Annotated in this window: 55 protein-coding genes and 2 pseudogenes (2 of these 57 only partly in view); 27 read left to right on the forward strand and 30 right to left on the reverse strand. The window is 60.8% G+C overall.

What is annotated here, in order from left to right:
• The 10 genes and pseudogenes from SJY21_RS13905 to SJY21_RS13950 form a co-directional block, all read right to left on the reverse strand.
• Positions 1 to 473 carry the 5' portion of a TetR/AcrR family transcriptional regulator gene (locus tag SJY21_RS13905; protein WP_377511893.1) on the reverse strand. 133 nt of this gene lie to the left of the window's left edge, so 473 of the gene's 606 nt are visible here — the first part of the coding sequence; the start codon lies at positions 471 to 473; its stop codon lies beyond the left edge, outside the window.
• Positions 474 to 528: 55 nt separating this feature from the next.
• Entirely contained in the window at positions 529 to 1,758 is a 1,230-nt protein-coding gene (locus tag SJY21_RS13910; protein WP_377511896.1) for a mandelate racemase/muconate lactonizing enzyme family protein, read from the reverse strand.
• A gap of 36 nt (positions 1,759 to 1,794) precedes the next feature.
• On the reverse strand, positions 1,795 to 2,880 hold the full coding sequence (locus SJY21_RS13915; RefSeq protein ID WP_377511899.1) for a Zn-dependent alcohol dehydrogenase: 1,086 nt from the start codon (positions 2,878 to 2,880) through the stop codon (positions 1,795 to 1,797).
• 79 nt (positions 2,881 to 2,959) lie between these two features.
• Positions 2,960 to 4,171: pseudogene (locus tag SJY21_RS13920) on the reverse strand (TCR/Tet family MFS transporter); the annotation flags it as partial.
• A gap of 72 nt (positions 4,172 to 4,243) precedes the next feature.
• The gene (locus SJY21_RS13925; RefSeq protein WP_377511902.1) at positions 4,244 to 5,035 is read right to left on the reverse strand and encodes an alpha/beta fold hydrolase; all 792 of its coding nucleotides are present in this window, start codon (positions 5,033 to 5,035) and stop codon (positions 4,244 to 4,246) included.
• A 40-nt stretch (positions 5,036 to 5,075) separates the two neighbouring features.
• Positions 5,076 to 5,438 (reverse strand): hypothetical protein, encoded by a 363-nt coding sequence (locus SJY21_RS13930; RefSeq protein ID WP_377511905.1) that lies wholly within the window; start codon positions 5,436 to 5,438, stop codon positions 5,076 to 5,078.
• Between the two features lie 68 nt (positions 5,439 to 5,506).
• On the reverse strand, positions 5,507 to 6,709 hold the full coding sequence (locus SJY21_RS13935) for an endonuclease/exonuclease/phosphatase family protein (RefSeq protein ID WP_377511907.1): 1,203 nt from the start codon (positions 6,707 to 6,709) through the stop codon (positions 5,507 to 5,509).
• The gene (locus SJY21_RS13940) at positions 6,706 to 7,677 is read right to left on the reverse strand and encodes a threonine/serine dehydratase (protein WP_377511910.1); all 972 of its coding nucleotides are present in this window, start codon (positions 7,675 to 7,677) and stop codon (positions 6,706 to 6,708) included. Before SJY21_RS13940 ends, SJY21_RS13935 begins: the two co-directional genes overlap by 4 nt.
• Positions 7,674 to 8,492: an alpha/beta fold hydrolase gene (locus tag SJY21_RS13945; protein ID WP_377511913.1), complete on the reverse strand. Its 819-nt coding sequence runs from the start codon at positions 8,490 to 8,492 to the stop codon at positions 7,674 to 7,676. The genes SJY21_RS13940 and SJY21_RS13945 overlap by 4 nt, the downstream gene beginning before the upstream one ends.
• On the reverse strand, positions 8,492 to 9,169 hold the full coding sequence (locus SJY21_RS13950; RefSeq protein WP_377513254.1) for a haloacid dehalogenase type II: 678 nt from the start codon (positions 9,167 to 9,169) through the stop codon (positions 8,492 to 8,494). The genes SJY21_RS13945 and SJY21_RS13950 overlap by 1 nt, the downstream gene beginning before the upstream one ends.
• Before the next feature lie 172 nt (positions 9,170 to 9,341).
• Between SJY21_RS13950 and SJY21_RS13955 the strand changes: the two genes are divergently transcribed.
• A complete protein-coding gene (locus tag SJY21_RS13955) occupies positions 9,342 to 9,776 on the forward strand; it encodes a peptidylprolyl isomerase (RefSeq protein ID WP_377511916.1) in 435 nt (144 codons plus the stop codon).
• 1 nt (position 9,777) lies between these two features.
• Here the strand turns inward: SJY21_RS13955 and hrpB are convergent.
• Positions 9,778 to 12,202, reverse strand: a pseudogene (gene hrpB / locus SJY21_RS13960) (ATP-dependent helicase HrpB).
• A gap of 85 nt (positions 12,203 to 12,287) precedes the next feature.
• On the opposite strand from hrpB, the gene SJY21_RS13965 reads away from it, so the two are divergent.
• The 6 genes from SJY21_RS13965 to SJY21_RS13990 all read left to right on the forward strand — a co-directional run bounded on the left by SJY21_RS13965 (position 12,288) and on the right by SJY21_RS13990 (position 16,503).
• Positions 12,288 to 13,451 carry a benzoate/H(+) symporter BenE family transporter gene (locus SJY21_RS13965; RefSeq protein WP_377511919.1) on the forward strand — a complete coding sequence of 388 codons (1,164 nt, stop codon included), beginning with the start codon at positions 12,288 to 12,290 and terminating at the stop codon, positions 13,449 to 13,451.
• A 31-nt stretch (positions 13,452 to 13,482) separates the two neighbouring features.
• A complete protein-coding gene (gene meaB, locus SJY21_RS13970; RefSeq protein ID WP_377511922.1) occupies positions 13,483 to 14,466 on the forward strand; it encodes a methylmalonyl Co-A mutase-associated GTPase MeaB in 984 nt (327 codons plus the stop codon).
• Between the two features lie 179 nt (positions 14,467 to 14,645).
• The gene (gene rpmB / locus SJY21_RS13975) at positions 14,646 to 14,933 is read left to right on the forward strand and encodes a 50S ribosomal protein L28 (RefSeq protein WP_377511925.1); all 288 of its coding nucleotides are present in this window, start codon (positions 14,646 to 14,648) and stop codon (positions 14,931 to 14,933) included.
• 151 nt (positions 14,934 to 15,084) lie between these two features.
• On the forward strand, positions 15,085 to 15,435 hold the full coding sequence (locus tag SJY21_RS13980; RefSeq protein WP_377511928.1) for a hypothetical protein: 351 nt from the start codon (positions 15,085 to 15,087) through the stop codon (positions 15,433 to 15,435).
• A gap of 45 nt (positions 15,436 to 15,480) precedes the next feature.
• The gene (locus SJY21_RS13985) at positions 15,481 to 15,885 is read left to right on the forward strand and encodes a copper chaperone PCu(A)C (RefSeq protein ID WP_377511931.1); all 405 of its coding nucleotides are present in this window, start codon (positions 15,481 to 15,483) and stop codon (positions 15,883 to 15,885) included.
• 192 nt (positions 15,886 to 16,077) lie between these two features.
• Positions 16,078 to 16,503: a hypothetical protein gene (locus SJY21_RS13990; protein ID WP_377511934.1), complete on the forward strand. Its 426-nt coding sequence runs from the start codon at positions 16,078 to 16,080 to the stop codon at positions 16,501 to 16,503.
• Here the strand turns inward: SJY21_RS13990 and SJY21_RS13995 are convergent.
• The 3 genes from SJY21_RS13995 to SJY21_RS14005 form a co-directional block, all read right to left on the reverse strand.
• The gene (locus SJY21_RS13995) at positions 16,500 to 16,829 is read right to left on the reverse strand and encodes an arginine transporter (RefSeq protein ID WP_377511937.1); all 330 of its coding nucleotides are present in this window, start codon (positions 16,827 to 16,829) and stop codon (positions 16,500 to 16,502) included. The two genes, SJY21_RS13990 and SJY21_RS13995, sit on opposite strands and share 4 nt — an antisense overlap.
• Positions 16,830 to 16,934: 105 nt before the next feature.
• The gene (locus SJY21_RS14000; protein WP_377511940.1) at positions 16,935 to 17,582 is read right to left on the reverse strand and encodes an MT-A70 family methyltransferase; all 648 of its coding nucleotides are present in this window, start codon (positions 17,580 to 17,582) and stop codon (positions 16,935 to 16,937) included.
• A complete protein-coding gene (locus tag SJY21_RS14005; protein ID WP_377511943.1) occupies positions 17,582 to 18,172 on the reverse strand; it encodes a BglII/BstYI family type II restriction endonuclease in 591 nt (196 codons plus the stop codon). The genes SJY21_RS14000 and SJY21_RS14005 overlap by 1 nt, the downstream gene beginning before the upstream one ends.
• Positions 18,173 to 18,302: 130 nt before the next feature.
• Here SJY21_RS14005 and lepA point away from each other — a divergent pair, with 130 nt between their 5' ends.
• From lepA to SJY21_RS14025, 4 genes are all read left to right on the forward strand, one after another.
• Entirely contained in the window at positions 18,303 to 20,102 is a 1,800-nt protein-coding gene (gene lepA, locus SJY21_RS14010; RefSeq protein ID WP_377511946.1) for a translation elongation factor 4, read from the forward strand.
• Positions 20,103 to 20,237: 135 nt separating this feature from the next.
• Entirely contained in the window at positions 20,238 to 20,951 is a 714-nt protein-coding gene (locus tag SJY21_RS14015) for a hypothetical protein (protein ID WP_377511949.1), read from the forward strand.
• A 187-nt stretch (positions 20,952 to 21,138) separates the two neighbouring features.
• Positions 21,139 to 21,321: a CTP synthetase gene (locus SJY21_RS14020; protein WP_377511952.1), complete on the forward strand. Its 183-nt coding sequence runs from the start codon at positions 21,139 to 21,141 to the stop codon at positions 21,319 to 21,321.
• 178 nt (positions 21,322 to 21,499) lie between these two features.
• Positions 21,500 to 21,919 (forward strand): hypothetical protein, encoded by a 420-nt coding sequence (locus SJY21_RS14025; RefSeq protein WP_377511955.1) that lies wholly within the window; start codon positions 21,500 to 21,502, stop codon positions 21,917 to 21,919.
• Here the strand turns inward: SJY21_RS14025 and SJY21_RS14030 are convergent.
• A complete protein-coding gene (locus SJY21_RS14030) occupies positions 21,916 to 22,653 on the reverse strand; it encodes an alpha/beta fold hydrolase (protein ID WP_377511958.1) in 738 nt (245 codons plus the stop codon). The two genes, SJY21_RS14025 and SJY21_RS14030, sit on opposite strands and share 4 nt — an antisense overlap.
• Before the next feature lie 64 nt (positions 22,654 to 22,717).
• On the opposite strand from SJY21_RS14030, the gene SJY21_RS14035 reads away from it, so the two are divergent.
• On the forward strand, positions 22,718 to 23,089 hold the full coding sequence (locus tag SJY21_RS14035; protein ID WP_377511961.1) for a hypothetical protein: 372 nt from the start codon (positions 22,718 to 22,720) through the stop codon (positions 23,087 to 23,089).
• On the opposite strand, the gene SJY21_RS14040 is transcribed toward SJY21_RS14035, so the two are convergent.
• Positions 23,039 to 23,914, reverse strand: a complete 876-nt coding sequence (locus SJY21_RS14040) for a DUF817 domain-containing protein (RefSeq protein WP_377511964.1) — start codon at positions 23,912 to 23,914, stop codon at positions 23,039 to 23,041. The genes SJY21_RS14035 and SJY21_RS14040 overlap by 51 nt on opposite strands.
• A 70-nt stretch (positions 23,915 to 23,984) precedes the next feature.
• Positions 23,985 to 25,271 (reverse strand): serine hydroxymethyltransferase, encoded by a 1,287-nt coding sequence (gene glyA / locus SJY21_RS14045; RefSeq protein ID WP_377511967.1) that lies wholly within the window; start codon positions 25,269 to 25,271, stop codon positions 23,985 to 23,987.
• A 164-nt stretch (positions 25,272 to 25,435) separates the two neighbouring features.
• On the opposite strand from glyA, the gene SJY21_RS14050 reads away from it, so the two are divergent.
• Together SJY21_RS14050 and SJY21_RS14055 are read left to right on the forward strand one after the other, a co-directional pair.
• Complete coding sequence (locus SJY21_RS14050) at positions 25,436 to 26,203, forward strand: NAD kinase (protein WP_377511970.1); 768 nt, start codon at positions 25,436 to 25,438, stop codon at positions 26,201 to 26,203.
• 53 nt (positions 26,204 to 26,256) lie between these two features.
• Positions 26,257 to 26,448 carry a hypothetical protein gene (locus tag SJY21_RS14055; protein WP_377511973.1) on the forward strand — a complete coding sequence of 64 codons (192 nt, stop codon included), beginning with the start codon at positions 26,257 to 26,259 and terminating at the stop codon, positions 26,446 to 26,448.
• Between the two features lie 118 nt (positions 26,449 to 26,566).
• Here SJY21_RS14055 and prpE read toward each other — a convergent pair whose 3' ends face one another.
• The gene (gene prpE / locus SJY21_RS14060; protein ID WP_377511976.1) at positions 26,567 to 28,459 is read right to left on the reverse strand and encodes a propionate-CoA ligase PrpE; all 1,893 of its coding nucleotides are present in this window, start codon (positions 28,457 to 28,459) and stop codon (positions 26,567 to 26,569) included.
• 206 nt (positions 28,460 to 28,665) lie between these two features.
• Complete coding sequence (locus SJY21_RS14065) at positions 28,666 to 30,945, reverse strand: NADP-dependent malic enzyme (RefSeq protein ID WP_377511978.1); 2,280 nt, start codon at positions 30,943 to 30,945, stop codon at positions 28,666 to 28,668.
• Between the two features lie 127 nt (positions 30,946 to 31,072).
• Here SJY21_RS14065 and SJY21_RS14070 point away from each other — a divergent pair, with 127 nt between their 5' ends.
• The 7 genes from SJY21_RS14070 (at position 31,073) to SJY21_RS14100 (ending at position 38,386) form a co-directional block, all read left to right on the forward strand.
• Positions 31,073 to 32,158, forward strand: a complete 1,086-nt coding sequence (locus tag SJY21_RS14070) for a cupin domain-containing protein (protein ID WP_377511981.1) — start codon at positions 31,073 to 31,075, stop codon at positions 32,156 to 32,158.
• 58 nt (positions 32,159 to 32,216) lie between these two features.
• A complete protein-coding gene (locus SJY21_RS14075) occupies positions 32,217 to 32,621 on the forward strand; it encodes a cytidine deaminase (protein WP_377511984.1) in 405 nt (134 codons plus the stop codon).
• Complete coding sequence (locus SJY21_RS14080; RefSeq protein WP_377511987.1) at positions 32,621 to 33,922, forward strand: thymidine phosphorylase; 1,302 nt, start codon at positions 32,621 to 32,623, stop codon at positions 33,920 to 33,922. The genes SJY21_RS14075 and SJY21_RS14080 overlap by 1 nt, the downstream gene beginning before the upstream one ends.
• Positions 33,922 to 35,133, forward strand: a complete 1,212-nt coding sequence (locus tag SJY21_RS14085) for a phosphopentomutase (RefSeq protein ID WP_377511990.1) — start codon at positions 33,922 to 33,924, stop codon at positions 35,131 to 35,133. The genes SJY21_RS14080 and SJY21_RS14085 overlap by 1 nt, the downstream gene beginning before the upstream one ends.
• Complete coding sequence (locus tag SJY21_RS14090) at positions 35,130 to 36,116, forward strand: adenosine deaminase (protein WP_377511993.1); 987 nt, start codon at positions 35,130 to 35,132, stop codon at positions 36,114 to 36,116. Before SJY21_RS14085 ends, SJY21_RS14090 begins: the two co-directional genes overlap by 4 nt.
• A complete protein-coding gene (gene upp / locus SJY21_RS14095; protein ID WP_377511996.1) occupies positions 36,113 to 36,745 on the forward strand; it encodes a uracil phosphoribosyltransferase in 633 nt (210 codons plus the stop codon). The genes SJY21_RS14090 and upp overlap by 4 nt, the downstream gene beginning before the upstream one ends.
• 87 nt (positions 36,746 to 36,832) lie before the next feature.
• Positions 36,833 to 38,386 (forward strand): SPOR domain-containing protein, encoded by a 1,554-nt coding sequence (locus tag SJY21_RS14100; RefSeq protein ID WP_377511999.1) that lies wholly within the window; start codon positions 36,833 to 36,835, stop codon positions 38,384 to 38,386.
• A 48-nt stretch (positions 38,387 to 38,434) separates the two neighbouring features.
• Here the strand turns inward: SJY21_RS14100 and SJY21_RS14105 are convergent, their stop codons facing one another.
• Together SJY21_RS14105 and SJY21_RS14110 are read right to left on the reverse strand one after the other, a co-directional pair.
• On the reverse strand, positions 38,435 to 39,451 hold the full coding sequence (locus SJY21_RS14105; protein ID WP_377512002.1) for a hypothetical protein: 1,017 nt from the start codon (positions 39,449 to 39,451) through the stop codon (positions 38,435 to 38,437).
• A gap of 70 nt (positions 39,452 to 39,521) precedes the next feature.
• Positions 39,522 to 41,141: an AMP-binding protein gene (locus tag SJY21_RS14110; protein WP_377512005.1), complete on the reverse strand. Its 1,620-nt coding sequence runs from the start codon at positions 41,139 to 41,141 to the stop codon at positions 39,522 to 39,524.
• 156 nt (positions 41,142 to 41,297) lie between these two features.
• On the opposite strand from SJY21_RS14110, the gene SJY21_RS14115 reads away from it, so the two are divergent.
• The 3 genes from SJY21_RS14115 (at position 41,298) to SJY21_RS14125 (ending at position 43,685) form a co-directional block, all read left to right on the forward strand.
• Complete coding sequence (locus SJY21_RS14115; protein ID WP_377512008.1) at positions 41,298 to 42,203, forward strand: DMT family transporter; 906 nt, start codon at positions 41,298 to 41,300, stop codon at positions 42,201 to 42,203.
• On the forward strand, positions 42,200 to 42,853 hold the full coding sequence (locus SJY21_RS14120) for a sulfotransferase family 2 domain-containing protein (protein WP_377512011.1): 654 nt from the start codon (positions 42,200 to 42,202) through the stop codon (positions 42,851 to 42,853). The genes SJY21_RS14115 and SJY21_RS14120 overlap by 4 nt, the downstream gene beginning before the upstream one ends.
• Positions 42,854 to 43,025: 172 nt before the next feature.
• On the forward strand, positions 43,026 to 43,685 hold the full coding sequence (locus SJY21_RS14125) for a Hint domain-containing protein (RefSeq protein ID WP_377512014.1): 660 nt from the start codon (positions 43,026 to 43,028) through the stop codon (positions 43,683 to 43,685).
• Positions 43,686 to 43,841: 156 nt separating this feature from the next.
• Here the strand turns inward: SJY21_RS14125 and SJY21_RS14130 are convergent, their stop codons facing one another.
• From SJY21_RS14130 to SJY21_RS14170, 9 genes are all read right to left on the reverse strand, one after another.
• Positions 43,842 to 46,037, reverse strand: a complete 2,196-nt coding sequence (locus tag SJY21_RS14130; protein ID WP_377512017.1) for a 3-hydroxyacyl-CoA dehydrogenase NAD-binding domain-containing protein — start codon at positions 46,035 to 46,037, stop codon at positions 43,842 to 43,844.
• Between the two features lie 70 nt (positions 46,038 to 46,107).
• The gene (locus SJY21_RS14135; protein ID WP_377512020.1) at positions 46,108 to 46,668 is read right to left on the reverse strand and encodes a hypothetical protein; all 561 of its coding nucleotides are present in this window, start codon (positions 46,666 to 46,668) and stop codon (positions 46,108 to 46,110) included.
• On the reverse strand, positions 46,668 to 47,879 hold the full coding sequence (locus SJY21_RS14140) for an acetyl-CoA C-acetyltransferase (RefSeq protein WP_377512023.1): 1,212 nt from the start codon (positions 47,877 to 47,879) through the stop codon (positions 46,668 to 46,670). Before SJY21_RS14140 ends, SJY21_RS14135 begins: the two co-directional genes overlap by 1 nt.
• A 12-nt stretch (positions 47,880 to 47,891) precedes the next feature.
• Positions 47,892 to 48,524, reverse strand: coding sequence for a glutathione S-transferase family protein (locus tag SJY21_RS14145; protein ID WP_377512026.1), 633 nt, complete (start codon positions 48,522 to 48,524; stop codon positions 47,892 to 47,894).
• Between the two features lie 238 nt (positions 48,525 to 48,762).
• Positions 48,763 to 48,975 carry a hypothetical protein gene (locus SJY21_RS14150; RefSeq protein ID WP_377512029.1) on the reverse strand — a complete coding sequence of 71 codons (213 nt, stop codon included), beginning with the start codon at positions 48,973 to 48,975 and terminating at the stop codon, positions 48,763 to 48,765.
• Between the two features lie 37 nt (positions 48,976 to 49,012).
• The gene (locus SJY21_RS14155; RefSeq protein WP_377512032.1) at positions 49,013 to 50,791 is read right to left on the reverse strand and encodes an acyl-CoA dehydrogenase C-terminal domain-containing protein; all 1,779 of its coding nucleotides are present in this window, start codon (positions 50,789 to 50,791) and stop codon (positions 49,013 to 49,015) included.
• A 23-nt stretch (positions 50,792 to 50,814) separates the two neighbouring features.
• Positions 50,815 to 51,213: a MerR family DNA-binding transcriptional regulator gene (locus tag SJY21_RS14160; protein ID WP_377512035.1), complete on the reverse strand. Its 399-nt coding sequence runs from the start codon at positions 51,211 to 51,213 to the stop codon at positions 50,815 to 50,817.
• A 227-nt stretch (positions 51,214 to 51,440) separates the two neighbouring features.
• On the reverse strand, positions 51,441 to 51,809 hold the full coding sequence (locus SJY21_RS14165; protein ID WP_377512038.1) for a MerR family DNA-binding transcriptional regulator: 369 nt from the start codon (positions 51,807 to 51,809) through the stop codon (positions 51,441 to 51,443).
• A gap of 63 nt (positions 51,810 to 51,872) precedes the next feature.
• A complete protein-coding gene (locus tag SJY21_RS14170; RefSeq protein WP_377512041.1) occupies positions 51,873 to 53,018 on the reverse strand; it encodes a putative manganese transporter in 1,146 nt (381 codons plus the stop codon).
• A gap of 99 nt (positions 53,019 to 53,117) precedes the next feature.
• On the opposite strand from SJY21_RS14170, the gene SJY21_RS14175 reads away from it, so the two are divergent.
• The 3 genes from SJY21_RS14175 to SJY21_RS14185 all read left to right on the forward strand — a co-directional run.
• Complete coding sequence (locus SJY21_RS14175) at positions 53,118 to 53,567, forward strand: PaaI family thioesterase (protein WP_377512044.1); 450 nt, start codon at positions 53,118 to 53,120, stop codon at positions 53,565 to 53,567.
• Positions 53,568 to 53,649: 82 nt separating this feature from the next.
• Positions 53,650 to 54,153 carry a PaaI family thioesterase gene (locus SJY21_RS14180; RefSeq protein ID WP_377512047.1) on the forward strand — a complete coding sequence of 168 codons (504 nt, stop codon included), beginning with the start codon at positions 53,650 to 53,652 and terminating at the stop codon, positions 54,151 to 54,153.
• On the forward strand, positions 54,146 to 55,228 hold the 5' portion of the coding sequence (locus tag SJY21_RS14185) for an MATE family efflux transporter (protein WP_377512050.1). Its footprint extends 234 nt past the window's final position; the window shows 1,083 of its 1,317 coding nt (coding positions 1-1,083); it begins with the start codon at positions 54,146 to 54,148; its stop codon lies beyond the right edge, outside the window. The genes SJY21_RS14180 and SJY21_RS14185 overlap by 8 nt, the downstream gene beginning before the upstream one ends.

The raw sequence follows: 55,228 nt of genomic DNA on the forward strand, positions 1-55,228 counted from the left end.
GCACGGGTCATCAATTCCAAATCTGATTCGTCCAGATCGGGGAAAATCACCGACAAGGGCGCGGCGATATAGGCCATCAGGCGGCCCATTTCGCGCAGATACCAGTCGGGCGCGGATTCACCCTCCGCGCGGTCCACGTCAAACATCGCGCGCCACAGGTTGTGGTTTTCCGCGGCGAACCGGTGATAGCCCTGCGACATCACCACCAGCTGTTCGACAGCATCCGTGGGCGCAGCGGCCAATGCTTCGGACACGGTTGCGCCCAGTTTGTCAAAGGTGCGGGCGTTCACGGCCAGCACCAGATCGGTCAGATCGCCAAAGACGTTATAGATTGCGCCGACAGCACAACCCGCATCCGCCGCCAGATCACGCGCACGCAGGGATGACAGCCCGTCCGCCGCGATCCGGCGTTCCGCGTGGGCGATCAGGTTTTCGCGCAATGCGCGGCGGCGCTCTTCGACTTTGCCTGCCATGGGGACTCCTGTGAACTTTGTTCAAACTAGCCCGCAGATTGGCGTTTGCAAACCCCTAGTCTTTGACCGGCGCACCACCGGCAAAGATGTTCCCACCCACATAATTGATCGGGTCTTCCTGCATTTGCAGATGTAGCCCGTCATCGGTGTAGGGATGGGCGCGCGCAAGGTCTTCGTCAAAGTCGAACCCAAGGCCGGGTGCTGTGGGCGGCGTGATATAGCCATCCGCGACCGCGATCGCGCCTTTGATCAACCCGTGATGGAACGGTGTTTCTATGGTTTCGGCCATCAGGATGTTGGGGATCGACGCAGCCAGATGCACATTCGCGGCCCACTCCACGGGTCCGGCATAAAGGTGCGGCGCCATCTGCGCGTTATATACCTCGGCCAGCGCGGCGATCTTTTTGGTTTCCCAGATGCCGCCGGACCGGCCCAAGGCCGGTTGCAGGATCGTCGCCGCCCCGCTGCGCAGAACGGTTGCAAATTCGGCCTTGGTCGTCAGCCGTTCGCCCGTGGCCACGGGGATGCGCACAGCCTGCGCGACCTTGGCCATTTCACCCGGATTGTCGGGCGGAATGGGTTCCTCATACCAAAGCGGCGAATAGGGTTCCAAAGCCTGCCCCAGCCGGATCGCGCCCGCCGTTGAAAACTGCCCGTGAGTGCCAAACAGCAGGTCGGCGCGGTCGCCCACAGCCTCGCGGATCGCTTTGCAAAAGGCGACAGAGGTTTCGATGTCCGACATCGCGGGCATATGTCCGCCACGGATCGTATAGGGGCCGGCGGGGTCGAATTTCACCGCGGTATAGCCCTTGTCCACCATCGCCAGCGCACTTTCGGCCGCCATATCTGCGCTGGCCCAGAAATCGGGCAGGGGGTGATTGGGCTGCGGATACAGATAGGTATAGGCGCGCACACGGTCGTTCATCCGCCCGCCGATCAGCGCATGAACAGGGCGGTCACGGTCCTTGCCCAGAATATCCCAGCAGGCGATTTCAAGGCCGGACCACGCGCCCATCACCGTCAGGTCGGGGCGCTGCGTGAATCCGGCGGAATAGGCGCGGCGGAACATCAATTCGATGTTTTCAGGATTTTCGCCCAGCATGTGGCGTTCAAACACATCCGTGATCACCGCCTTCATCGCATCAGGGCCGACCGATGACGCATAGCATTCGCCGTATCCCACAACACCTGTGTCGGTGGTGATCTTGGGGATAATCCAATACCGCCCGCCCCAACCGGGGGCGGGGGGTGCGGTGACGATGATATCAAGATCCTGAAGTTTCATGGTGCGGCCCTGTGGTAAGGTGGGTCTTGACCCACGTTACCTGAACACGATCACATTGCGGCCCGCTTGGCCAGTTTTCGTGTCGGCAATTGCTTCGTTGATCTGATCCAGCGACCAGCGCCCCGAAATCAACTCGTCCAGCTTCAAGCGCCCCTGCTGATAAAGATCCACCATCCACGGGATATCGCGCTTGATGACCACATCACCCATTTTCGACCCGATCATGGATTGGCCCACGGCGGCGAAATTGCCCGCTTCATAGGTCGAAGCAGCACCCGTCGCGGGCATGCCAACCATGATCACCTTGCCGCCACGGGCAAGGTATTGCGGGGCCTGATCATAGGCCTTGGCGACCCCCACGGTGACAAGAACCGCATCCGCACCACGCCCCATAGCCGCCTTGGCGTCGCGCCAGGGTGTGTCGCCTGTGGCCAGCACGCCGTCGGTTGCGCCAAAGCCGCGCGCCATTTGCAGTTTTTCGGGCGACATATCAACAGCGACGATCCGGCGTGCACCGGCAATCCGTGCGCCCTGAATTGCGTTCAGGCCCACACCACCCGCGCCGATCACCACAACATCCTGCCCTGCGCGCAGCTTGGCGGCGTTCACCACCGCGCCCACACCCGTGATCACGCCGCAGGCCAGCAAGGATGCAGCCTCCATTGACATGGTTTCAGGGATCGTGACGACCTGCGATTGATCGACGACCACCTTTTCAGCGAATGCCCCGCAGGCCATCGCCTGATGTAATTTTGACCCGTCCGGCATGGTCAGCGGGCCATGGTCCCCGTCATATCCGGTTTCGCAGATCACCGGCGCGCCAGCGCTGCACGACGGGCAGGTGCCGCAAGCGCGGATCAGGGTGACGACGACCGGATCGCCGATATTCAGCCCTTGGGCGTTGGGGCCAAGGGCGGTGATACGCCCCGCTGCCTCGTGGCCATAAACGGCGGGCAGTGACCCGCCCCAGGCCCCATCGGCATAGGAAATGTCGGAATGGCAGATCGCCACCGCATCAAGGCGCACTTCGACTTCGCCCGCGATGGGTGTGCGCAAGTTGACGGTTTCAACGGTAAGTGGCCAGCCAAATTCGTGGCAAACGGCAGCTTTGATCTGGGCCATGCGCCCCTCCCTAATTTTCCGGTATGGTGCGATTGCGGTTGCCTGCCTGCAAGCACTTTTCCGGCAAAAACAGGCCGCTTTACGCCGCGTTCGGCGCGCGCTCGCGCATTTGGAAAATACCGATGCAGACGGCGACCAGCACAGCCGACAACAGGAAAGGCGCTCCGGGGAAATAGCTGTCGCTGCCGGACGTGAAATACCAGAACGTCTGGGTCATCAGCAGGGGAGCGATGATCGTCGCGACCGCGTTGATCGAGGTCAGCGCGCCTTGCAACTCGCCCTGTTGGTCATCACTGGCCGTGCGCGACATGATCCCCTGAATGGCGGGCCCCGCGATGGACCCGAAGGCCGTCAGCGGTGTCAGCGCCAGCGCAATCCAGCCGTTCGTCACAAAGGCCAGCGCCACAAAAGCGACGACATCGGCGCCCAGCCCCAGCAGCACCGCGTTGCGTTCGCCAATCGCGCGCAGGATCGGGCGGATCAGCACGCCTTGCATGATCGCGATGAATATCCCGAACATTGCCAGTGACGCGCCGATCATCCCCGGCCCCCAGCCAAAGCGCGCCTCGCCGTAATAGGCCCAGATCGCCGGATAGACGAAAAACGCGACCGCGTAGATGAACGTGACCAGCATCAGGCGTCCAAGGCCCGGCAATCCGCCGATGTATTTGAATGCGCCCAAGGGGTTCGCGCGCGCCCAGCGGAACGGGCGGCGAATGCGGTCGGTCACGGTTTCGGGCAGCACGAAATAGCCGAACGCAAGGTTCAGCGCGGCCAGCGCGGCGGCGGCATAGAACGGAGCGCGGGTGCCGTAGCCGCCCAAGACCCCGCCGATCAGCGGCCCCAAAACGAACCCCACGCCAAAGGCCGCACCGATCAGGCCAAAGTTGGCGGCCTTTTCCTCGGGCTTGGAAATATCGGCCATATAGGCACCCGCCGTCGAATGGGTCGCCGCCGTGATCCCGCCAACCACGCGGCCCAGAAACAGCAGCCAGATCGTGCCGGCCACGGCCATCACCAGATAATCCAGCGCCATCACAAACAGCGCGATCAACAGCACAGGACGGCGGCCATACCTGTCGGACAGGTTGCCGACCACGGGGCCGAACAAAAACTGCATCACCGCGAATGTGGTCGCCAGAATACCGCCCCAAACGGCGGCATTGCCCAGATCGCCGCCGTGAATTTCGCGGATCAGGGCGGGCATCACCGGCATGATCAGCCCGATTCCCATGGAATCAAGGACAACCGTGATCAGGATAAAGGTGATGGGCAGGCGGTTGTTCATGGTGACCCTTGCAAACGATCCGACCCAATTAAACCGATTGGTTCACTTTGCAAGGAAATGTTTGCGATTGCCTGTTCAGCGATGGCCGATTTCGGTCAGGAACGCGGTTATACGGGCCGCCGTGCCCGCAGGGTCTTGCAAGGGTGGCACATGCCCGACGCGGCGCATCAGTTCAAAGCGCGATCCGGGGATCAGATCGGTTGTTTCGCGCACAAGGTCGGGCGGGGTCGACCCGTCCTCGGCCCCCGCGATCCCCAAGGTGGGCAGGCGCAAACCACTGGTCGGTGTCCAGAAATCGGTGCCCGCGATGGCCGCGCTACAACCTGCATAGCCCACCGGATCGCAGCGCAACAGCCGCGCGCGTGCCTGCGCCATTTGACCCTGATCACCGCGCGGGCCGAACCAGCGCGCGATTGTATCGTCGGTAATCGCGCCGATCCCGCCACGGTTCACGGTGTCGATCCGCGCTTGCCATTGTTCGGGGCGCCCGATCTTGGCAGCCGTGTTCGACAGCACCAGCGCGCGCACCAGATCAAGCCGTTTCACGGCCAGCCCCTGCGCGATCAACCCGCCAATCGACAGGCCCAGGGTCACGGCGTCGCGGATATTCAACGCATCGCAGACCGCCTCGCAATCGGAAATCAGCGCGCCCATACTATAGGGGGCAGGCGGCACATCGGATTGCCCATGCCCACGCATATCAGGGCAGACGATCCGCAATCCTGCGGGCAAATGTGCGACAACATCATCCCAGATCGTGCCGTCCAGCCCCAGCGCATGCAGCAAGACAAATGGCACACCATCGGCGGGGCCGCTTTCGCGTGCAAACAGCGTCACGCCGTCGCGGATGATGCGGTGATCGGTCATAGCCCCGATTTGGCGCGCGTTTCGGGCAGGGTCAACCGTTTTAGGTCGACAGGACCGCCGCGCCAAAGAGAACCAGCGCGCCACCCGCCATATCGCGCAGGCCCAGACCTTCGCCAATCGCGCTGGCCACAAGGATAATGATCGTCGTTTCGGCGGCCAGCACTGCGATATAGGCTAGTCCAAGATCGGTGCGTTGTAGCAGCAACACTTCGGCCAGAACGGCCAGGCAGAGGCACAGCCCGATCGCAGAAATAGCGATCAGACTGGGCGTGCTTGATGCGGCCTTCATGGCGAGGGTCGCAGCAGCATAGCCCAGCCCGCTAAGGATAATCAGAGTCGTCGGGCGAAATAATACGTCAAGCACAATGCCCTCCAGCGTCAATAAAATAAGGTATCGTTTCAATACCCGTAATGCTGACGCTGGTTTGCATTTCGGGCAAGGCAGGAAAACCTGACCTGCCTGTTTTGCGCCTAGGTTTCGTCGTCCGCGCCGATCCGCATATGGGCAATGATCTGCCCGTGGTCGGATGCCAGTTTGTTATAGGGCGCTTCGGGGTGCGACCCGTCGGTCAGGTGGTCGTTCAGCGCGCTGAAATACTCCATCTCGCCGATGCGTGTGTCATCATCGGGGTGGAAATGGCGCGACATCAGGATCTGGTCGATACTTTCAAACACCCCGCCAAAGGCCGAGGTATAGACCATGTCGCGCAGGGATTTGCGCACGAACAGTTTTTCGGCGGAATGCAGGCGGGCGGCCTCGACCTTGTCGGTGATCACTTCGTTTTCTTCGTCACTATAGCGGTCGTTGGCGCGCTGGGCATCGTGGCGGCGCATCCATGCATAATTCTTGAACGGGATTTCACCGGTGATGATCTCGCTGCTGACCGCATGTTCACTGTCGTTGAAATCACCCAAGACCATGACGGGATTACCCGCATCCAGTTCTTCGAGGATCGCCGCGCGCAACACCCATGCTTCGGCCATCCGGCGCAATCCGGCACGCAGCGATCCCATCGCACGCCCCGCTGGATCATAGTTCACAAGGTCCGCTTCGGGCGCAAAGGCGGCACCAGCGGGGCGGGGAAATTCGCCCAGTTTCGATTTCAGGTGGCAGTTGAATACGGTGATCACCTGCCCACCGACAGGCACGCGCGCCTTGAGGATCGGGCGCGACAGCCGTTTGACGGAATAGCTGCCGCCATCACTGTTATCGAGGTCACGAAACGGGATGACCAGCGGTTCATCAAGTTCCTGCAAGACTTCGGGTGCGCCCACGAAACCGAACCGCGACAGGATCGCGACACCGGGGCGGCGTTCACCGGGGCCGCCGTCATTGGCGTTGGGCGCAAAGGCAAGGGCGGCGTCGGTGTAGGGCGTGAAGGCCAGCTTGCGAAAGATTGCCTTGCGCGCGTAACGCTTGGTGCGGTCGGGGATATTGGCCTCGTTCGCGGCTTGGCCCAAGGCATCGGTTTCGGCAATCACGGCGCGCAGGGGGGCCTCGTCGAAAATCTCCTGAAAGCCGACGATATCGGCGTTCATGGTCAGCAGCTGTTCGGACAACCACGCCTCTTTCCACGCGTATTCCTCGGGGGTGTATTTTTCAAAGCGGTAGTATTCCTGATCGGCGGCGATCAGATTCTTGACGTTGAAGCTGGCGATGGTGAAACGGGTCATGTGAAATCCCTTAAGGTTTGCGCGAAAAGCGCGGGGTCGACATTGCCGCCGGTGGCCACGGCGATCACGGTGTCGGTTTGGGTTGTATCGGGGTGATAAAGTGCGGCCGCCAGTGCCACAGCACCGCCCGGTTCCAACACGATACGCAGATGGTTGAATGCAGCGACCATGGCGCGCTGGGCGTCCTGTTCGCTGACTACCAGCCCCGCGCCGCACAGGCGCTGCATGATCGGAAAGGTCAGATCGCCGGGGCGCGGCGTGATGATGGCATCGCACAGCGATCCGTCACGGCGGTTGTTGGTCTGGATCGCACCGGTTGCAAGCGAGCGGGCCACATCATCAAACCCCTCGGGTTCAACGGGGCGCACGATCATGTCGGGCGCATCCGCTTCCAGTGCCAGCGCAATGCCCGATGTCAGCCCGCCACCACCACAGCAGACCAGCACTTCGGCTTGCGCGACGCCAAGCGCACCCGCATCCGCGGCGATTTCCAACCCCGCCGTGCCTTGGCCCGCGATCACCTGCGGGTCATCAAAGGGTTTGATCAGGGTCAGGCCACGATCGTCGGCAAGGTCGGCACCAATCGCGTCACGGTCATCACGTGCGCGATCATACAGTACCACTTCGGCCCCCAGCGCGCGGGTATTGGCGATTTTGACCGTAGGCGCGTCCGAGGGCATGACGATTACGCAAGGCGCGCCGAAATCCCGCGCCGCCAGCGCAACCCCTTGGGCGTGGTTGCCTGATGAAAAGGCGATGACTCCGGCGCTCAGTTGATCCGAATCAAGCGCCGACATCGCCGCGCGCCCGCCGCGAAACTTGAAACTGCCGGTGTGTTGCAGGCATTCCGCCTTGACCAGCACGCGCCGCCCCGCGATGGCGTCCAATGCGGGCGCGGACAGCAAGGGTGTGTGGCGCGCGTGACCTTTCAGGCGGTCGGCGGCAGCGCGGATCATATCGATGTTCATAGCTTGGCTTTCCACTGCATCAGCGCATCAAGTGCTGCGGGTTCGTCCAGAAACGGCACATGGCCACGGTCCGCCACATTGGCAAAGATCATGTCGGGGCGGCGGCGCTGCATTTCAGCCGCTGTTTCGGGTGTCAGCAAATCGGAATTGGCCCCGCGGATCAGCGCAAGGGGCAGGCCGCCCAAGGCATCAAACAGCGGCCACAGGTCCGGCGCGGGCTGCGCGCCTGCGTCAAGCACCGCATCGCGCAGTTTCGGGTCATAGCGAATGACCAGCCCGTCCGGCGTTTCGCGGTAGTGGTTCGCGACTTCCTCCAGCCAGCGCTCCTTCGGCACATTCCTGAACTGCACCCAGTTGCGCGCGCGAAACTGTGCGGCCTCAACATAACTCGCCTGCGCGGGGTTTTTGCCGATGTAGTTGCGGATCACCTTCAGGCCTTGTTCGGAAATGTCCGGCCCGATGTCATTCAGCGCCACACCTGTCAGACGGTCCTTGGCCGTGGCAGCAATCACCATCGCGATCAGCCCCCCGCGCGAGGTGCCAAGGATCGCTGCCTTCTCCAACCCCAGATGATCCATCAGCGCCAGTGTATCATGGGCCTCTTGCGGGATCGTGTAACTGGCGGGGTCGGCCCAGTCTGATTGTCCGCGCCCGCGATAATCAAGCCGGATCAGGCGTACCCCGTCCAGATGCGGGGCAACGTGATTGAAATCCGCACCGTTGCGGGTGAGGCCCGCAAGACACAGAACAGGCGCGCCCGTGCCTTCGTCGGTGAAATGCAAACGGGTGCCATTGGCGGTGGTAAACTGCGCCATCAGCAAAGCCCCTTGATCGCGGTCAGGTCTGTCACGATATGGTGCGGCTTGGCGTAAAGGCGATCAACGGGCGCACCAGTGCGGTTGACCCACACAGTTTGAAACCCGTAACCCGCAGCCCCCGCCGCGTCCCAGCCGTTTGAACTGACAAACAGCACCTCGTCGCGGGCACAGCCCATGCGTGCGCCAACCATGTCGTAAACACGCGCGTGGGGTTTGAACACGCCGACGTCTTCCACCGACAGGCTGTCGGCCAAGAATTCGCCAATCCCCGCCGAGTCCACCGCCGCTTGCAACATTTCGGGCGATCCGTTGGACAGGATTGCGCAACGCAACCCCTGCGCCGTCAGATCAGCCAGAACATGGGGCACTTCGGGATAGGCGGGCAGCTCCCAATAAAGCGCCAGCAAACGTTCGCGGGTCTCGGGATCATCCAGCCCCGCAGCCTCCAAAGCCCAATCAAGCCCGTCTTGCGTGACCTGCCAGAAATCGCAGTGCTGATCGGCAACTGCACGTAACCACGTGTATTCCAACTGCTTTTGTCGCCAGTCCTGCGCGATCTGCGGCCAGACCTGCGCCAGCTGCTCACGCCCCCTTTCAGCCGCCGCAACACGCGCGGCGCCTGCCACATCGAACAGCGTGCCATAGGCATCGAAAATGCAGGTCGTGACGGGCATCGTGTCCTCCGGTTTGGGGCAAAGACTGGCACGGCGCGCAGGGCAGCGAAAGGGGGTGGAGGGCATCGGTTTGCATTCAACGCCCGTGCGCATTACCTAATTGGCATCGTAAACGGGAACCTGCGCGCCGCGCGGCCCCGAAATTCACCCATCCCAACCTTGAAGAGGCCCCATGACCCAGGTCAAGAACGGCGACACCGTGCGCATCCACTACACCGGCACCCTTACCAATGGCGAAACTTTCGACAGTTCGGCGGGCCGCGATCCGCTGGAATTCGTGGTCGGCTCCGGCCAGATCATTCCCGGCCTTGATGCGGCCATCCCCGGCATGGCCGAGGGCGACAAGAAAACAGTCGAGGTCGCCTGCGCCGATGCTTACGGCGAAACCAACCCCGAAGCACGCCAATCCGTGCCGCGTGCCGATATTCCCGATGATATTCCGGTCGAGACCGGCGTCCAGTTGCAGATGCAGACGCCGCAGGGGCAGGTCGTGCCTGTCACGGTTGCCGAAGTCACCGAAACCGAAGTTGTGCTGGACGCAAACCACCCGCTGGCTGGCAAGGATCTGAACTTTGCCATCGAAGTGGTCGGCATCGACGAAGCCTGATTCACGTCCCGCGCGGTTTGGCCCGCAATGTCGGGTCGGCCTGCGTGGGGTCTTCGGGCCATGGATGGCGCGGGTAACGCCCGCGCATATCCTTGCGCACATCGCCATACGACGTGGCCCAGAACCCCGGCAGGTCCATCGTGACCTGCACGGGGCGGCGCGCCGGTGACAGCAGTTCGACCCGCAGGGGTGTTTTCCCTACCGTGGGATGGCGCGTGACGCCGAACATTTCCTGAATGCGCACTGAAATCGTTGGAAAATCAGGCGCATAGTCTATTGCGACATGGTTGCCCAAGGGCGTGCGAAATTTCGCTGGTGCATCGCGGTCAAGGCGCTGGGTCTGGTCCCAGTCAAGCATCGCGCGCAGTGGTGGGTGCAAATCGAACCTGCGCCAGTCCTCGGCGGATTTGACGCTCCCTAGGTGCGGCAACAGCCAGTCCTCAAGGCTGTTCATCAAAGCATCATCGGACATGTCGGGTAGTCCGCTGTCTTGCAGCAACATCACCCGCGCGCGAAACAGCGCCGCCGAACCGGTGATGCGCAGACCCAGTTCGCGCACGCCGTCCAGCATCGCGCGGGCCACCATTTCGGGGTCGGCATCGGGCCAATTGCGATCATCCAGCACCAGCGCGCCAAGGCAGTCCTGCTGGCGCGTCAGCACGCGGCGATCACGGCGTGACCATGTGCAGACATCGCGCCACGCGATCTGATCGGCGAACAGGTCACGCAATTCGCCTTCACCAATCGGCAGGGCCAGCCGGATGCGCGCCTCGCGCCCGTCGCCGTCCAGATCAGTGGCGACGATCAGGCGCTGTGCGGCCAGCGGATCGGCATTGTCAAACACCGCACCCTTGCCACCCGACAGGATGTAACGCGACGCATCCCCCGCGCGGCGCAGCCCGATCCGGTCAGGATAGGCAAGGGCGGCGCATGCGGCGGGGGACAGGGTTTCAGCAACGTCAGGTGCCAGTTTCGCAAGGCGTTTCGCCTCTTGCCTGATCTGTTCAAGTGCGGCGCGGTTTACTTGCGCGTCCGGGCTGGTCTGCCCGTTGATCAACCGCAGGCGCAGCCCCAGATCGGCTGGCGCGCCGCGCAACGGATCACGCGCTGCCATCAATGCGGCCAAAGGCGCAGCCCCACGCCCCGCGCGCAGCAGCATATGCCCAAGGCGCGGATGCAGGGGCAGGGCGGCAACCTTGCGCCCGTGCGGGGTGATCCCGCCCGCGCGATCCAACGCACCCAAGCCCACCAGCAAGTCGCGCGCATTGGCCAGCGCGCCTTCGGGTGGTGGTGTGAGAAATGCCAGAATCTTCGGCACCCCAGAGGGCCAGTTCCAGCGCTAGCCCTGTCAGGTCGGCGGCTTCGATCTCGGCGGGGGGGAAGGCGGCCAGCGCGCCTTCTTCGCCTTTGGTCCACAGGCGGTAACAGACCCCTTCGGCGACGCGCCCCGCGCGCCCCGCCCGCTGGGTCGCTTCGGCCCGTGTCACCCGTTCCGTCACAAGCCGTGACATGCCGCTGTTCGGATCAAACCGCGCGCGCCTTGCACGACCCGCATCGACGACCACGCGGATATCCTCGATTGTCAGGGATGTTTCGGCGATGGATGTGGCCAGCACCACCTTGCGGCCCGTGTCCACGGGCGCAATCGCGGCGCGCTGGGCGGCAAAGGGCAGGGCGCCATATAACGGGCGCACGGAACAATCGGCAGGCAGGGATTTCGCCAACAAGCTTTCGACGCGCCTGATTTCACCCTCACCGGGCAGGAACACCAGCACCCCGCCCGTGCTGTCGGCCACGGCCTGCTGCACCAGTGCGGCCGTGGCCGTTTCAAGGCGGGCTGTCTTGGGCACGGGGCGCTCTAGCCAGCGGGTTTCAACCGGATAACTGCGCCCCTCTGACGTGATCATCGGCGCGTTACCCATCAGACCGGCCACCGGCCCCGCGTCCAATGTGGCGGACATGGCAAGCAAGATCAGATCGGGGCGCAAGGCGCTGCGCACTTCCAACGCCAACGCCAGCCCCAGATCGCCATTCAGCGAGCGTTCGTGAAATTCATCAAAGATCAGCGCGCCGATGCCTGTCAGTTCAGGATCGCTTTGGATCATGCGGGTCAGGATGCCTTCGGTCACGACCTCGATCCGCGTTTGCGCAGAAACCTTGCTGTCGCCGCGCATCCGGTAGCCGACCCGCGCGCCAACCTGTTCGCCCAACTGTTGCGCCAGCCTGTCTGCGGCGGCGCGGGTGGCAAGGCGGCGGGGTTCCAGCATGACGATCCGCCCCTCCGTCAGCCCCGCGTCCAGCATGGCCAGCGGCACGCGCGTCGTCTTGCCTGCCCCCGGTGGCGCTTGCAGCACAGCGCGGCCGTGATCGCGCAAAGCGGCGACCAGGTCAGGCAGGACATCATCAATGGGAAGCGTATCGGCCATGGGTTCGTTGGACCCTGCACGCGCGCCCTTGTCAATCGGCGCGCGCGCCACCACGATCCGCGCAAACCAGATCGGGAGTTTGTGCGTGCGCGATATTTCAGCCTCGGCGGTGATGATGGGGTTGCTGGCGGCCTTTGTCGGCTATGCGGCGTCCTTTGCGATTGTGCTGGCGGGGCTGACGGCGGCGGGGGCCAGCGCAGGGCAGGCCGCGACGGGGCTGTTCTTTGCCACGCTTGGCATGGGCGTTTGCAGTATCTGGCTGCCGGCGATCACACGCATCCCTGCCGCTGTGGCATGGTCGACACCGGGGGCGGCGTTTCTGGCCTCCAGCGTGGCCTTGCCGGGTGGTTTCGGCGAAGCGGTCGGCGCGATGATCCTGACGGCGGGATTGATTGTGCTGACGGGAATCATACCGGCGCTTGGGCGCGTTGTTGCGGCGATCCCGAAGCCGATTGCCAGCGCATTGCTCGCCGGGGTCTTGCTGAAACTTTGCCTTGCACCAGCGGTGGGATTGGGCGCGGCCCCTTGGTTGGTGTTGCCCGTTCTGGTCGCTTGGGTTGTCGGCATGGCACTGCATCGGCTGGCAGCGATGCCCATGGCCGTGGCCGCGTTTGTGAGCGTGCTGGTGGTCACGGTTGATGCGGGCGCGATGCCGCCGCTGGCGTCCTTGTCGCTGCCGGAAATGTCGTTCGTGCCGCCCGTTTTCACCCTGCGCGCGTTCGTGTCGGTCGCCTTGCCGCTCTATCTGGTGACAATGGCGGGGCAGAACATCCCCGGTTTCGCGGTGCTGGAACTGAACGGCTACCCTGTTTCCCGCCAGTCGTTCCTGCGCAAGACCGGCGTGGCAAGCCTGCTGATCGCCCCCTTTGGTGCCATTCCCGTCAACATGTCCGCGATTACCGCCGCGATGATGTGCGGCGAGGATGCGGGCGCTGATCCCGCGCGCCGCTACTGGGCGGCGATCACATCGGGGGTGGCCTATCTGGCGTTGGCGCTGGCGGCAGGCGCGATCACGACGCTGGCCGGTCTTGCCCCTGCCGTGCTGATCACCGCCGTGGCGGGTCTGGCCCTGATCCCCGCCCTTGTCGGGTCGTTGTCAGCGGCCTTTGCCGACAAGGCACAAACCGAAGCGCCCGCGCTCACCTTTCTGATTGCCGCAAGCGGGATGACCCTGCTGGGGGTCAGTGGTGCATTTTGGGGCGTGCTGATCGGGGTGCTGATCTGGACCGTGAAACGCCTGCGCCCCTAGACACGGACGCGGTCGCGCGCGATGTAGGGGAATGACGATGACCGACCTTGCCCAACGCCTGCAATCGGGCGAACGCCGCGCTCTGGCCCGCGCCATCACGCTGGTGGAAAGCGCGCGCGCGGATCACCGTGCGCAGGCGACTGAATTGCTGGCAGCCCTAGGCACCGGCAAGCAGGCGTTGCGGATTGGGCTGTCAGGCACGCCGGGCGTTGGCAAATCGACGTTTATCGAGGCCTTTGGCCTGATGCTGACTGCGCAGGGGCTGCGCGTGGCCGTGCTGGCAGTGGACCCGTCCAGCGCGCGTTCCGGCGGGTCGATATTGGGTGACAAGACACGCATGGAACGCCTGAGCCGTGATCCAAACGCCTTTATCCGCCCCTCGCCCAGCCAGACCCAACTGGGTGGTGTCGCGCGCCGCACCCGCGAGGCGGTGGCCCTGTGCGAAGCAGCCGGATTTGATGTGGTCCTGATCGAAACCGTGGGCGTGGGGCAATCGGAAACCGTTGTGGCGGAAATGTCGGACCTGTTCGTGCTGCTGCTGGCCCCTGCGGGGGGTGACGAATTACAGGGCGTCAAGCGCGGAATCATGGAAATCGCCGACCTGATCCTTGTGAACAAGGCCGATGGTGACCTGAAAGCCCAGGCCACGCGCACTTGCGCCGATTATGCGGGTGCCCTGCGCCTGATGCGCAAACGCCCCGAGGACCCCAACGGGTTCCCCAAGGCAATCGCCGTTTCGGCCCTTGAAACGCAAGGGTTGGACGCGGCGTGGGACGACATGCAAACGCTGGTCAAATGGCGGCGCGACAATGGCATCTGGGATCAACGCCGCCGCGATCAGGCGCGCTTTTGGTTCCACGAGGAAGTGCGCGTGCAACTGTTAGCGCGCCTGCGCGACGATCCGGCGATGCGCGCCCGTCTTGAAGCGGCCGAAGCCGATGTTGCCGCAGGGCGCGCGCTGTCGTCTGTCGCGGCGGCAGCGGTGGTTGATCCGGCTTTTTCTTCCAAGACGTAAAGGCACGACAATTTGCGCGCGGATTCCGGCAAAACACGCGCCAAGCGGGTTGACGGGATCATGGAATCCTCGTAACTCCCGCGAACCGAATTCACGACCCTGCCGCAATGGCCGGGTCAAAGCCGTTTGAAACGGGGACGCGGACCGATCCGCGCAACCGAAAGACAAGGAAACGAGATATGTCGCGCCGCTGCGAATTGACCGGAAAAGGGCCGATGTCTGGCAACAATGTCAGCCACGCCAAGAACAGAACCCGCCGCCGCTTTTTGCCAAACTTGCAAGAAGTGTCGCTGATGTCGGACGTTTTGGGCCGCACCTTCAAGCTGCGTATCTCGAACGCGGCGTTGCGCACCGTCGATCACCGTGGTGGTCTGGACGCGTTCATGGCCAAGGCCAAGGATGTTGAACTGTCCGCTGACGCGCTGAAGATCAAGAAAGACATTGCCAAGGCACAGGCCGCCGCCTGATCCCTTGCGCATGCGTGTTTCCGGCCCGATGGTTCGTCCGTCGGGCCTTTTGCGTTGGTGCAAGCGCGCCGGGACAGTTGGGCATGACAACGGCCGGACCCGCGACCTCCTGACGCTTTTCGCTCCTGATGGGCTATGCTAACCAACCGCCATGAAGCATTTCCGCCCTGCCTTTGCGATCGTCCTTGCGCTTTTGGTGACGCTGACCAGTCAGCAGATGGCCGTGGCGCGCGGGCAGGCGGCGGTGGCGGGCGAAATGGTGCTTTGCACGGCGCTGAATGGTGTCGTGACTGTCAAGGTCGATGCATCGGGTAAGCCCACAGGGCCCGCCCATATCTGCCCTGATTGTGCGCTGTCGCTGATCGTTGCCCTTGATGCGCCTGACCTTCCAAGCGTTGCACACACCCTGCGCGCCGTCACATTCGCAAGCGTTGAAATACCGGCACATGTCCAACACCCCGCAACCTTGCCATTGGCCCGCGGGCCCCCATTGTCAGTCTGAAAACAAGCGTAAATTCAGAAACCTAAGACAATGTAAGGACATGATATGTCTCTCAAAACAACTCTTCTTGCGGCCACGGCTGCCATTTCCCTCGCCCTGCCGGCCTTTGCCGACGGGATCGAAATCCACAACTCTTACGCCCGTTCCAGCGGGGCCATGGCGCAGGCGGGCGCGGCCTTTATGGTGATCCGGAACACCGGCGACACGGATGACCGCCTTGTCGCTGCCACATCCGATGCCGCGGCCCGCGTCGAACTGCACACCCATATCGAAGACGAAAACGGTGTGATGCAAATGCGCGAAATCGAAGGCGGCTTTGCCGTGCCTGCCGGTGGTGAACACCTGCTGCAGCGGGGCGGCGATCACGTCATGTTTATGGGGCTGACGGGGCCGTTTGTGCAGGGCGAAATGATCACCGTGACACTGACCTTTGAAAGCTGGGCGACATGACCGTGGAAATCCCCGTTGATCTGGAGCGGATGCCGATGATGGACGCGATGGACCACGGCGATATGGACAGCGACAGCAACTAAACCGTTTCGCATCACCGTATTTAAGGCGCCTTTCGGGGCGCCTTTTTTCATGCGTTTGCGCAATTTCAAACACGTGTTAGCCTGCGGATATTGAACGAAAGGAATTATCATGCGCCGACCGTGGCACCTTTGGGCCGTAGGCATTCTGTCGCTGTTGTGGAACGCGATGGGGGCGTTTGATTACCTGATGTTGCAGGCGCGGGTTCAAGCCTATCTGGACGCATTCACCCCTGAACAGCTGGCCTATTTCACCAGCTACCCCACATGGGCCGTGGCCACCTGGGCGACGGGCGTGTGGTTTTCGGTGCTGGGATCGCTGTTTTTGCTGGTGCGCAGCCGGTTTGCCAGCACGGCCTTCCTGATATCGCTGGTTGGGCTGGTGGCAACATCGGTTTACAGTTTTGGGCTGTCCGAGGTGTCGATGATCGACCTTGCAGGGCCGACAGCCGCGATTTTCTCAGCCGCGATTTTCGTGATGATTGTGGTGTTCTGGGCCTATGCACGGGCCATGACGCGGCGCGGATACCTGCGCTAGCCGCACATGGCGCGCGACTGATCCACGAAGGTGCGATAGCGCTGCCAGAAGGCCTCGCTGCGGGAATCATCTGCGGTGCGGGTTGCCTGGGCGCGGTCGGGATCGCCAAAGAACGACGCCGCGCGCGACATGTCACTGCCCCGCAGCGTCTGGTTGGCCGCCGCCTGAACGCAGCTGCACAGGGCCGGATTGGCCGCCGCGCGATCAGCCGCCAAACAGGCGCGGCTGACTTCACCGGTTGCGCCACGGGTGTTGCCACCCGCGCGATTGCTGCCCCCGCATGCCGTCAGAAGAACAAGCGCCGAAAGAACGAAAACCTTGTGCATTGATCCGCCTCGATGTTCGGCCCGCCCGCTTTGCGCAGTGTCAGCCCGTGTGTGCCTGCGGGGATTATGGCGGAAATGGGCGGGTTGGGGAAGGGGGTTTGCCAGCTATTCCCCCGCCTTGCGCATTGGCAGGACGTTGGACTGCGAGTGGTTGGTGTAGGTGTCCCAGGTCGGGGTGTATTCTTCGGATTGGTTGCCCCAGACAGTCCATCCTTTGCGCGGCCCACGTGCGAACAATTCTAGCCGATGACCAAAACTGCATTCCTCAATAAGGGAATACTGCTCGTCGGGTTTGCGGCTATGTTCGCGCTTCTGGGTCGAGATGATGTTTTCTTGAGAACGTCCTCGTTGCAGGGTGCGCGCATTCTTGCCTCGAACACCAAACAATAACACCTCGGTAACGTTGCGGAAATAGAACCCGACCCCTCGACGGTCGGGGCCGCCATCTTTGCGGATTTTGTACCAGACAATGTTGCTTTTGTATTTGAAGCCCCAGTGCTCCATCACTTTGAGCCCTTCGGGCAGCAAAGCATTTGGAACCCAGAGATAGAGGTGTGCAGGATCCCCAGCAAGTGCTTCGACCGGCATGTCGCAAATGTCATCAAGTGACATTGTCGGGTATCTTGCAAGCCGCTTGTGTTCGGGGGCCATTTTTCCGGTGCGATTTTGAAACTGCCAAGGAGGGTCAGCCAAAATGGTTTGAAATTTCCTGCCACCCAAGTCGTTCATAAGGTCGTCCGACGCATTCGTCATTATTCATCCTCCCGATACAGGCTGGGCTTAATTCCAAAAGTCAGAATAGGGCAGCCACCAGCGCCTCCCCCTTCAATACGCGGTATGAGTTTTGATAAGTGGGTGGTTGAATTGCCGTAGGAACTTCCCCGCCCTAAACTCGTAAAAATACTCTGCAATTCGTCGGATCGTGTAATGATAACCCCAACACTAACTGTGCGCAGTTGGTGCAACAACCGGAAGTTATTCAGGTCGCGATCATAGAATGGATCCTTATTATTCCACTCAATTTCGATCGCGATTTTGTTGCGATACATATCGATTTTGTGTGTTGGGGTTTCAGTTACCAGACTATCGACAACGACCTTGGTATCAAACCTTGTTTCGCGCCATCCGCGTGCTTCGAGATAATCATCAATTGATGCTGCGAGCCGCGTCTTTGAGCCGCCGCCACTAGCTATATATGACTTTTTGAGCCGGAAAGCAGACAATACGCCCATCAGATCATCCCATTCACGCGTATGGTCACCCACCATGACCGCACTAGCGTGATGCCACTCGCCACAATAGTAGTTGTCCCTAACAAAAGGTGGGAGGCGTTCTGCCAACATCTGGTGGTGTTCTCTTTTTGATCTTACAAGGGTTAGTCACTTAGACCATAGTCCACCCTAATTAATCAAGGGTTAGCGAAAGCACAAATCCCCATTGCCAAACCCCCAAAATCCCACCATATCCCCATATATGACTGACCTTGATCACATCCGCAATTTCTCGATCGTGGCGCATATCGACCACGGGAAATCGACGCTGGCCGACCGCCTTATCCAGTCCACGGGCACCGTGCAGGACAGGGACATGAAAGCGCAGATGCTGGATGCGATGGACATCGAGCGCGAGCGCGGGATCACGATCAAGGCCAACACCGTGCGCATTGATTATGTTGCGCTGGACGGGCAGAAATACGTTCTTAACCTGATCGACACCCCCGGCCACGTGGATTTCGCCTATGAAGTGTCGCGGTCAATGCGCGCGGTCGAAGGGTCTTTGCTGGTCGTTGACAGCACCCAAGGGGTCGAGGCGCAGACGCTGGCCAACGTCTATCAGGCGATTGACGCTGATCATGAAATTGTCCCTATTTTCAACAAGATCGACCTTCCCGCCTCTGATATTTCCCGCGTGGCCGAACAGGTCGAGGACGTGATCGGGATTGACGCGTCCGGTGCGATTGCCGTGTCAGCAAAAACTGGTGAAGGCATCCGTGAAACCCTTGAGGCCATCGTGCAGCATCTGCCCGCGCCCAAGGGCGACCGCGATGCCCCCCTCAAGGCGATGCTGGTTGACAGCTGGTATGACAGCTATCTGGGCGTGATCGTTCTGGTGCGCATCATAGACGGGGTTCTCAAAAAGGGCGACCGCGTCAAATTCATGTCCAACAATACCGTGCATCACGTTGATCGCATTGGTGTTTTCCGCCCCGCGATGCAGGTCGTCGACGATCTGGGTCCGGGCGAGATTGGCTTTCTCACGGCCAGCATCAAGCAAGTGCGCGACACCCGTGTGGGCGATACGGTCACGCACGAAAAACGCAGTTGTGACAAGGCGTTGCCGGGCTTCAAGCCGTCCCAGCCTGTTGTGTTTTGCGGGTTGTTCCCTGTGGATTCGTCGGAGTTTGAAGACCTGCGTGATGCCATCGACAAGCTGGCGCTGAATGACGCGTCGTTCAGCTTCGAGATGGAAACATCGGCCGCGCTGGGGTTCGGCTTTCGCTGTGGCTTCCTTGGGCTGTTGCACCTTGAGGTGATCCGCGACCGGATCGAACGGGAATACAACATCGAGCTGATCACCACCGCGCCTTCGGTGATCTATCACGTGCATATGCGTGACGGGACGATGCAATTGCTGCACAACCCCGCCGATATGCCCGACCTGACCCATGTGGACCACGTCGAGGAACCGCGCATCAAGGCGACGATTCTGGTGCCGGACGAATATCTGGGTGACGTGCTGAAACTGTGTCAGGACCGCCGTGGTATCCAGCAGGACCTGACCTATGCGGGCAGCCGCGCGATGGTTGTCTATGACCTTCCGTTGAACGAGGTTGTGTTTGATTTTTATGATCGCCTGAAATCCGTAACAAAGGGTTACGCGTCTTTCGATTACCAACTGACGGGCTACCGCGAGGATAATCTGGTCAAGATGTCGGTGCTGGTGAACGACGAACCGGTCGACGCCCTGTCGATGATGGTGCACCGCGACCGTGCCGAAATGCGGGGCCGCGCGATGGTCGAAAAGCTCAAGGACCTGATCCCCCGTCACATGTTCAAAATCCCGATCCAGGCGGCCATCGGCGGCAAAGTCATCGCCCGCGAAACGCTCTCGGCCATGCGCAAGGACGTCACCGCGAAATGCTATGGCGGGGATGCCACGCGCAAACGCAAGCTGCTGGACAAGCAGAAGGCGGGGAAGAAGAAGATGCGGCAGTTCGGGAAAGTTGATATTCCGCAGGAAGCGTTTATTTCAGCTTTGAAGATGGACAGCTAAAGCCGACCATTTTGGAGCGCGTGCGGGGAAGAGATTGGCAAAGCTAATCACGGCCGCACTCCTTTCTTGGAGGCGCTTGGGTCGAATACGTGTGCAGCAGAGATTGCGGTTTTGTGTTGGAAATGGGGTAGGTGAGTGCCAAAGCTCGATGAATATCTTGACGTTTGCCTGAACAATTTGACTCTGTCTAAGTGCAGGCTTCCAGAGTTCGTTGAAATCGGTGATGCACATATTCAGCGGTTTTCGAGTGCCTTGGGAATGAGTAAGCACGTTACTTCAACCCAGTGTTTCTTACAGGCTCACGCGGTTCTTAGGTCAGCATTGTTAGTAACAATTATCGGGATAAACAAATCGCATTTCCCGCTCTTTAGGCAAGCCTCAGAGTTTGCAGCGCATTGTTTCTTGATGAGATTTGACCATGATTTCAAGATTGGCTGGCTAACCGAAAAGCCATCATCGAAACAGCGAGAAATCAAAAGGGCATGGAAACGCCGTTTTCGAAGGCTGATAGAGGAAAAAGACCAGGACCTTTGGTCGATTTTCAGCGGCAGATATGAAGACTGGATCGCTCTAGGCGCACATCCTAGCAAACTCGGAATGACGCTTTCAGTGGAATTCTCTTTCGAAGAAGGTAAGGATGAAGGGACAATGCTGTTTTCGAGCATTGGAAACGATCAAGCTAGAACTATGGGTTGGTATAGCTTCGGTTGCACCGTTGCGATGCTCGACATTGTATTCGCACATGTGTGGCCGGAGATATATGAGGAACAGCGCGGGGATAAACGACGATGCGAATTCTCGACGAGCTTCAAGGAGTGGTGCGTTTCCAACGAGTTACCGATGAATTAGGGGCAATTTGGCCAAATCTCCGATTTGGCAGCGCCCGAACCGAGGGGCGGGCGCTTTCAGCACCAGCCCCTCGGTTCGGGCGCGACCTCGCTTTCGAACGAAGTGCAGCCCCCCACCTTGACCCAAATCAAAGCCCGCCCCTGCCAAACATGCCAAACCACGCATGAAACTAACAAAGGGGCGCACCATGCTTCGACTTGCATCTATTCTTTACAGCGTGATTGGCACGACCCTTGCGGGGTCATTCATGATTGCGGGGCTGACGATGGGGTATGACACGCTGTATCCGATCCTGATCGCCGTGACCCTTGGCGCGATTGTCGCGCTGCCGGTCACCTGGATCATCGCCAAGAAAATCACCGAAAACTAGCGACGGAATGGCCCGTGTCGGCCGTTGAACCTTTATCAACATATGAGGTTCACCATGACACGGCTGCCACTTGCCTATCTTGTCACGCTTGCACTGCTTAGCTTGTTGCTGCTGGGGCAGTCGGCCGTGCTGGGCTTCTAGGGCTTGCGCAAAGGCTGCGCGCACGCCACCATCAGCCATGCGCCGGTTTTTGATCATCCTTGCCCTTGCGGGCTGTGTGCAAGCTGCCGATCCGGGCACGACCCTGATCGCTGCCGATGACATCAGCATCGAGGTCGCCCCGCTGGGCACCGACACGGTGCGCGTAGCGGCCCTGTCGGACACATCGGCCACGAAACAGGCCACCAATATCGCCGCCCTGCGCGCCGCCGCTTTGGCCGCGCGGGATGCAGGGTTCAGTGGCGTGCAACTGTTGGGGGCGGGGCCGCAGGGTGTGGATGTGGTGATGGACATCATCAATGCCAGCCCCGACATGTTTGGCGAACCGCCCGCGCCCGAACCGCTGCAAGCCACTGTTCTGGCAGTTAAATTCACCAATTATACCGGCCCCTATACGCTTGGGGTGGCTGCCGTGCTGGACAGGTTGGGCAGCGGTTAGGCCGTCAGGAACGCCCGCACCGTCTGTTCAAACGCGCGCGGCTGCTGCGCATGGAGCCAATGCCCCGCACCGGAAATTTTTGCAAAGCGCGCTTTGGGAAACAGCGCCTTGATCCGGTCGCGGTGTTCGGGCTGGACATAGTCTGACGCCGCGCCCGTCAGGAACAGGGCCGGCCCGGCAAATTGCCCCGAAACATCTGGAAAGCCAAGAATTTTCGGCATTTCCTGTTCAAGCACATCCAGATTCAGCCGCCAGCGTTTTCCCTGCACATCAAGGCTTTGCAGAAAGAAATCGCGCACCTCGTCGTCGGCGTCCAGCATTTCGCCCGCCTGGCTGCGCGTTTCGATCCTGTCCAGATCAAGCGCCTTCATCGCGGCGATGTGGTGGCTTTGCGAATGTTCGTAAGCCACAGGCGCGATATCGGCCACGACAAGGCGGCGCACCTTTTCGGGGTGGGCCAGCGCCATGACCATCGCCGCCTTGCCCCCCATGGAATGGCCCAGCACATCGGCGGGGCCGTCCAGCAACGCGTCCAGATCGCCCGCCATATCGGCGTAGCTTTGGCTGGGATAGCGCGGGCTTTCCCCGTGGTTGCGCATGTCGGCGGCAACCACATGGCGCACATCCGACAGCCGTTTTGAAATCACGCCCCAATTGCGCGCGGACCCGAACAATCCGTGCGCGATCAGCAGTTTGGGCAGGGCCGCATCGCCGTATTCAAGTGTGTTCAACATAGGTGCAATCTAGGGTGCGGACGGGCTGATTGCCAGCACCCCGTGCCGCCGCTAGATTGCGCAGATGGACCCGAATGCGCTGCACAATCAGATTGAAGAAATTCGCACGCTGATGTGGGAACGTTTGCGCATTCGTGGCCGCGATCTGGGGCATCAGGTGCGAAAGGCCGGGCGGCTTTTGCCCAAACGTCAGCGCCGCGACGGCGCGTTTCTGGCGCAGGCGGCAGTGCTGGTGCGAAACCCGAAACTGGCGCGGATGGTGGATGAAAGCCGCGTGCAACGCGCCTATGACGATATGGTCGCGTTTCTGAAAACCGTTGATCCCAAGGACCGTGCCAAGGGCAAATTGCTGGGGATACTGGGTGTTATTGCCTTTAATCTGCTGCTAATTTTTGCCGTGGGCGTGTGGTATCTGTGGTCGCGCGGGCTGGTGTGATCGGCGCGCGATACAGCACATCGCGGTAAACCAGCAGGACCGTTGCAAAGCTGACGTAAAGCAATAGATACCACGACCCGAGTTGGCAAAGCTGACCCAATCCAGCACGGATTGCCCCGCATAAACCCATGTGCCCGTGCTGGTCCCGACGTTTTCGGCGATCCACAGGAAAAAGCTGGTCAGCAACGCGGCAAGGGGCAGGGGCATCCAGTAGTCGCGCGCACCGATGCGGAACCAGATGCGGGTGCGGGCATAGATCAGCAGAGTGGCTGCAAACAGCAGCACACGCATGTCCCAGATGAAATGATGCGAAAAGAAGTTGATGTATACCGCACTGGCCAGCGCAGCGGTGATCCAGAAGGGCGGAAACGGTGCGAACCGCATGTCGAAAATGCGGATCACCCGCGCCATGAACGACCCCACACTGGCATACATGAAGCCCGAAAACAGCGGCACGCCCCAAAGCTTGATCAACCCCGCTTCGGGATAGGCCCAGCTGCCCGCGTGCACCTTGAAAATCTCCATCGCGGTGCCCGTGATATGAAACAGCAAGATCACCCGCGCCTCGCGCCAGCTTTCCAGTTTCAGCGTCAGAAAGATCACCTGAATGGACAGTCCGTAGATGAACAGCGCGTCATAGCGCGCCACGGCCCAATCATCCCGCCACACTGCATCGCTGATCAGCAGACCCGCAATCATCAAGCCGCCAAACAGACAGGCCCAACCTTGCTTGAGCACGAACATCACGAATTCGGCGGCCCAATGGGGCAGGCTGCGGCGGACGGCATCGCCAAGGCGGCGTTCGAGGGTCAGGTTATGTTTCATGCGCCTACAAAGACAAAGGCCGCTGCGGTTGTCCAGCAGCGGCCTTGCGTATTATCTGTGCAGGTCTTGCTTAAAGGTCGGGATAGATCGGGAAGCGGGCGCACATGGCCTCGACTTCGCCGCGCACCTTGGCTTCGACGTCACCGTTGCCGTCTTCGCCGTTTGCGGCCAGCCCTTCGGTGACTTCGACAATCCAGTCGGCAATCTGGCGGAACTCGGCCTCGCCAAAGCCGCGGGTCGTGCCAGCGGGGGTGCCAAGGCGGATGCCTGATGTCACGGTCGGCTTTTCGGGATCGAACGGGATGCCGTTCTTGTTGCAGGTGATATGGGCGCGGCCCAGGGCGACTTCGGTGGCGTTGCCTTTGACACCTTTGGGGCGCAGATCGACCAACATCAGATGGCTGTCGGTGCCGCCCGATACGATGTCCAACCCACCTTTCATCAACTGATCCGCCAATGCTTGGGCGTTTTTGACGACCTGTTCCTGATAGGTCCTGAATTCGGGGCGCAAGGCCTCGCCAAAGGCGGCAGCCTTGCCGGCGATCACATGCATCAAGGGGCCGCCCTGAATGCCGGGGAAGATGGCAGAGTTGAATTTCTTGGCCAGCCCTTCGTCATTGGTGACGATCATGCCGCCGCGCGGGCCGCGCAGGGTCTTGTGGGTTGTCGTCGTGGCGACATGGGCGTGTGGGAAGGGCGAAGGATAGATGCCTGCGGCGACCAGACCGGCAAAGTGGGCCATATCGACCAGAAGGTAGGCGCCAACACTGTCGGCGATTTCGCGCATACGGGCGAAATCAATGATGCGCGGTATGGCCGAGCCACCGGCGATGATCATCTTGGGCTGGTGTTCAGTGGCCAGCGCCTGCACCTGATCGTAATCCAGCAGGTTGTCCTGCTGGCGCACGCCATATTGCACCGCGTTGAACCATTTGCCCGACTGGTTTGGTTTCGCACCGTGGGTCAGGTGGCCGCCTGCATCCAAGGACATGCCAAGGATCGTATCACCGGGCTGAAGCAGCGCCTGAAACACGCCCTGATTGGCTTGCGACCCCGAATTGGGCTGCACGTTGGCGAAATCGCAACCAAACAGTTCCTTGGCGCGGTCAATCGCCAGATTTTCGGCCACATCCACATACTGGCAACCACCGTAATAGCGCCGCCCGGGATAGCCTTCGGCGTATTTGTTGGTCAGGACAGACCCTTGGGCCTCCATCACGGCGGCAGAGACGATGTTTTCGCTGGCGATCAGCTCGATCTCGTGGCGCTGGCGGCCAAGCTCGTCCTGCATGGCGGCAAAAAGTGCCGGATCGCGGGTTTCAAGTTTTTCGGTGAAAAAGCCGGAATCTTTGGTCATGAAGGTGCCCCTTGGGTGATAAGTTGCCCGTGTCTTAGCGTAAGGCGCGCGTGGCCAAAAGCGGCAAAACGACCCGTTGGCGCGATACGCCGCCATTCGGCGCGCGCTTGCGTTTCGGGCGGGATCAGGGGACAACCTTTCAGACCGTTCAAAAGGGCTGCGAGATGACTGCCAAGATCAACATTGCCTTTCTGGCCAGCGATGCCCCGACAGCGCAAACCGCGCTTGCGGAATTGACCGCGCGCTATGGTGATTGCCCGGCGGCGGACGCGCAGGTGATCGTGGCGCTGGGTGGTGATGGGTTCATGCTGCAAACCCTGCACGCGACCCAAGATCTGCCCGCGCCTGTTTACGGCATGAACCGTGGCACGGTCGGGTTCCTGATGAACGCCTATCACAGGGACGATCTGCTGCAACGTCTGGCCGAGGCTGAAGAAGCGGTGATCAACCCGCTGTCCACGTCCGCCGTATGTGTCGATGGCAGCGAACATCACGCCCTTGCGATCAACGAGGTATCCTTGCTGCGTGCGGGTCCGCAGGCGGCGAAATTGCAGATATCCGTGGATGGCAAGGTGCGCATGGACGAGCTGGTTTGTGACGGGGCGCTGGTGGCGACCCCCGCCGGATCAACCGCCTACAACTATTCCGCGCACGGGCCGATCCTGCCCATCGGGTCGGATGTGCTGGCGCTGACGGCCATGTCGGCGTTCCGGCCACGGCGCTGGCGCGGCGCATTGCTGCCCAAGGGAGCCGTGGTGCGCTTTGACGTGATCGAACCGGATAAACGCCCTGTGATGTCGGACGCTGATGGCAAATCCGTGCGCGATGTCGCTTGGGTTGAAGTGCGATCCGAACCGGGCGTTGCCCACCGCATCCTGTTCGATCCCGGACACGGGTTGGAAGAACGCCTGATCCGCGAGCAGTTTGTCTAAGGCCAACGCCGTGTTAGGCTGTTTTACCATTGTAGTTCGTCGAGCTTGCCTGCATGACCCTGTCAATTTCTAACGCCCTTGCCATCTTCCTGCTGACGATCTTTGTCCTCTGGATTGCAGGATCGGTGCGCGACTACGTTAAGGGCCGGCGCATGCGTAAGTTTCACAATGCGCAGCGGCTTGCCGCCAAACTGGAGAAGGGGCAACCAAGCCACAATCCACGCGGACGGAGATGGCGGAAATAAGTGGAGCGCTACCGCGCCTTCTATATTCAGAACGCTGTAAGGCGACGGGCAAAACCACCGGAAACGCGCGTTGAAACCTGCGCCTCCGGCGGGAGGTATTTATGAACAAAAGAAGGGGTTAGCCGCCCGCATACCCCAGTGGTTTCAGGGCCACGCGGATTTCATCAAGGATTGCGGGATCGTCGATTGTCGCGGGCATCTTGAAGTCTGCGTTGTCGGCGATTTTCACCATTGTCGCGCGCAGGATTTTGCCGGAACGGGTTTTTGGCAGACGGTCCACCACGGCACAAAGCTTGAACGCGGCCACAGGGCCGATCTTGTCGCGCACCAGTTTGATGCAGTCTTTGACGACATCCTCGTGGGACTTGGTCGCGCCCTTGTTGAGGCAGACAAAGCCCATTGGCAGCTGCCCCTTGAGCTGATCTGTCACGCCGATCACGGCACATTCGGCCACATCTGGGTGCGCGGCGAGCACTTCTTCCATCCCGCCGGTAGAAAGCCGATGGCCAGCCACGTTGATCACGTCATCTGTGCGCGCCATGATATAAAGATAGCCGTCCTCGTCGATCATGCCCGCATCACCGGTTTCGTAATAGCCGGGGAAGGTCGTGAGGTAGGATTTGATGAAACGGTCATTCGCGTTCCACAGGCCCGGCAGTGTGCCCGGCGGCAGGGGCAGTTTGACTGCGATTGCACCCAATTCGCCAGCGGGCATCGGGTGGCCAGCCTCGTCCAGAATTTGCACGTCATAGCCGGGCATGGGCACCGTGGGTGATCCGATCTTGACCGGCAATGCCTCGATCCCGACAGGGTTGCCAGCGATGGTGTAGCCGGTTTCGGTTTGCCACCAGTGGTCATAGACCGGCTTGCCCAGTTTGTCCTGCATCCATTCAATGGTGTCCGGATCAGCCCTTTCGCCCGCCAGATAGATCGCATTCAGGCAGGACAGATCGTATTTCTTGATGAATTCGCCGGTCGGGTCCTCGCGTTTGACGGCACGGAATGCGGTCGGGGCGGTGAAGAACGTCTTGACGTTATGTTCCTGAATCACGCGCCAGAAGGTGCCTGCATCGGGCGTGCCGATGGGTTTGCCCTCGAAGACCACAGTCGTGTTGCCGTGGATCAGCGGGGCATAGCAGATGTAGCTGTGCCCAACGACCCAACCGACATCGGACGCCGCCCAGAACACATCGCCGGGATCGACGTTGTAGATGCTTTTCATCGTCCAGTTCAGCGCCACAAGATGCCCGCCAGTGGGGCGCACAACGCCCTTGGGCGCACCGGTCGTGCCGGATGTGTAAAGGATATAGGCGGGGTGGTTGCCTTCGACGGGGACGCAATCGGCAGGTTCAACACCGTATTGGAAGCCGTGCCAGTTGTAATCGCGCCCGTCTTCAAGGCGTGCAACTTCTTGTTCGCGCTGATAAATTACACAGAAATCGGGTTTGTGACTGGCCTGATCAATCGCCCCGTCCAGCAGCGGTTTGTAATGGACGACCCGCCCCGGTTCGATACCGCAGGAGGCGGCGATGATCGCTTTGGGTTTCGCATCGTCGATCCGCACGGCCAATTCGCTGGCTGCAAAGCCCCCGAACACTACCGAATGGATCGCGCCAAGGCGCGCGCAGGCCAGCATCGCCTCGAGCGCTTCGGGGATCATCGGCATGTAGATAATGACGCGGTCGCCCTTTTCGACGCCCTTGGCGCGCAGGGCACCTGCAAGGGTGGCGACACGGTTGCGCAGTTCGAAATAGGTGATTTCCCGTTTGGTATGGGTAATCGGGCTGTCATAGATGATTGCGGTCTGGTCGCCGCGCCCGTTTTCCACATGCCGGTCCACGGCGTTGTAACAGGTGTTGACCATGCCATCAGAGAACCATTCGTAAAGCGGGGCGTTTTCGTCAAACAGCGCCTTGGTGGGCTTGCGGTCCCAGTCAATGGCCGCGGCTGCGTTCATCCAATAGCTTTCCGGATCAGCCTTCCAGCTGTCGTAAACCGCGCGATAACCCATGATTTGCCTCCTCCAAAGCGTAGCTTAGGTGTTAGGCAGTGTCACGCGGGCGGGCAAGCCTGTTGCGGTGGGGCGTGTCAGATTGCCCCATGGAATTTGCAGGATTTGCGCGCAAGTGGCTGCAAAGTTTTGCAAAGTCAGTGGAAATGCGCAGTGCGTTGCATAATCTTTGGCAACTTTGCAAAGTTGCTTTGCATCTGTGCAGCCTAGCCGTAGTGCGTAACCGGCGTTCCCGCAATCGCCGCCATGTTCAGCAAACCGCGCGCCGTAATTGATGGCGTGACGATGTGGGCGCGGTTGCCCATGCCCATCAGGATTGGACCAACCTCAAGGCCGCCACCCTTCATTTTGAGGATGTTGCGCACACCCGATGCGGCATCGGCGTGACCAAAGACCAACACGTTGGCAGCACCCTTCATGCGGCTGCAGGGCAGTAGACGTTCGCGCAATTCCGCGTCCAAAGCAGCGTCGACGTTCATTTCGCCTTCATACGTAAAGTCGAGGTTCATATCATCGAGCATCGCCATCGCTTCGCGCATGCGGTTGCCGGTGTCGCAATCAAGGTTGCCAAACTGCGATTGCGCACAGAACGCGACATTGGGTTCCAGACCAAAGCGGCGCACGTGGCGCGCGGCCCCGATTACGGTCTGGACCATTTGCGCGGGCGTCGGCTCAGAGCGCACATGCGTGTCGGCGATAAACAAAGGCCCGTCTTCAAGGATCATCATCGACAGGGCACCGTGGGCGCTGTGGCCATCGCGCCCCAACACGTTTTCGATATAGTTCAGGTGCCAGCGATATTGTCCGAATGTGCCGCAAATCAGGCTGTCGGCTTCGTCTTGATGCACCATCACAGCACCGATGGCCGTGGTGTTGGTGCGCATGATCGCCTTGGCCAGATCAGGCGTGACACCGCGGCGCGACATCAGGCTGTGATAGGCCTGCCAGTAGTCGCGATAACGTTCGTCGTTTTCAGGGTTCACGATCTTGAAATCCTTGCCCGGCTTGATCGTCAGCCCGGCACGGTCGCAGCGTGCCTCGATGACTTCGGGGCGGCCGATCAGGATGGGCAGTTCGGTGGTTTCTTCCAAAATGGCCTGGGCGGCGCGTAGCACCCGCTCGTCCTCGCCCTCGGCAAATACGATGCGGCGGCTGGCGGTGGCGGCGGCCTGAAAAACCGGGCGCATAAGCAGCGCTGATTTGAACACCGACGCATCAAGGCTGGCCTTGTAGGCGTCTAGATCGGCAAGCGGGCGCTGGGCCACACCGGTTTCCATTGCTGCCTTGGCCACCGCGCTTGCGACCACGCCGATCAGGCGCGGATCAAAGGGTTTGGGGATCAGGTAATCGGGTCCGAATGTCAGCTGTTCGCCGTGATAAGCGGCTGCCGCCTCGGCCGAGGTGGTGGCGCGGGCCAGCGCGGCGATTCCGGCGATGCAGGCCAGTTGCATTTCGTCGTTGATTTCGGTGGCGCCGACATCCAGTGCGCCGCGAAAGATGAACGGGAAACACAGCACGTTGTTGACTTGATTGGGAAAATCGCTGCGACCCGTGGCGATAATCGCGCCGGGGGCAACTTCGCGCGCCAGATCGGGCAGGATTTCAGGGGTCGGGTTCGCAAGGGCAAAGATGATCGGTTTCTTGGCCATTTTCGCGACCATTTCGGGTTTCAAAACGCCGGGACCGGACAGCCCAAGGAACATGTCGGCACCTTCGATCACCTCGTCCAGGGTGGCTGCTTTGGTGCCTTGGGCATATTCGGCCTTTTGCGGCGTCATGTCGTTCGTGCGGCCCTTGTAAACTAGTCCGTCGATGTCGCAGAGCCAGACATTTTCGCGCCGCACCCCCAGCTTCAGCAGCATGTTGAGGCAGGCAATGCCCGCCGCGCCGCCGCCAGTGCTGACGATCTTGATGTCTTCGAATTTTTTGCCCGCCACATGGAGCGCGTTGGTCGCCGCTGCGCCAACGACGATGGCGGTGCCGTGCTGGTCGTCGTGAAAGACGGGGATATTCATCCGCTCGCGGCACAGCTTTTCGACGATAAAGCAATCGGGCGCCTTGATATCTTCAAGGTTGATCGCACCAAATGTGGGTTCCAGCGCGCAGACGATATCGGCCAGCTTTACGGGGTCGGGTTCGTTCACTTCGATGTCGAAACAGTCGATACTGGCGAATTTCTTGAACAGGACGGCCTTGCCTTCCATCACCGGTTTGGACGCCAGCGCGCCGATATTGCCAAGGCCCAGCACAGCCGTGCCATTGGTGACGACAGCCACCAGATTGCCGCGCGCGGTGTAGTCGCGCGCCGTGTCGGCGTTTTCCTTTATTTCGATGCAGGCCTCGGCCACGCCGGGGGAATAGGCGCGGGCCAGATCGCGGCCATTGGCCAGCGGCTTGGTCGCGCGGATTTCGAGCTTACCGGGTTTCGGGAACTTGTGATAATCCAGTGCTGCCTGACGCAGGGTGTCGCGCGGTGTATCGGCCATTTTGGTCCTCCCGAAAATAATGGTTTAATATTAAACCATCTTGCTTCCGCAAGGGAAGCGCTGATGCCTGATTAAGCACGGATAACAGTTTCTTGCAAATCAAGAAGGTCGCGCGCAGTTTACGATTATGGACAATTCAAACGAAACCCGCGCCGAAGTGGTCTTGCCCACCACATCCCTGCGCGACGATATCGGGTTTTTCACGAAAACCCTGAAAATGCGGATGGATATGATCTATCCGGCCGATAATCCCGCCGTTGCAGTGTTCAGCGGCCACGGGTTGCGTGTGCGGCTGGATCAGGGGGCGGCGGGCGTGGGGCGGTTGCAGATCAACACTGATGATCCGGCTTTTACCCACGGCAACCACACCGCACCGGGCGGCACGCAGGTCACGATTGGCCCGCTGAACCCGCCGCTGGTCTTGCCCGAAACCGATCACGCATTCGTCGTGCGCCGACTGGCCGATCAGGCGCCGTGGGTCATTGGCCGCGCGGGCATGCACTACCGCGATCTGATCCCGACCCGTCTGGGCGGGTCGATCATCGCCAGCCACATTCGCATTCCCGATGGCGGGCCGGTGCCGGATATGGTGCATTTCCACCGCGTCGGGTTTCAGCTGATCTTTTGCTATCGCGGCTGGGTCGATGTGCTTTACGAGGATCAGGGCGGCCCGATCCGCCTTCATGCGGGTGATTGTTTCATCCAGCCCCCCGAAATCCGCCACCGCGTGCTGGAAGCCAGTGACGGGATCGAGGTGATCGAAATAGGCGTGCCCGCCGAGCATGTCACCGAGATTGATCACGAGATGAAACTGCCCACGCCCGAATTGCGCCCGGATCGCGAATGGCAGGGCCAGCGGTTCGTGCATAACATCGGCAAGGATGCGCCGTGGCATCCGTTTCGACTGTTGGGCTTTGTCGCGCGGGATACCACCATAAATGATGCCACCAAATCCGTGGCTGGCGTGCAGGTTGTGCGGCGCGGGCAGGGCGAAACGGCACCTGCGCGCCACGATGCCGATATCCTGTTCGGCTTTGTGATGGAGGGGCGGATGACCCTGCACGGGCAGGGCAAGGACCCGTTTGAATTGACGGCGGGCGATGCATTCGTGATTCCGCCGGGCATGCAAACCCACTGGGCCGATCCGTCCGATGATTTCGAACTGCTCGAGGTCAGCCTGCCCGGCAGGTTCAAGACCACCCCCGCGCCCTAAGCTTGCCCCTTGCATCCCGCCTGCCCAGACCACAGAGTCGGGCGCAAGGAGACCCGCCATGAGCAGAACACAAGACTTGATAGATGCCGCCGCAGCGGTGCGCGAACACGCCCACGCCCCCTATTCGGGGTTCAAGGTGGGGGCGGCGGTGCTGTCCACCGGCGGCACGATCCATCGCGGCTGCAACGTGGAAAACGCAGCCTACCCCGAAGGCACCTGCGCCGAGGCGGGCGCGATTGCCGCGATGATCGCCGCCGGTGATGACGCCATTGCCGAAGTGGCCGTGATCGCCGACAGCCCGCTGCCGGTCAGCCCTTGTGGCGGTTGCCGTCAGAAACTGGCGGAATTCAGCGCGCCCGACATTGTCGTGACGCTGGCCACCACGGACGGCAAGGTGTTGCACACGACAGTGGGCGAACTGCTACCCGGTGTCTTTTCGCAGGATTACATGGAGCGCAGCTGATGGATGCCCGCGCGATCATCGCCAAGGTGCGCCGCAAGCAGACACCGGACGCGGATGAAATCAAGTGGTTCGCAAGTGGCCTTGCCAGTGGCGCAGTCAGTGATGCGCAGGCCGGTGCCTTTGCCATGGCCGTCTGCCTGAACGGGCTGGGCGAGGCGGGCCGCGTGGCCCTGACCCAAGGGATGCGCGACAGTGGTGATGTGTTGTCATGGGATCTGGACGGACCTGTCGTGGACAAGCATTCCAGTGGCGGGGTGGGGGATTGCACCTCGCTGATCCTTGCGCCTGCGTTGGCCGCTTGCGGCGTCTTTGTGCCGATGATTTCGGGCCGTGGCCTTGGGCATACGGGCGGGACGTTGGACAAACTGGAATCCATTCCCGGCTATGACACCAACATCACCGATGCGCAGCTCAAACAGATCACCCGCAAAGTGGGCTGCTGCATTATCGGCGCAACCGGGTCGATCGCCCCGGCGGACAAGCGCCTCTACGGTGTGCGCGATGTGACGGCGACGGTCGAAAGCATTGATCTGATCACCGCGTCGATCCTGTCGAAAAAGCTGGCGGCAGGATTGGAAGCGCTGGTGCTGGATGTCAAAGTGGGCAGTGGCGCGTTCATGAAAACACCCGATGATGCGCGTGCGCTGGCCAAATCGCTGGTCGGCACGGCAAACGGTGCGGGCTGTGCCACGGCGGCCTTTATTACCGACATGGACCAGCCGCTTGCGCCGACCCTTGGCAATGCGCTCGAGGTTGGCACCTGCATGGAAGTGCTGGCGGGAAACCGGCTTGCGGCGCCGCGCTTGCATGATCTGACCGTGGCGCTGGGGGGGCGGCTGCTGGCGCTGGTCGGTCACGACGAAGGCGAGGCCGAGGAGATGATCAGCGACGCGATATCATCGGGTCGCGCGATGGAACATTTCGCCGCCATGACCGCAGCACTGGGTGGCCCGCCCGACATGGCTGACGACTGGCACACGCACCTGCCAAAAGCCCCCGTCATAGGCGAGGTTCCAGCCCCCGAAAGTGGCCACATCAACGCGATCAACGGCGAGGCGCTGGGCTTGGCCGTGGTCGATATGGGCGGCGGGCGGCGCGTTGAAACCGACAGAATTGATCCGGCGGTTGGCCTGTCCGAGGTCGTCATGCTGGGCACCAAAGTGACCCGCGGCGACCCGCTTGCCGTGATCCACGCCGTCGATGAAGACAGCGCCGAGGCCGCAGCCCGCGCCGTGCTGGCGGCAATCACCATCGGTGATGCACCTGACCTGCCCGATCTGATCCGCGAAAGGATAGACTGATGCCGCGTGCTTTTTTGGTTGTGATCGACAGTGTCGGCATTGGCGGTGCACCAGATGCGGACCAGTTTTTCAACGGTGATGTGCCTGATACGGGGGCCAATACGCTGGGCCATATCGCGCGCGAATGCGCGGCGGGGCGGGCCGATCTGGGGCGCTCTGGGCCGCTGCACGTGCCGACCTTGGACGCGCTTGGCCTTGGGGCCGTGGCGAAACTCGCAAGCGGTGCGGCGGCCGCCGGATTGGACACCACACCGACCGGCGCTTTTGCCGCCGCGACCGAAGTGTCACGCGGCAAGGACACCCCCTCGGGCCATTGGGAAATCGCTGGCGTTCCGGTGCCGTGGGAATGGCATACCTTTCCCGATACCGACCCCTGTTTTCCCGACGATCTGGTCGTGCAGGTCTGTCAGGTGGCGGGCACGGGAGGCATCCATGGCAACCGCCATGCGTCCGGCACGGTGATCTTGGACGACGAAGGGGCGCGCCACATGAAAACCGGCTGGCCGATTTGCTATACTTCGGCGGATTCCGTGTTCCAGATCGCCGCGCACGAAGAAACATTCGGCCTTGATCGCCTGCTGGACCTGTGCCGCGCACTTGCCCCCACACTGCACGCCATGAAGATCGGCCGCGTGATTGCGCGCCCCTTTGTCGGGGACGCCGCAAGCGGATTTATCCGCACACCACACCGCCGTGATTTCGCGATTGCGCCGCCCGCGCCGACCCTGTGCGACTGGGTGTGTGACGCAGGCCACAAGGTCCATGCCGTTGGAAAGATTGGTGATATCTTTTCGATGCAGGGGATTGATGATGTGGTCAAGGGCAAGGACCATGACCTGATGGGCCATCTGAATGCACTGGTCGACAGTGCCGAGGACAGGTCGCTGACGTTTGCGAACTTTGTCGAGTTTGACAGCGAATATGGCCACCGCCGCGACCCTGCCGGATATGCCCGTCACCTTGAATGGTTTGATGGGGAACTGGCGAAAATCCTGCCACGCCTGCGCCCCGATGACCTGCTGATCGTGACGGCGGATCACGGCAATGATCCCACCTGGGTCGGCACCGACCACACCCGCGAAAGGGTTCCGGTGCTGGTGCATGGGGCAGGGCAAAAAGACTTGGGTCAGGTAGGGTTTGTTGATATCGCCGCCAGTGTCGCCGCCCATCTGGGCGTGCCGTCCCACGGCCCCGGAAGGAGTTTCCTGTGACCTACAAAACCATGCCCAAGGTCGAATTGCACCTTCACCTTGAAGGGGCTGCGCCACCTGCTTTCATCGCCGGATTGGCGAAAGAAAAGAACATCGATATCAGCGCGATTTTCGACGAGAATGGGGGCTATGCCTACCGCGATTTCGATCATTTCCTCAGCGTTTACGAAGCCGCCTGCACAACCCTCACCGGCCCAGAAGAATTCTACCGGTTGACCAAGGCCGTTCTGGAAGAAAGCGCCAGCCACGGCGTTGTCTATTCCGAAACTTTCCTGTCGCCCGATTTCTGCGGCGGGGGCGATGTGGCCGCGTGGCGCGACTATCTGGCAGCGATGGAAACTGCCGCCACCGAAGCTGAACGCGAGATGGGCATCACCCTGCGCGGGATTATCACCTGCATTCGCCACTTTGGCCCCGAACAGGCGAAAACGGCCGCCAGATGCGCGGCGGAAACCAAGGGTGATTTCATCACCGGTTTCGGTATGGCAGGCGCGGAAATGGTCGGGCGTCCGGGCGATTATGCCTACAGTTTTGACATGGCGCGCGAAGCCGGATTGCAGCTGACTTGCCATGCAGGCGAATGGGGCGGGCCCGATATGGTGGCTGACACGCTTCGCGACTTGCGAGTCGAACGCATCGGCCACGGGATCAACGCCGTCCAGGACGCGAAACTGGTCGACCTGATTGTCGACACGGGCGTCACCCTCGAAGTCTGTCCGGGGTCGAATGTGTTTTTGCAAGCGTCAGGCGGTTGGGCCGACCACCCGATCAAGCCTTTGCGCGACGCGGGCGTCAAAGTTACGGTATCAACCGACGACCCGCCGTTTTTCAACACCACAATGACCGACGAATTTGACAATCTGGCCAGGACATTCGGCTGGGACGAAACCGACTTTCGCGCGTTGAATGAAAACGCGCTTGCGGCGGCTTTCTGCGATGATGATACCCGCGCCACAATCGCCAAAAAACTGGAGGCCGTATGACCGAACACCTGACCCATGTCACCCACCCGCTGGTGCAGCACAAACTGAGCCTGATGCGCGACAAGACCACATCCACGGCCGTTTTTCGCCAGCTTCTGCGCGAGATTTCGCAGCTTCTGGCCTACGAAGTCACGCGCGATCTACCATTGACCACGCGCCCGATCGAAACGCCGATGGAGCCGATGGACGCACCGGTGCTGGATGGCAAGAAGCTGGCGCTGGTGTCGATCCTGCGGGCGGGAAACGGGCTGCTGGACGGGGTTCTGGAACTGGTTCCTTCGGCCCGTGTCGGTTTTGTCGGGCTTTACCGCGACGAAGAGACCCTGAAGCCCGTGCAGTATTATTGCAAACTGCCCGAAGCACTTGAGGATCGCCTTGTGATCGCCGTTGATCCGATGTTGGCGACAGGGAATTCATCTGTCGCGGCGATGGATTTGTTGAAAGCGGCGGGCGCGACGAACATCCGGTTCCTGTGTCTGTTGGCCGCGCCCGAGGGAATCGCTCGCATGAAAGAGGCCCACCCAGATATCCCCATCGTCACAGCGGCTGTGGATAAGTCTCTCAATGACCATGGATATATTGTGCCAGGGCTAGGGGATGCGGGTGATCGGATGTTTGGCACAAAATAGCGGCCCGAATTAGCGCTCATTTGGCGTCAATGGCTTTACTTGCTAGCGATTGTTCGCCATTCTCGCCCTATATCTTGTGGGGGCAATATGAAGACGCGTGTAATTTTGTCAGCGACAATCGTTGCAATGGGGTTGGGTGGCGCCGCGATGGCGCAGGCATTGCGCAACGCCGATGGGCCTGCCGAAACGCCCCCTGCGTCTTTTTCCGCCAACCAGTATGTCGATAGCCGCGGCTGCGTGTATATTCGCGCAGGGATTTCCGGAAATGTGACGTGGGTGCCGCGAGTGAACCGGTCACGCCGACAGCTTTGCGGATTTGAACCTTCGCTTGGTGGATCAACACGTGTCGCCGCGGCGACGCCTGATCCGGCGCCTGCACCTGCACCTGCGCCAGCGACACCCGCACCAACACCAGTAGCGGCCCCGGCGCCACAGCCCGCACCCGTTGCCCCGCCAACGACAGCGCGCGCGCCTGCGCCCGTTGCGCCGCAGCCTGTGACGCCTACGCCGCGCGTGGTGACAGCACCCGAACCGGCGCAACAAGCACAGACGCGCACGATGACCCGCACGCAGTTTTGCGACGGACGCAGTGGCCCCCAGCCCGGTTTCATCAGCAGTCGCACAGGTCAGACGATCGTTTGTGGTGCGCCCGCTGTCACGCAAGTGGCCGCCGTCGCCCCCCAAGTACAGCGCCCTGCGCCCACAACCGCCAGCACCCGCACACGCCTGAGCCGCGCAGAAGCCTGCGCCGACAGTGCTGCAACGGGCCGCCGCTACCAAAGCACCCTGACGGGCCGGTTGCTGCAATGCGGCCCGCAATCGGGCGGCGTTGTCACTGCAAGCATGACCGGGGCCATGGGCGCCGGACCTGCCATGGCAATGTCCGGCAGCACAGCCGTCAACCGCGCAACCGCATGCGCGGACATGCGCACCACTGGGCGGCGCTATGTCAGCACGACCACAGGTTTGCCACCAGACTGTGGCGCGCAGGGCGGTCTGATGGCCGCGATTTTTGGCGGACCACGGGCAACCGTATCGACGCGCGGCGCGATGCAACCTGAAACGCTGACATACGGACGCACACTGCGCACAACCACAGCGCCACGGACCTGCACCAGCACAGGCATGACCGGCGGTACCGGCTATGGGGTGGGCTGCCAATCCGGCCCCGATCTGGTGACACGCGCGGCGCGGGTTTTTGGCGGCCCTGCGCCCTATTCCAACCCTGAATTCACAGGCGCATGGTCGGCCGCACGCACACCGACCCCGCCTGCAGGTTATACCAGCGTCTGGGACGATGGCCGCCTGAACAGCCAGCGCGGCTTGCCCGACGGCAACGCCCAAGCGGTGCAACCGGCCACAGCACCTGCCGCGCGCGTTTCGACGCGGTCGGTGCAGCAGCCTGCCGCAACCGCGGACCGGTTCGTGCAGGTCGCGACCTATGCCTCGCGCGCTGATGCGCAGCGTGTGGCCCAAGGCTTGCGCGCCCGCGGACTGCCCATGCGCATTGGTGTCTATACGCGCGGCGGAACCGAATACCGGATTGTCATGGCGGGGCCGTTCAATTCGGCATCGGCCTTGCAACGTGCCCTAAGCACCGTGCGCGGGGCGGGTTATAGCGGTGCAAGCACCCGCAACTGATTTCTCCCGAGGAAAGGCCCTGCAGACGATCGCGGGGTCTTTTCTTGTCTAGCTGCAAATCCCTTGCAAGCTGATCCATTCGCCATCATTCAGGATTGCCGGGGCATCCAGACCCTGCATAGGATCCGCCTCGATCAGGCCAAGGGTTGTTTCTCCTGTTGGATCAACTGCAAAAGCAAAGGGCGTGGACGGGATTTGCGCGGCCTCGAACAGCGGCAACAGAGCGTCATCGGGCGGGCGCTGCGGCGGTGCTGCGATCAGCACCTCGGCGTAGTCGCGCAGGGTCTCCGAGTCCAGATCGCCCGTTGTCAGCAGTTGGAATGTCGCGCGCAAGCCGGCCTCGTGCAGCAGGCGCGCAAGCGGGTCTTGCACGCGCAATCCGGCAGCGGCGGCAATGGCATGGCCTGCCACGGTGGCCGGGTCTTCGGTGTCTTCGATCAGGGCACGGTTCATCACGATGATCCCGCCGGGCAGGTAAAGTGCGCGTTGCACGCCGCTTGGCACGACGACAATCTGCCCGCCCGCATCGCGGCCCAGCGCACGCACCCTAAGCTGGTTCAACGCCTGCGCCCCCAGCGGGCTGCGACAGGTTGGGCCAGTAACCCGCTGGATATGACCCAACAAAGTTCCGCCGATTTCCGAGCGTTTCACCGCAGGCACCACAGAAACGGTTTGCCGGATTAAAGCATCGGGCAGCCAGAACACGGCCAACGCCGCGACGGCCGCAACTGACAACCCCAGCCCCAAGTATCGCAACCGTTTGGGTTTGGGGCGCTGTTTTTCGACCGTTTTACGCACCTTTTCGATCGCGGCGATCATCGTATCGTCTTCGATCTCAAGGGTTTCGGTCGCGTCTGGGTCGGGGCTGAAGATTGCCGGGCGTTTGCCCACGTTCAACCGCTCAACCGCCGGAAGCGACCAATGCGCCAGCGCGCGCCCGGCGCTATCGCTGATCACCACCGTTGCATCGCCAAACGACACGACAACGTCACGGCGCTGGGCGTTGGCGTCTGCGCGCCACAACCCGCCGCTTTCCAGCCGTGCGTATTCTTTCAGTGCCGTCATGGGGCTGCTCTGCCGCCTTTGTTTTGCGGTATCTTAGGGCAGGTCCTTGCGAAATGACAGTGACTTTGCGCTAGCGCAGCTGTTTGCGTAACTCGAACTTCTGGATTTTCCCGGTCGACGTTTTCGGCAGTTCTTGGAACACCACCTTTTTGGGGCATTTGAACCCTGCAAGGCGTTCACGGGTGAAGGCGATCAAGGTGGCTTCGTCAACGCTGTGGCCGGTTTTCAGTTCGACAAAGGCACATGGCACTTCGCCCCACTTGTCATCGGCCATGGCCACTACGGCGCACAGGTTCACATCCGGGTGGTGCATCAGCGCGCCCTCGACCTCGACGCTGCTGATGTTTTCGCCACCTGATATGATGATGTCCTTGGCGCGGTCGGCGATTTGCATATGGCCATCGGGGTGTTGAATGGCCAGATCCTCGGAGTGGAAATAGCCGCCCTTGAAGGCTTTGGCCGTGGCCTCGGGGTTCTTCAGATAGCCCTTCATCACCGCATTGCCGCGCATCACGATCTCGCCCTGCGTTTTGCCATCCATCAGGACTTGCGCACCGTTTTCATCCACGACGGTCACGTGCTCCATCATCGGAAAGGCAACCCCTTGGCGCGCCTGAATGGCGGCTTGTTGATCATGGGGCAGCGCATCCCATTCGTCGTTCCACAGGCATTCGGTGACATGGCCGTAGGTTTCGGTCAGCCCGTACACTTGCGTCACATGGAACCCCAGCTTGCTGATCGCGGCGAGGGTGGCAGAGGCGGGTGGTGCGCCGGCGGTAAAGACCTCGACGGTGTGATCAAAGGTGCGGCGCTCGGTGTCCTTGGCGTTGACCAGCAGGTTCAGCACGATGGGTGCACCGCCGAAATGCGTGACGCCTTCATCAGCGATGGCGTCATAGATCGCGCCTGCGGTCACATCGCGACAGCAGATCGCCGTGCCGCCGATGACGGGCAGCATCCATGTGTGGTTCCAGCCGTTGCAATGAAACAGCGGCACGATGGTCAGGTAACGCGGATGCAGCACCATGCGCCATGAAATCGGCGTGCCCATGGTCATCAGATAGGCACCGCGATGGTGATAAACCACGCCCTTGGGCCGCCCCGTGGTGCCAGAGGTATAGTTGAGCGCAAGGCTTTCCCATTCGTCCGCGGGCATGATCCATGCAAAATCGGGATCGCCGGTTTCAAGGAATGTCTCGTAATCCATCTGTTCGCCGATTTCCGGCACGCCTGCCTCGGCGTCCGGCACTTCGATCACCAGCGGAGCAGGGCCCTCCATCAGGTCAACCGCGGCCATGGTCAGGGGCAGGAACTGGCTGTCGGCCAGCACGACCTTGGCGCCGCCGTGATCGAAAATATAGGCAACCGTGTCGGCATCCAGCCGGATATTGATCGTGTTCAGCACAGCCCCGCAGGCGGGCACACCAAACGCCGCCTCGCATTGCGCGGGGATATTGGGCAGCAGGGTCGCCACCACATCACCGGGTGCAACACCGGCCTTTTGCAGCGCCGATGCCAGCCGCGATACACGCGCATGATACTGCGCATAGGTGCGCCGCGTCGTGCCATAGACCAACGCCTCGTGGCCCCCGAAAACCCGCGCGGCCCGTTGCAGGTGGCTGAGGGGGGTCAGCGGCACATGGTTGGCAGCGCATTTATCAAGGCCGGTCTCGTCCTGCATCCATCCCATCGCGCACCCCTTTCTGCGGAATCATTTCCCTGGACTTTAGCGCAGGTTTTCCGCTCTGGGAAAGCAATTGTCAGACATTTAAGGCGCGCCAGATGTCGCCTTTGGCATTGCAACTGGCCGCGCCGCTGGTGAAAGTCGGCGCACAAGGGGGGGCGTATGGGGCAAACCGAACCACTCAAGGCGACGGTGTTCATCATCATCGGGATGCTGACACTGGGGCTGTCGGACAATTACGTGCGGATGATTTCCGCCGATGCGGGCCTGTGGCAGTTCCACGCAACCCGCGCGGCGATGACCCTGCCGATGATCGTGGTGGCGGCCTTTCTGGGGCTGGGGGCCTTGCGTCCGAACCGCCCGCTGGCCGTGCTGGGCCGCAGTATCCTGATCGCCTTGTCGATGCTGATCTATTTCGGCTGCCTTGCCTTCCTGCCCATCGGCGTCGTCGTTGCCGGACTGTTCACTGCGCCGATTTTCGTGCTGCTGATTTCGGTCGCGTTTCGCGGTGAACGGATTGGTGCCGTGCGCTGGCTGGCAGTGGTTGTTGGGTTTGCAGGGGCCTTGCTGGTGATCCAGCCCGCCGAAGGATCGCTGACAGCCCTGTCATTTGTGCCGATCATCGCCGGTGTTCTTTATGCTTGCGGGGCGGTCGCCACACGGTCGTGGTGCGAGGGCGAGGGGACAGCTGCACTTGTGCTGGGGTTCTTTGGTGTCTTGGGCATTTTCGGCCTGTTGGGCTTGGCGGCGCTGGCGATCTGGCCACAAGTCGTCCCACTGGGCCATGACGGGTTCATTGCGCGCGGGGCCGTCCCTTTCACCCCGGATTTCCTGTTCTGGACAGCGGTGCAGGCCGTGGGTGCAATCATCGGCATCGGTTGCCTGACCAAAGCCTACCAGATCGGCGAGGCGAGCTTTGTCGCGATCAACGAATATTCGTTGATCGTGTTCGCATCGGTTTGGGCCTATATTATCTGGGGCGAAACGCTGGGCGGTTTGGCGATGATGGGCATTGTGCTGATCGTCGCATCGGGCGCGGTGATAACCCTGCGGGCGCGGCGCGCATGATTATCTCGCGCGGGCGCCGCTATATCTTTGTGCATATTCCGAAAACCGGCGGGACGGCGATGGCGCTGGCCCTCGAAGAACGCGCCATGGCCGATGATATCCTGATCGGTGACACGCCCAAGGCCAAGCGGCGCAAGGGACGCCTGAAAGGCGTGCACACGGGGGGGCGACTGTGGAAACATTCGACGCTCGCGGATGTCGAAGGGCTGGTTACACGGGCCGAGATGGCTGATTTTGTGACTTTCACGCTGGTGCGCAACCCATGGGACCGCGCCGTCAGCTATTATCATTGGTTGCAGGATCAGACGTTTGACCATCCCGCCGTGACATTGGCGCAAGCGCTGTCTTTCGCTGAATTCATCGCCCATGACCATACCCGATCCAGCCTGCGCGCCGCGCCCTACAGCGCCTATATGCGCGATGGCGGTGGGCAGGAACATTGCACGCATTACGTGCGTCTTGAGCATTTGGCCGACCTTGCCCCGATTGAGGACCACCTGGGGTTCAAGATTGATATGCCACGCGTGAACACGTCGAGCCGGCGTGCCGACTGGCACAGCTATTATGACGCCACCACACGGGGAATCGTCGCGGATGCCTGCGCCGAAGATATTGCCCGCTTTGACTATTCCTTTGACGATTCGGCCTGATTGTTTCGCATTTTAGGCAAATGCCGATCAAATCCGCTGATTTCGCGTTAACCATGATCCAATGCCCCAAACTTGCCGCTTTGTCGGCCAATGACGGTCGCGGGAATCACTCCAACTGGTTTCAACAAAACGAAACGGTCGCTGCCGGACCGGACAACAAAGGATGGGAAAAATGCTTGCTTGGAACAAAGATACCTGGGGACGCGCCGCTGCACACAACACACTGCGTGATGTGACGACCGGCATTATTGCTGGCACGAAAGTGGCAACTGAAATGGGTTGGCGCGCGGTCGAGGCCGTGGCCGAGGGCGACAAGGTGCTGACATTCGATGGCGGGCTGCAAACCGTGATTTCCGTGCGCCGCGACCTGATCAGCGCTGATCCCAACGTCACACCCATGGGCCACTGGCCACTGGACGTGCCCGCCGGTGCCCTTGGCAACCGCGAGGCGATGCGCCTGCTGCCCAATCAAAGCATTCTGGTGGAAAGCGACACCGCCGAGGACGTGCTGGGCGATCCCTTTGCCCTGATCCCCGCCGCCAGTCTTGACGGGTTCCGCGGCATTTCCCGCCCACTGCCCGGTGGCGAAATCGAGATCGTGCACCTGGAATTCGCGCAGGACGAAATCGTCTTTGCCAATCTTGGTGCGCTGTTTTTGTGCAAGCGGTCCACGTCGATCCTGAGCGACATGCTGAACGAAGCCACCGAAAGCCCCTATCAGACCCTCAGCGCGGAGGAGGCTGATGTTCTTGTGGGTTTTCTGGAGGTTGAGGACGAGGGGCGCCGCGCGCCAACCCGTTCTGCCGCACGGATGATGGTTGTGGCGGCCTAACCGAAATCAGGGATCCGCGCCCGCGGGCCTTTCCCCAGATTGGGCCATGGGCAAGGATAGGTTGCCCCCGATCAGCGATGGTCGGGGGCAATTCTTTGTTGTGTTGGGCCAAATCCTTGCAAAGGATTTGCGGTCAGACTTTCGATGAAAGTCTGGTTACGCCGCGCTTTTCTGCGTGCCAAAACGGCCATAGAACGTCTGGCCCTTTTGGGCCATTTCGCGCAGCAGATCGGGCGTTGTGAACCGCTTACCATGGGCCGTTGTCAATTCATCACAACGGTCCGCCGCATAGGGCGCGCCCAGCATGTCAAGCCAGCTGAACGGACCACCCGACCACGGCGCAAAGCCCCAGCCAAGGATCGCGCCCACATCGCCTTCGCGGATGTCTTCCAGCACGCCTTCTTCCAGCGCACGTACCGCTTCCAACACCTGCGCGAACAACAGGCGGTGCTGCACTTCGGTCAGGTCTGGCTGGTCGGCTGATTGCGGATACTTGGCCGCCAAACCGTCCCACAAATCGCCGCGCTTACCCTTGTCGTCATAGGCGTAAAAACCGGCGTTGGCCTTGCGCCCCAAACGCCCCTCATCGGCCATCCAGAACAGTACTTCGTCGACTTCATCGTTCGGGTAATCCGCGCCCATCGCCGCCTTGGTCGCCTTGGCGATCTTGACGCCCAGATCAATGCTGGTTTCGTCCGTCAGTTGCAGCGGCCCCAACGGCATACCCACCAGCTTCGCGGCGTTTTCGATCAAGACGGGGTTCACACCCTCGCGCACCATGCGGATACCTTCGTTGATGTAGGGGATGATGCAGCGGTTGGCGTAAAAGAACCGCTCGTCATTCACGACAATCGGCGTCTTGCGGATCTGGCGCACGAAATCGAGCGCCTTGGCCACGGCCACATCGCCGGTTTCTTGACCCTTGATGATCTCGACCAGCATCATCTTGTCGACGGGCGAAAAGAAGTGGATGCCGATGAACTGATCGGGGCGCTTGCTGGCCTTGGCCAGTTCCGTAATCGGCAAGGTCGAGGTGTTGGAGGCAAAGATGCAGTCCTTGCCGACGATTTCCTCAACCTTTTTTGTGACGTCTGCCTTGATCTTAAAGTCCTCAAACACCGCTTCGACGATCAGATCACAATCCTTGAGAGCCGCATAATCGGTCGTGGCCATGATGCGGGCCAATGCAGCGTCTTTCTGTTCAGCCGTGGCTTTCTTGCGTGAAATCCCCTTGTCGTAATAGTCAGACGTATAGGATTTGCCCTTGTCCGCTGCGTCTTGCTTTTGATCCAGCAAGACAACTTCGATACCTGCCTTGGCGGACACCAGCGCAATGCCAGCACCCATCATGCCCGCGCCCAAGACGCCAACTTTCTTGACGGTTTGGTCGGCGACATCGGGGCGGTTGGCACCTTTTTCAAGGGCTTCCTTGTTGATGAACAGGCTGCGGATCATCGCCTCGCTGCTGGGGTTCATCAGCACATTGGTGAACCAGCGCGCCTCGATCTTCAGGGCGGTGTCAAACGGCACCAACGCCCCTTCGTAAACGGCCGAAAGCAGCGCCTTGGCCGCTGGATAAACGCCCATTGTGTTGCCATTGACCATCGCAGATGCGCCGACAAATGTCATGAAACCGGCAGGGTGATAAGGTGCGCCGCCGGGCATCTTGTAACCCTTTTCATCCCACGGCTTAACGATTTTGGGCTCTGACAAAACCCACGCCTTGGCCGCGGCCAACAGCTCATCAGGTGCGACGACTTCGTCAATCACACCTGCTTGCATCGCCTTTTTCGGATCGTTCAATTTGCCCTGCAACAACAGCGGGCTGGCCGCCATCGCGCCCATCTTGCGCACAAGGCGGGTGGTGCCGCCCATGCCGGGGAAAATGCCAACCATGATTTCCGGCAGGCCGATCTTGGCCTTGGGATTGTCAGCAGCGAAAATGCGGTGGCACGCCAGCGGGATTTCAAGACCGATCCCCAGCGCCGTGCCGGGCAGGGCGGCGGCAATCGGTTTGCCACCCTTGTTGGTCTTGGGGTCCATGCCAGCGCGTTCGATCTTGCGCAGGATGCCGTGGGATTTCATCAAGCCGTCCATCAGCCCCTTGGCCGGATCGTCGCCCGCGCTTTGCTTCATCTTGGCAATGATGTTCAGGTCCATGCCGCCGGCAAAGGTGTCTTTGCCGGATGTGATGACCACGCCTTTGACGGCATCATCCGCAAGGGCCTGATCCACCAGCGTATCCAGATCATCCCAACCCTCAAGGCTGAGCACGTTCATGCTCTTGCCTTTGACGTCCCAAGTGATAATCGCGACGCCGTCAGCGTCAGTTTTCATTGTGAAATCGGTCATTTGTCTCTCGCTTTCATTTCCAGAACACGGGTCGGTACCGGTTCGATTTGTTCCGTTGCGGCGGGTTCGGTCAGCGCAACTCCACCCAATTCGTTTGGTCAAGCGACTTGGCGACGCTTTCCAATTCGTACCCACTGAACTGAAGTAGTTCGTAACAAGGCGAGGCGCCGCCCTTTGCCCCGATTTCGTAGCAGGACGCACCGTGACGGCCGACCATTAGTGCCGGGCGACCCTGATATTCGGTCTGGCGCGCACCCCGGATGCAAAGACTAGAGGCCCGTTGCGTTACCCCGTCGGTGCCTTCAACCCAGATTGTAGCCTGTGTTCCGCAGTTGCCACACCAGATTTCACCCGCTTCATCGCATGAGCAAGGTGTCCCCACCAGCTGTCCGGTGAAGCCGTTCCCGACGTTAATCAGCACGACCGTGAAGCCATCATTCTCGTCGGGAAAGACACCCTGCCAGAGTAATGACATCTGCTGGACGTGTTCGGGGTTTCCCGAACAGCTTGCTGCGAATCTCTCAAATTCCAGCTGAACAGGAGAGTCTTCAGGGGCTATTGAGGGCATCTCGGCGTTTGCACCACCTGTGGACAACGCCAGCGCCAAGCCTATCAACAGCTGCCTGAACATCAGACCCGCTCGATAATAGTTGCTGCGCCCATGCCGGACGCGATGCATAGGGTGGCCAGACCGACTTCTTTGTCGCTGCGTTCCAGCTCGTCCAGCAAGGTGCCGATGATGATCGCGCCGGTCGCGCCAAGCGGGTGCCCCATCGCAATCGCGCCGCCGTTGACGTTCACCAGCGAGGGGTCAACTTCAAACGCCTGCATGAAGCGCAGCACAACAGATGCAAAGGCCTCGTTCACCTCAAACAGATCAATGTCGCCAATCGCCATGCCCGCATCGGCCAGAATCTTGTGCGTGACAGGCACAGGCCCGGTCAGCATGATCGTCGGATCGGTGCCAATCTTGGCCGTCTGGCGAATGCGCGCGCGCGGCTTGATGCCATGCTTGTCGCCCCATTCTTTCGAGGCCACGAGAACACCCGCGGCGCCATCGACGATCCCCGATGAATTGCCCGCGTGGTGGATGTGGTTGATATGCGCCAGATGCGGGTATTTCATCATCGCGATCTTGTCGAAACCGGGCATCACTTCGCCCATCTCCTTGAACGCAGGTTTCAGCCCGCCCAGGCTTTGCATGTCGGTGCCGGGGCGCATGTATTCGTCGTGGCCAAGGATTTCGAGGCCGTTCTGATCACGCACAGGCACGATCGATTTGGCAAAGCGGTTGTCATCCCATGCGGCCTTAGCGCGCTTTTGGGATTCCATCGCCAGTTGGTCGGCATCGTCACGGCTGAACCCGTATTCGGTAGCGATGATGTCAGCGGAAATGCCTTGGGGAACGAAATAGGTTTCCATCGCAATCGACGGATCCACAGCAATCGCCGCCCCGTCACTGCCCATGGCCACGCGACCCATCATTTCAACGCCACCGGCGATATAGGCCTCGCCCGCGCCGCCCCTGACCTGATTGGCGGCCAAGTTCACAGCCTCCATGCCGGATGCACAAAAGCGGTTGATCGCAAGACCCGGAATGCGTTGATCAAGGTTGGAGGCAAGCACCGCCGTGCGCGCCAGACAGCCGCCCTGTTCACCCACTTGGGTCACATTGCCCCAGATCACATCCTCAACAGCGTGACCTTCAAGGTTGTTACGCGCTTTCAGGGCGTTCAACACGCCGGCAGACAGGCGCGCAGATGTCACTTCGTGCAGGCTGCCGTCTTTGCGGCCCTTGCCGCGCGGCGTGCGCACGGCGTCATAGATATAAGCTTCGGTCATGGATTCCTCCAGTTAAGCGCGGTCAGCAGGGCTGCCGGGCATCAGGTCATAGGGAAGGGCGAAATGGGGCTGGGCCGCGATCTGGTCCAGCCAGCGATCGATATGCGGGTAATCGGCGCGGTCAAATGTGAACGGCTCGGGGTAGAACAGATACCCGCAGCAGGCCAGATCGGCGATTGTCATCTCGTCTCCGGCCAGCCAGTCATGATCCGCCAGATGCGTTTCCATGATTTTCAGGGCGCCATGCAGACGAGCCGATAGAAAGGCGATGACATCGGCGTTGCGTTTGGCTTCGGGCAGGAAATTCATCTGGAACCGCAGCTGACCGGCCACACCGCTGACCTTGTGATTGTCAAAGAACATCCAGCGCAGCACCTCGCGGCGTTCAGCAGCTGATTTGCCACCCAGCTTGCCGGTCTTGGAACTGATGTAATCCTGCATGACACCCGACTGCGTCAGGATCAGATCACCATCCTCCATCACCGGCACTTCACCCATGACATTCAACGCGCGAAACGGCTCGCCGCGCGTCTCGCCGTTGAAGAAATCAACGTAAACCGGCACCCATTCGCTTTCGGACAGGGCCAGCGTCAGGGCGGCCTTGTAGGCGTTTCCGCTTTCGCCAAAGCAATGCAGCTTGATCATGTCGTGACCCCCTCCCAAGGGTGCGCCCGCGGAGTGCGCAGGAATTTGGATATTTGTGGCAAGATGAAGGTTGCTGTGGTGTTCTTAAACCAACGTTAACTCTGTTTTGCCAATCTTGTCGTGCGGTACAGGCTGGGAAGCCGATGGCCGTGCAAGGTGAGGTTGCTGTGCGACCTGACTGGGCAAGATGGGTATCAATCTCATCTTGCCCAAAATATCCCCGCCGGAGGCATCCACCCTATCGTTTGCGCGCCTCCAGTTCCGAATTAAACACCCGCAACCGGTGCGAAAAGGTGTCGTCGTCAATCACAGAGTCAAAGTTTTCAAACAGGAACGACAGCGCCTCGCCCTCGTCCAGACCTGCCTCGCGCGAAAACCGTTTCAGGCGGCGGTAGCCGTCTTCGGTCATCGCAACCGGAAAACGGCGGGTCAGGCGCAGGCGCTTGGGCATCTTTTTCCTCCGTAGGGCGGGACGTGTCCCGCCAACCTTAAAAGTTCGCAGCCTCCAGGGCCATCACGGTGTCGGCACCGGTGTTGATGCGGGCCAGATGCAGCGCGGTCGCGGGCAGTTGGCGCGCCATGTAATACCGCCCCGTGGCGATTTTGGTTTCATAGAACGCCGTATCATCCGCGCCGCTGGCCAAAGCATCCATCGCCGCCTTGCCCATACGGGCCCACATCAAGCCAAGGCAGACATGACCCATCATGTGCATGAAGTCATAAGATCCGGCCAAAGCATTGTTGGGGTTTTTCATGCCGTTTTGCATGAAATACATTCCCGCCGCTTGCAGGTCTTTTGAAGCCGCTTTGAGCGGGTTGAGGAAGTCACGCTCGTATGCGTCGTCGCCCTTATTCTCGGCGATAAACGTCTTGATCATCTCGAAGAACGCCATGACGTGCTTGCCGCCGTCCTGTGCCAGCTTGCGCCCCACAAGGTCGAGTGCCTGCACACCGTTCGCGCCCTCGTAGATCATCGCGATCCGGGCATCGCGAGCGAACTGCGACATGCCCCATTCCTCGATATAGCCGTGCCCGCCATAGACCTGCTGCGCGGCAACGGCGTATTCAAAGCCTTTGTCGGTCTGGAAGCCCTTGATCACCGGTGTCATCAGCGAAATCAGCCCGTCCGCGTCTTCGTCACCGTTCTTGTGGGCACGATCAATCAGGTAGGCACCCCAGTATGTGAACGCGCGCGCGCCTTCGTTGAATGATTTCTGATCCATCAGGTTGCGGCGAATATCGGGGTGCACCATCAACGGATCGGCCGGGCCATCGGGGTTTTCCGCCCCGGTCACCGCGCGCCCTTGCAGGCGGTCGTTGGCATAGGCAACGGCGTTTTGATAGGCAACTTCGGATTGCGCATAGCCTTGCAGGCCAACGCCCAGACGCGCTTCGTTCATCATCGTGAACATGGCGCGCATGCCTTTGTGTTCGTCGCCGATCAAATAGCCGGTGGCCCCGTCATAGTTCATCACACAGGTCGAATTGCCGTGGATGCCCATCTTTTCCTCGATCTTGCCGACGCTGACACCGTTGCGATCACCCAGCGAACCGTCTTTGTTCACCAGAAACTTGGGCACGATAAACAGCGACACGCCCTTGATCCCTTCGGGGCCGCCGGGGATTTTCGCCAGCACGAGGTGGATGATATTGTCCGCCAAATCGTGATCGCCGGCCGAGATGAAGATCTTTTGGCCCGTCACCGCATATGACCCGTCGTCCTGCGGTTCCGCCTTGGTGCGCATCAGCCCCAGATCCGTGCCGCAATGCGGTTCGGTCAGGTTCATCGTACCGGTCCATTCGCACGAGATCATTTTGGGCAGATATGTCGCCTTTTGGTCGTCAGACCCGTGGAACTGGATCGCCGTGACCGCGCCGTGGGTCAGCCCCTGATACATGTTAAAGGCCATGTTGGCGGACACAAAAGGTTCCTGCGCCGCCGTGTGCATGACGTATGGCAAGCCTTGCCCGCCATAGTCCGGATCAAGGTCCATTGCCGTCCAGCCGCCGTCTTTCATTTGCGCAAAGGCTTCTTTGAAACCCTTTGGCGTGCGGACCACGCCGTTTTCCAGCACGCAGCCTTCGGTGTCGCCCACCACATTCAGCGGCGCGAGCACTTCGGACGCCACCTTGCCTGCTTCTTCCAGCACCGCACCGGTAAAGTCACGGTCCAGCTCGTCAAAGCCGGGGATGTCTTGTTGGGACACCTTCAACACATCGTGCAGGATGAATTGCATGTCTTTGGTGGGGGCTGTGTAGCTTGGCATGTGTCGTTTCTCCGAAAGGTTCGCTATGCGGCGTTTGATTTGGCCCCGAGTTTGGCAAGTTGCGCCTTGCCCCAGGACATCTGGCTTTTGAGTTCGCTGATCGCTTCGTCCAACTCGGCCTTTTGGGCTTCCATGTCGGCGAGGTGCTTTTCAGCCAACTCGTATGTCTTGGCCAGTTGCGTGGCCTGCTGGTCGCCCATGTCGTAAAGATCAAGCAACTGGCGGATTTCCTCGAGGCTGAAACCAAAGCGCTTGCCGCGCAGGATCAGTTTGAGGCGCGCGCGGTCGCGTTTCGTGAAAAGGCGCTTCTGGCCCTCGCGGATCGGGAACAGCAGTTCCTTGGATTCGTAGAATCGCAGGGTGCGCGGTGTTACATCATAGGCTTCGCACATCTCGCGGATGGTCATTGTCTGTTCGGTCATGTGGTTTCCTCTGGCAAAACGTTGTGCCAGTGAATTGCGGTGTTGCGGATCACCTTACAAGCAAAGCTGACGTAAACGTAAACGTAACGCGGCGTCACTTCCCGCGTTACGAAAGGTCAGGCAAGGTTTCGTCGGGTGACGCGCAATTTTCTAACGGGGAGGAACCGCAAATCGTTCCCCGCAACCCTTGTTTTCCTGGTAATTGGCCTTGCGAGTCGCCTGCACCGCTAACCGACAGTCGCCGCGGTTTCATCGCGCAGCGCTTGTAATTCGGTAATGGCTTCTTCGATCTGGTTTTGCTGTTCGGTCAGTTCGGCAAGCTGTTTGTCGGCCAGTTCCAGCCATGCGCGCATCTGCGCCTCGGTGCCTTCGTGCTCATAGATCAGCAGCCACTGGCGAATGTCTTCAAGCGCAAATCCAAACCGCCGTCCACGCAGGATCAGCGTCATACGCGCCATTTCGCGGGGGCCATAGAACCGTGCACGCCCTTCGCGATCCGGCGTTAAAAGTTCGATGTATTCGTAATACCGCAGGGTGCGCGGCGTCACGTCGAACTTGGCGCACATGTCCTTGAAGTTGAGGCGGGTCTCAGGCATCGCGGTCTCCCTCGGCGCAATTGTAAGCGGTGAGGGGCGTTGGGGCAACTGCGATTGCAGTCACTAATTCATGAAGCCGGGCGCCAGGAAATAAAACCCGTAAGCGACGATCAGGGCGGGCACTGCCGAATAAAGAGTGGCCCAGATGGCGGCCTTGGGGTTGAGCGCGATCGCGGGGAACAGGGCATCGCCATCGTTGGAAATCGCGTTGCCGATCAGCGCCGCAAAAGGGATCAGCCCGTTGATATAAAGTGTCGCCACCAGCACCTGTGGCCCGCATCCCGGCACAAAGCCGATCAGGACGGCAATCAACGGCAGCAATGGCGCGACTGAGCTGAACATCGCCTCAAGATCAAGGCCCGCATAGGCCGCTAGATAGTCATAGGCCAGATAGGCACTGATCACCCAGACCGAGATAAACGCCGTTTCTTCGGCCATGCGCGTAACGGGTGTGTCGCTGGCATTTGTCATGGCCGTCAGTTTCGATGTGGACCAGATGAACAGTCCGACGGCCGTGCCGACAAGGCCGACGACTTCCATCGACGGGCCAAAGACGGCGCGCACATCGACACCGCCTAATTGTGCCCCACCGATGATCAAACCGGGCAGGGCGATCAGCGCAAAGGCATAATCGCGCCGCCGCGTCGCGCCGATCCGCGGGGCGAGTTCGCAGTGTTTGGACGTATCTGCCGCCATGCTATCACCCGATACCGCATCGACGATCCAGCCGGACAAAACGCCAACGACAAACGACAGGGGCAACACCACAAGCGCGGCATCCGGGCGTGTTGCGATCAACAGGAATGCCGCATCGCCCATGGTTGCAGTGAGTGTTGCGACAACTGCGCCAAAACCGACATTGCCCGATGAATAGGCCGCAACCACGATAACGGCACCGCCACAACCGGGTGTGGAGCCCAACAGCGCAGCCAATGGCACCTGCCAGCCCTTTGCATTGCGCAGGGCGTTGCCGATATCGAACTTGAACGCCCGTTCAGCCCCGTAAAACAGGATCAATGTCGCCGCCACAAAGGCCGACACCTGCGTATAGGCATCAACCATCAGTTCACGTGTCAGCGCGCCAAGGCCACCGGGCATCAGTGCAAGCGCGAGAAACGCAAGCGCCACCAACAACCGGCGCGGGCGGAATTGCCCGAACGGAAAGCGGGTGCCAACATGGGGTTGGGTGATGTCTGTTGTAGCGTGCATGCCGGGCCTTTTGTAATTGAGAATTATTCTCATTCTCTGATATAGCACTTGCGCGCGCCGCGACAAGTGCGAAATTGCCGCCAAACCAGCGGAGAGATCATGACTGACAAGAGTGACACAGACGCACAAGCAAAGCGCAGAAAGCTGGCCCGCCAGTTCATCGAGGCGATCCCCCATTCGCACGCGCTTGGCATGTCACTCACCGATATCGCGGACGGAAAGGCGGCGATCAGTATGGGCTATGCTGACCACCTGATCGGCGATCCTGAAACCGGCGTGATCCATGGCGGGGCGGTGTCGGCGCTGATGGATACCTGTGGCGGGGCGGCGGTGATGGTGCACCCCTGCGCGCCCATCGGCACGGCCACGCTTGACCTGCGGATTGACTACATGCGCCCCGCAACGCCGGGTCAGACAATCACGGCAACGGCAGAGTGTTATCATGTGACGCGCTCGGTCGCTTTTGTCCGTGCGACTGCAACCGATGAAGACACCAGCCGCCCCGTGGCAACTGCCACAGGTGCCTTTACGCTGGAACGCACGAAATGAACGGACGCGCGTGGGTTGAAACCCACCTTACCTGCCGTCCTGTAACGTGGGTCTTGACCCACGCCCCTTTCAGGAGAAAGCCATGAAGCGCCCCGAACCGGTCCAGATCGTGAAACAGCGCCGCGATGCCGCCCTGCAAAGCCTTGTGCTTGGCGTGCCCTATATCCGGTTCCTGGGGATCGAATTTGACCGGCGCGGCGATGAGCTTACGGCGGTGCTGCCCTATGCGGACAAGCTGATCGGCAACCCGATGTTGCCTGCGCTGCATGGGGGTGTCACGGCGGCCTTTCTGGAAACCACGGCGATCATCGAACTTAGCTGGGCAATGCTGTGGGAGGATATGGAGGGCGCGCAGTCGGCGGATTTCCAGATCGACACCAAGCGCAAACCGCGCATGCCCAAAACCATCGACCTGACCGTGGATTACCTGCGCACGGGTCTGCCGCGCGATGCCTATGCCCGCGCCCGCGTCAACCGGTCCGGGCGCCGCTATGCCAGCGTCCACGTCGAAGCATGGCAGGACAATCGCACCCGCCTGTTTGCCCAGGCGACTGGTCATTTTCTGATGCCCGCGCGGGATGGCTGACGCTGCGCAACTGACCCACCGGCGCGTGCTCAATATTGCCGTGCCGATTGTGTTGTCCAACGCCACCGTACCGATCCTTGGGACAGTCGATACGGCCGTTGTCGGGCAAATGGGGCTGGCGGCACCAATCGGGGCCGTGGGCATCGGCGCAATCATTCTCACGGCGCTTTACTGGGTATTCGGGTTCCTGCGCATGGGCACGACCGGCTTTGCCAGTCAGGCGCTGGGCCGCGGCGATCTGGCCGAAGGGGCCGCGATCCTGTCGCGCGCGCTGGGCATTGCGCTTTTGGCGGGCCTTGCGATCATCGTGCTGCAACGCCCGCTGTTCTGGGTGTCTTTCCTTGTGTCACCCGCCAGCGCCGAGGTCGAGGGGCTAGCCCGCAGTTACATGGGCATCCGCGTCTGGTCGGCGCCCGCGCTGATTTCAATCTACGCGATCACCGGCTGGTTGATCGCCGCCGAACGCACCCGCGCGGTGCTGGTGATCCAGCTCTGGATGAACGGGCTGAATATCGTGCTGGATATATGGTTTGTTTTGGGGTTGAACTGGGGGGTCGAAGGGGTGGCACTGGCGACCTTGATCGCTGAATGGAGCGGGGCGGGCTTGGGCCTCTGGTTCTGCCGCGCGGCTTTTCAGTCACCGGCGTGGCGGGACTGGTCCCGCGTTACAGACCCCGCGAAACTGCGCCGTTTTGCACAGGTGAACAGCGATATCCTGCTGCGTTCGCTGATGTTGCAGGCGATTTTTGTAAGCTTCCTGTTCTTTGGTGCGCGCTTTGGCGATGTCACGCTGGCGGCCAATCACATCTTGCTGCTGTTCCTGAACATCACTGCCTATGCGATGGACGGACTGGCGTTTTCTGCCGAAACCCTTGTCGGGCAGGCATTGGGGGCAGGGCGGCGTGCAGCCCTGCGCCGCGCGGCCCTGTTGACCAGCATCTGGGGGTTTGGCGTGGGTGCCTTACTCGCAGCGGTCTTTGTGGTCGCGGGCGGGCAGATCATCGACATCATGACAACCGCGCCCGAGGTCCGCACGGTTGCGCGCGACTATCTGCCCTATATGGTCCTTGCGCCG

Source organism: Octadecabacter sp. R77987 (assembly GCF_042466115.1).
Classification (GTDB): Bacteria; Pseudomonadota; Alphaproteobacteria; order Rhodobacterales; family Rhodobacteraceae; genus SW4.

Excerpts from the sequence above, each read along its gene's own strand:
- SJY21_RS13910 (WP_377511896.1), bottom strand. The coding sequence starts at position 1,758 with ATGAAACTTCAGGATCTTGATATCATCGTCACCGCACCCCCCGCCCCC.
- SJY21_RS13915 (WP_377511899.1), bottom strand. The coding sequence starts at position 2,880 with ATGGCCCAGATCAAAGCTGCCGTTTGCCACGAATTTGGCTGGCCACTT.
- SJY21_RS13925 (WP_377511902.1), bottom strand. The coding sequence starts at position 5,035 with ATGACCGATCACCGCATCATCCGCGACGGCGTGACGCTGTTTGCACGC.
- SJY21_RS13935 (WP_377511907.1), bottom strand. The coding sequence starts at position 6,709 with ATGACCCGTTTCACCATCGCCAGCTTCAACGTCAAGAATCTGATCGCC.
- SJY21_RS13940 (WP_377511910.1), bottom strand. The coding sequence starts at position 7,677 with ATGAACATCGATATGATCCGCGCTGCCGCCGACCGCCTGAAAGGTCAC.
- SJY21_RS13945 (WP_377511913.1), bottom strand. The coding sequence starts at position 8,492 with ATGGCGCAGTTTACCACCGCCAATGGCACCCGTTTGCATTTCACCGAC.
- SJY21_RS13950 (WP_377513254.1), bottom strand. The coding sequence starts at position 9,169 with ATGCCCGTCACGACCTGCATTTTCGATGCCTATGGCACGCTGTTCGAT.
- SJY21_RS13955 (WP_377511916.1), top strand. The coding sequence starts at position 9,342 with ATGACCCAGGTCAAGAACGGCGACACCGTGCGCATCCACTACACCGGC.
- meaB (WP_377511922.1), top strand. The coding sequence starts at position 13,483 with ATGACGATGACCGACCTTGCCCAACGCCTGCAATCGGGCGAACGCCGC.
- rpmB (WP_377511925.1), top strand. The coding sequence starts at position 14,646 with ATGTCGCGCCGCTGCGAATTGACCGGAAAAGGGCCGATGTCTGGCAAC.
- SJY21_RS13980 (WP_377511928.1), top strand. The coding sequence starts at position 15,085 with ATGAAGCATTTCCGCCCTGCCTTTGCGATCGTCCTTGCGCTTTTGGTG.
- SJY21_RS13985 (WP_377511931.1), top strand. The coding sequence starts at position 15,481 with ATGTCTCTCAAAACAACTCTTCTTGCGGCCACGGCTGCCATTTCCCTC.
- SJY21_RS13990 (WP_377511934.1), top strand. The coding sequence starts at position 16,078 with ATGCGCCGACCGTGGCACCTTTGGGCCGTAGGCATTCTGTCGCTGTTG.
- SJY21_RS13995 (WP_377511937.1), bottom strand. The coding sequence starts at position 16,829 with ATGCACAAGGTTTTCGTTCTTTCGGCGCTTGTTCTTCTGACGGCATGC.
- SJY21_RS14000 (WP_377511940.1), bottom strand. The coding sequence starts at position 17,582 with ATGACGAATGCGTCGGACGACCTTATGAACGACTTGGGTGGCAGGAAA.
- SJY21_RS14005 (WP_377511943.1), bottom strand. The coding sequence starts at position 18,172 with ATGTTGGCAGAACGCCTCCCACCTTTTGTTAGGGACAACTACTATTGT.
- lepA (WP_377511946.1), top strand. The coding sequence starts at position 18,303 with ATGACTGACCTTGATCACATCCGCAATTTCTCGATCGTGGCGCATATC.
- SJY21_RS14020 (WP_377511952.1), top strand. The coding sequence starts at position 21,139 with ATGCTTCGACTTGCATCTATTCTTTACAGCGTGATTGGCACGACCCTT.
- SJY21_RS14025 (WP_377511955.1), top strand. The coding sequence starts at position 21,500 with ATGCGCCGGTTTTTGATCATCCTTGCCCTTGCGGGCTGTGTGCAAGCT.
- SJY21_RS14030 (WP_377511958.1), bottom strand. The coding sequence starts at position 22,653 with ATGTTGAACACACTTGAATACGGCGATGCGGCCCTGCCCAAACTGCTG.
- SJY21_RS14035 (WP_377511961.1), top strand. The coding sequence starts at position 22,718 with ATGGACCCGAATGCGCTGCACAATCAGATTGAAGAAATTCGCACGCTG.
- SJY21_RS14040 (WP_377511964.1), bottom strand. The coding sequence starts at position 23,914 with ATGAAACATAACCTGACCCTCGAACGCCGCCTTGGCGATGCCGTCCGC.
- glyA (WP_377511967.1), bottom strand. The coding sequence starts at position 25,271 with ATGACCAAAGATTCCGGCTTTTTCACCGAAAAACTTGAAACCCGCGAT.
- SJY21_RS14050 (WP_377511970.1), top strand. The coding sequence starts at position 25,436 with ATGACTGCCAAGATCAACATTGCCTTTCTGGCCAGCGATGCCCCGACA.
- SJY21_RS14055 (WP_377511973.1), top strand. The coding sequence starts at position 26,257 with ATGACCCTGTCAATTTCTAACGCCCTTGCCATCTTCCTGCTGACGATC.
- prpE (WP_377511976.1), bottom strand. The coding sequence starts at position 28,459 with ATGGGTTATCGCGCGGTTTACGACAGCTGGAAGGCTGATCCGGAAAGC.
- SJY21_RS14065 (WP_377511978.1), bottom strand. The coding sequence starts at position 30,945 with ATGGCCGATACACCGCGCGACACCCTGCGTCAGGCAGCACTGGATTAT.
- SJY21_RS14070 (WP_377511981.1), top strand. The coding sequence starts at position 31,073 with ATGGACAATTCAAACGAAACCCGCGCCGAAGTGGTCTTGCCCACCACA.
- SJY21_RS14075 (WP_377511984.1), top strand. The coding sequence starts at position 32,217 with ATGAGCAGAACACAAGACTTGATAGATGCCGCCGCAGCGGTGCGCGAA.
- SJY21_RS14080 (WP_377511987.1), top strand. The coding sequence starts at position 32,621 with ATGGATGCCCGCGCGATCATCGCCAAGGTGCGCCGCAAGCAGACACCG.
- SJY21_RS14085 (WP_377511990.1), top strand. The coding sequence starts at position 33,922 with ATGCCGCGTGCTTTTTTGGTTGTGATCGACAGTGTCGGCATTGGCGGT.
- upp (WP_377511996.1), top strand. The coding sequence starts at position 36,113 with ATGACCGAACACCTGACCCATGTCACCCACCCGCTGGTGCAGCACAAA.
- SJY21_RS14100 (WP_377511999.1), top strand. The coding sequence starts at position 36,833 with ATGAAGACGCGTGTAATTTTGTCAGCGACAATCGTTGCAATGGGGTTG.
- SJY21_RS14105 (WP_377512002.1), bottom strand. The coding sequence starts at position 39,451 with ATGACGGCACTGAAAGAATACGCACGGCTGGAAAGCGGCGGGTTGTGG.
- SJY21_RS14110 (WP_377512005.1), bottom strand. The coding sequence starts at position 41,141 with ATGGGATGGATGCAGGACGAGACCGGCCTTGATAAATGCGCTGCCAAC.
- SJY21_RS14115 (WP_377512008.1), top strand. The coding sequence starts at position 41,298 with ATGGGGCAAACCGAACCACTCAAGGCGACGGTGTTCATCATCATCGGG.
- SJY21_RS14120 (WP_377512011.1), top strand. The coding sequence starts at position 42,200 with ATGATTATCTCGCGCGGGCGCCGCTATATCTTTGTGCATATTCCGAAA.
- SJY21_RS14125 (WP_377512014.1), top strand. The coding sequence starts at position 43,026 with ATGCTTGCTTGGAACAAAGATACCTGGGGACGCGCCGCTGCACACAAC.
- SJY21_RS14130 (WP_377512017.1), bottom strand. The coding sequence starts at position 46,037 with ATGACCGATTTCACAATGAAAACTGACGCTGACGGCGTCGCGATTATC.
- SJY21_RS14135 (WP_377512020.1), bottom strand. The coding sequence starts at position 46,668 with ATGTTCAGGCAGCTGTTGATAGGCTTGGCGCTGGCGTTGTCCACAGGT.
- SJY21_RS14140 (WP_377512023.1), bottom strand. The coding sequence starts at position 47,879 with ATGACCGAAGCTTATATCTATGACGCCGTGCGCACGCCGCGCGGCAAG.
- SJY21_RS14145 (WP_377512026.1), bottom strand. The coding sequence starts at position 48,524 with ATGATCAAGCTGCATTGCTTTGGCGAAAGCGGAAACGCCTACAAGGCC.
- SJY21_RS14150 (WP_377512029.1), bottom strand. The coding sequence starts at position 48,975 with ATGCCCAAGCGCCTGCGCCTGACCCGCCGTTTTCCGGTTGCGATGACC.
- SJY21_RS14155 (WP_377512032.1), bottom strand. The coding sequence starts at position 50,791 with ATGCCAAGCTACACAGCCCCCACCAAAGACATGCAATTCATCCTGCAC.
- SJY21_RS14160 (WP_377512035.1), bottom strand. The coding sequence starts at position 51,213 with ATGACCGAACAGACAATGACCATCCGCGAGATGTGCGAAGCCTATGAT.
- SJY21_RS14165 (WP_377512038.1), bottom strand. The coding sequence starts at position 51,809 with ATGCCTGAGACCCGCCTCAACTTCAAGGACATGTGCGCCAAGTTCGAC.
- SJY21_RS14170 (WP_377512041.1), bottom strand. The coding sequence starts at position 53,018 with ATGCACGCTACAACAGACATCACCCAACCCCATGTTGGCACCCGCTTT.
- SJY21_RS14175 (WP_377512044.1), top strand. The coding sequence starts at position 53,118 with ATGACTGACAAGAGTGACACAGACGCACAAGCAAAGCGCAGAAAGCTG.
- SJY21_RS14180 (WP_377512047.1), top strand. The coding sequence starts at position 53,650 with ATGAAGCGCCCCGAACCGGTCCAGATCGTGAAACAGCGCCGCGATGCC.